The organism is Streptomyces sp. NPDC006235 (assembly GCF_040613735.1).
Lineage (GTDB): Bacteria > Actinomycetota > Actinomycetes > Streptomycetales > Streptomycetaceae > Streptomyces.
Genome location: NZ_JBEXSR010000048.1, coordinates 1 through 57,671 on the forward strand (window position 1 = coordinate 1; position 57,671 = coordinate 57,671).

Here is a 57,671-nt window from a genome sequence, read left to right on the forward strand (position 1 = left end):
GGCGGTGGTGGCTTCGGCGGCGGTGCGCCGTCGGGCGCCGGCCGGCTCGGTGCCGGCCAGTCTCCGCGGGCCGCGCTGCCCGGGCGGGACGCGGACGGTGGCCGTCCGGGCGGCGGGCGCGGACCTCAGGGTGCCGACAAGGCCCCGTCGCTGTTCGAGCAGAGTGGTCCCCCCGCGCCGCCGCAGGGCCGTCCGGCTCCCGCCGGTGCCGGGTACGGGCAGGCGCCCGGTGCTCCGCAGGGTCTGCAGGCCGCGGGGACGAACGGACCGCAGGACCAGGGTCAGGGCCGGGGCCGGCATCGCCCGGGCAACTCCGACCAGGGCCAGGGCCGTCGGCCGCAGCTGCCGCCGCGCGGCGGTCCGCGGGCCGAGCTGCCCGGCAGCGGTGACGCGCAGCGCGTGCCGAGCTGGAGCGACGAGAACGCCCAGCCGCCGGTGCCGCGTGCCTCCCTGGACACCCCGCGCGGGCACGAGGAGCCGGACGTCTCCCGGACCTCTCAGATGCCGCGGATCGACGACCAGCAGGGCCCGGGCTCGACCGCGGAGATCCCCGCCGTCCCGCGCGACGACGACCGGCAGGGCCCCGGCTCTTCGGCCGACTTCGGCACGCGCGGCCCGCAGCACGCGGACCGGTTCGGCCTGCCCGCTGCGGACGACTCGCAGGGTTCGGGCCAGTTCGTCCGCCCGGACGTCTTCGGCGCCCCGGGCGGCCGCCGCGATCCGTCGTCCACGCCGGGCCAGTACCCGGCTCCGCAGTCCTACGACAACGGCTCGACCGGCCAGTACCCCGCGCCCCGCCAGGACAACGGCTCCACGGGCCAGTACCCGGCTCCCCAGTCCTACGACAACGGCTCGACCGGCCAGTACCCCGCGCCCCGCCAGGACAACGGCTCCACGGGCCAGTACCCCGCACCGCGCCAGGACAGCGGCTCCGGCCGGCCCAGCCTCCCCGGTCCGGCCACCCCGGCCGACCCGGCGGGCACGGGCCAGTTCGAGCGGTCGCAGGTCAACGGCGCCCGGGGCCCGGCCGACTTCGGCGCCCCGCGCCCGCCCGCCCCGCAGGCACGGCCCGCGCGGCAGGAGCCCGAGGCCCTGCCGCCGGCGACCGGTCCGGGCGACGGCCGTACGCCGCTGTACGACACGCTCGAGACCAACTGGTTCCACGGCCAGCAGGAGCAGCAGCCGTCGCAGAGCAATGGCTCGGCGCCGGCCCCGCAGCAGCCGGAGGGATCCGGCGGTCCGCAGCGGTCCGCCCCCGCCGGCTGGCGCAGCTCGCCGAACGACGACCTCGTCCGCCAGGCCGAGCGCGTCCGCCAGCCCGCCGCCGGCGGTGTCACCACCTCCGGCCTGCCGCGCCGGGTGCCCCGGGCGAACCTCGTTCCGGGCACGGCTCAGCAGCAGCCCCAGCAGAGCGGTCCGCAGATCTCGCGTGCCCCCGATGACGTACGCGGTCGGCTGACCAATCTCCGCCGCGGTATTGCACAGGGTCGTCAGGCCGGGTCCACCCAGACCGGCAGCTTCCCTCGGCCCTCTCACCAGCAGGAGCGTTAGTTGAGTCCGATGAGCCAGGCGGCACAGAATCTCAACTGGTTGATCACCAACTTCGTGGACAACACCCCAGGGGTGTCCCACACCGTCGTCGTGTCCGCCGACGGACTCCTCCTGGCGATGTCGGAGGGCTTCCCGCGCGACCGCGCGGACCAGCTCGCGGCCGTCGCCTCCGGTCTGACGTCCCTGACGGCAGGCGCCTCCCGGATCTTCGAGGGGGGCGACGTCGCGCAGACGGTCGTGGAGATGGAGCGGGGATTCGTCTTCCTCATGTCCGTCTCGGACGGTTCGTCGCTCGCCGTCCTCGCTCACCCCGAATGCGACATCGGCCTCGTCGGCTACGAGATGGCGCTCCTGGTCGACCGCGCGGGCGCGGTCCTCACCCCCGACCTGCGAGCTGAGCTCCAAGGCAGTCTGCTCCATTGATCGGCCCCGGCACCACCCGTCTCACCACATCACCGTCCGGCCGCCACAGACCCCACACAGGCCCCGTCAGACGGCTCGACTGACCGACTTGCTGTCCCGCCCGGAGGACCCATGACCCCGCCCCCCGCCTCTCATGATCCGTACGCGGAGCCGTACGAGGACGAGGGCGACCAGCCGCTGGTCCGGCCGTACGCCATGACCGGTGGCCGGACCCGGCCGCGTTATCAGCTGGCCATCGAGGCACTGATCAGCACGACCGCCGATCCCGCGGCGCTCATGGGGCTGCTCCCGGAGCACCAGCGCATCTGCCACCTGTGCCGTGAGGTGAAGTCGGTCGCCGAGGTCTCGGCGCTGCTCAACATGCCGCTCGGGGTGGCCCGGATCCTGGTCGCGGACCTGGCGGAGGCCGGTCTCGTCGCGATCCACCAGCCGGGCGGCGACGATGCCACCGGCGCACCGGACGTGACACTGCTCGAAAGGGTGCTCAGTGGACTTCGCAAGCTCTGACGCGGGTCGTTCCACCACCTCCGCGAAGATCGTGGTGGCGGGCGGCTTCGGCGTGGGCAAGACCACGTTCGTCGGCGCCGTCTCGGAGATCAACCCGCTGCGCACCGAGGCCGTGATGACCTCCGCCAGCGCGGGCATCGACGACCTCACCCACACCGGGGACAAGACGACCACGACGGTCGCCATGGACTTCGGCCGTATCACCCTGGACCAGGACCTGATCCTGTACCTCTTCGGTACGCCGGGCCAGGACCGCTTCTGGTTCATGTGGGACGACCTGGTGCGCGGCGCCATCGGCGCCGTCGTGCTGGTGGACACCCGCCGTCTCGCCGACTGCTTCCCCGCGGTCGACTACTTCGAGAACAGCGGCCTGCCCTTCGTCATCGCCCTCAACGGCTTCGACGGCCAGCAGCCCTACACCCCCGATGAAGTGCGGGAAGCCCTCCAGATCGGTCCCGACACCCCGATCATCACGACGGACGCCCGCCACCGGGCGGACGCGAAGAGCGCGCTGATCACGCTGGTCGAGCACGCCCTGATGGCACGGCTGAGGTAGCACCCAATTCAGAAGCGCCATACGGCAGTTGTCGTAGATGTACCGGAGCCGACTGTGTCCTTTGACACGGTCGGCCAAGGTGTTCATAACGTTTCGGCAGAGGAATCAGGTGGTACGGCCACGCGTCGCGCACATCCGGTCTCGCTGCGCGCACAATCGCCCCGCCTTTTGGCGGGGCTCGCTCTTTATGACCGTTTTATCTGGGGCTTACATCCCTCGGAATCCCCACCTCTGACTGTTTGGAAGAGCGCAGGTCGTCGTGCTGGAATGCCTGAACTGCCCAATAGTCAATGACGTACACGTGAGTCGATGGCGTCACCGGGCTCTGAGAAACTGCGGCACAACGTTGGTGCCGACCGCCGAGAGGTTGTTGGTCGAGTGAGGCGAAGCAAGAACAGTCCCGAGCCGTCGGCCCGGGGCAACTTCACCCCGCCGCCGCGCACAGCGGCGCCCGCCCCCGTGCCCGGTTCGGAGCCATCGGCCGCGCCCGCCCGGAGCGGCGGCCGTCTCTCCCCGCGCAACTGGCGCGTGGCGACCAGGCTCAACGCGATCCTGCTCATACCCGTGCTGGTCGGCCTCGTCATGGGCGGCGTCCAGGTCAAGAGCTCGATCGACACCTGGCAGGAGGCCGAGGACGCGGAGAACACCGCGCGTCTGGTGCGGGCCTCCCTGCTGTACGCCAACGCCCTCTACAACGAGCGCGACACCTCCGCGGCGCCCCTGCTGAAGGGCAGCGCCCAGAACTCCCAGGACAAGGCGACCGTCACCCAGGTCCGCAAGAACACCGACGAGGCGGCCGACGCCTTCGACGCCGCGGCCCAGAACATGCCGGCCAAGCCCGGCCTGGAGCGCCGTCTGGACCTGTTCCGCAAGGTCGAGCCCAAGCTGCAGACGCTCCGCCAGGTCGCGTACACCTCCAAGCTCAAGGGCGTACAGACCGAAGAGGGCTACGTCGAGATCGCCCACCCGCTGACGGAGTTCGCCAACGAGCTGGGTCTCGGCACCGGCAACATCACCAGCTACGGCCGGACCGTCTACGCCATCGAGCTCACCAAGGCGGCGCTGTCGCTCCAGCGCTCCATCGGCATGCACATCCTGACCAAGCCGGGCCCGGACGAGGGCAACCTCGCCAGCCAGCGCATCGCCCTGTCCTCGTACGCCTACCTCGAGCGCATCGCCGTGCAGGAGTACATCGGCGGCGGTACCGAGCAGGACGCGGCCAAGCTCAAGGCGGCCGAGGCGAAGATCAGGGCCGACGGCGCCGCGATGGCCCGGGAGGCCAAGGCCAAGAACCCGGACTACGTCGCCCCGCCGTCCAAGCCGGAGACGATGGTCTCGGCCGTCGCGACGCTCCAGACCACGGATCCGAGCGCCCGCGCCGCGCTCGCCGAGCAGGGCGTCACCGCCGAGAACTGGTGGGCGGTCACCACGCTCAAGTTCAACGCCTACGAGAAGATCGAGACGGACCTGGCCGACAAGGCCGTGAGCGAAGCGTCCGACATCGCCGACGACGCCCAGCGCGACGCCTACATCACCGGTGCCGCCGTCGTGGTCGCCCTGCTGCTGGCTTTCATCCTGGCCGGTGCGGTGGCCCGCCAGATGAGCCGCTCGATGCGCCAGCTGCGCAACGCCGCCTTCGGCATCGCCGAGCAGCGCCTGCCGATGCTGGTCGACCAGCTCTCGCGCACCGACCCCGGCCGGGTCGACACCCGAGTCCAGGCCATCCCGATCACCACCACGGACGAGATCGGCGAGGTCGCCCGCGCCTTCGACCAGGTCCACCGCGAGGCCGTCCGGCTCGCCGCCGAGCAGGCCCTGCTGCGGGGCAACATCAACGCGATCTTCACCAACCTGTCGCGCCGCAACCAGTCCCTGATCGAGGGCCAGCTGACCCTGATCACCGACCTGGAGAACAACGAGGCCGACCCTGACCAGCTGGAGAACCTCTTCCGCCTGGACCACCTCGCGACCCGTATGCGCCGCAACGGCGAGAACCTCCTGGTCCTCGCCGGCGAGGAGCCCGGCCGCCGCTGGGACCAGCCGGTGCCGCTGGTCGACGTGCTGCGCGCCGCCTCCTCCGAAGTGGAGCAGTACGAGCGCATCGAGCTGTCCGGCGTCCCGGAGGCCGAGATCCACGGCCGCGCCGTGACCGACCTCGTGCACCTGCTCGCCGAGCTGCTGGAGAACGCGACGACGTTCTCCTCCCCGCAGACCAAGGTCCGCGTCACCGCGACCCGTCTGCCCGACGGCCGTGTGATGATCGAGATCCACGACAAGGGCATCGGCCTGACCGCCGAGGACTTCGCGGACATCAACCACAAGCTGGCCAACCCGCCGACCGTGGACGCCGCGATCTCGCAGCGCATGGGCCTGTTCGTGGTCGGCCGGCTGTCCGACCGGCACGGAATCCGCGTCCAGCTGCGCCCCTCGGGCGAGCAGGCCGGCACCACCTCGCTGGTCATGCTGCCCGACGCGATCACCCACGGTGGTGGCGGCGAGCAGCACGTGGACCGCGACGAGTTCACCGTCTCGCAGATCATCCCGGAGCAGAACTTCGGCGGCGAGAACTTCAACCAGCAGCCCATGCGCACGGCGGCGGAGCTCGGCTTCGACGACAGCCGGTACGCCGACGTCCCCGACGACATACGCGAGCTGGACCCCGTCGGCCGTTCCCTGATGCGCGAGGAGCGCCGGGCGGCCCTGGAGGCCCAGAACCACCAGCAGCCCGCTCTGGAGCAGGGCGAGACTCCCGGATACCCCGAGGAGTTCAACGGACAGCAGGGCTACGACTCCGGCCAGGCCTACGACACGGGCCAGACCGGCTACCCGGAGCAGCAGCCGTCCTCGTACGACCGTCAGGCGCCGTACGAGGACCAGCAGGCGTCGTACGAGCAGCAGCGGCAGACGGCCTACGAGGAGCCGCAGCGGGGCGCGTACGACGAGCAGTACTACGCGCCGAACGCCGGTCTGCCGCAGAACGACACCTTCTCGCCGAACGGCGGCTACCCGGACCCCTCCTCCTATGCGGAGCCGGCCCAGGAGGAGCCTCCGGCACAGGGTGCGGGTGCGCCCGGCAGCTTCGCCGCCTTCGAGCAGCGACGCCACCAGGACGACTGGCCCCAGCAGGACGGTTACCAGAACGGCTACCCGAGCCAGTACCCTTCTCAGGCCCAGGAAACGGAATCTGCGCAGGCCGCTGACGCGAGTGAGCAGGACCGCGTAGGCTTCGACCGTCCGGGACAGGCCCAAGCCGCCGCACCCTCGCTGACCGACGCCGGGCTTCCCCGCCGTGGGGCCGCCGCGAGCGGTGCGAACGGCACGGGCGGCGCCCGGCACGCGAGCCAGGAGCCTCCGGCCTCCACCCCGGAGAGCAACGGCGACCGCGACTGGCGCTCGGCGAACGACGAGCGGTGGCAGCAGGCCTCGCAGCTCCGGAAGCCCAAGGCGGGTGGGGTCACCTCCTCCGGCCTGCCGAGGCGGGTGCCCAAGGCCAACCTCATCGAAGGTTCCGCCGAGAGCACTCCCCAGGGAGGCCCACAGGTCTCCCGCGCCCCGGAGGACGTCCGGGGCAGGCTGAGCAACCTGCGCCGCGGCGTACAGCGTGGTCGCAGCGCAGGCAGTGAAACGAACGGCCAGGGCTTCGGTCCTGACAGCACCTACAACCAGGAGCGTTAGTGTGAGCCCGATGAGCCAGGCGGCACAGAACCTGAACTGGTTGATCACCAACTTCGTGGACAACACCCCGGGGGTGTCCCACACGGTGGTGGTCTCCGCCGACGGACTCCTTCTGGCGATGTCCGAAGGCTTCCCCCGCGACCGCGCCGACCAGCTCGCGGCCGTCGCCTCCGGTCTGACGTCTCTGACGGCAGGCGCCTCCCGGATCTTCGAGGGTGGAAGCGTCAATCAGACGGTTGTGGAGATGGAGCGGGGATTCCTGTTCATCATGTCCATCTCCGACGGCTCGTCGCTCGCGGTTCTCGCACATCCGGAGGCGGACATCGGCCTCATCGGATACGAGATGGCGCTGCTCGTCGACCGAGCCGGTACGGTCCTGACACCGGACCTTCGCGCGGAGCTCCAGGGGAGCCTGCTCAACTAACAAACGGACGGTGCGTTTTGGCGTCCCGGGGCCGTAAGGTTTCGGGACGCGGCTCCACAGCGATGGGTGCCCGGCACAGTCGGAGGAGGAGAAAGTGGCAACACCCCCAGGCGGTTCGTCTTCGGGCAACTGGTCGTACGGCCCTGCCCAGGGCCAGGGCGACGGTGGACAGAACCCGAACCGTTACAACTTCCCCTCCGCACCGAGCCACCGGCAGCCGTACGCGCCACAGGGCCCCGGCCCGTCGCCGTACGACCAGCCGCCGGCCCCGCGCATCCAGCCCGTGCAGCCGCAGCGCCGCACCCCAGAGCCGGCGCCCGGTGGGGCGTCGAACAACCACAACCCGTTGGTGCGTCCGTACGCCATGACCGGTGGCCGGACCCGCCCGCGTTACCAGCTCGCCATCGAGGCGCTGGTGCACACCACCGCGCAGCCGCACCAGATGCAGGGCCAGTTGCCCGAGCATCAGCGGATCTGCAACCTCTGCCGGGAAATCAAGTCGGTCGCCGAGATCTCGGCGCTCCTCACGATCCCTCTCGGCGTGGCCAGGATCCTCGTCGCCGACTTGGCGGAGGCGGGACTGGTCGCCATCCATCAGCCCGGCGGCGACGAGAACGCCGGCGGCCAGCCAGACGTGACACTGCTCGAAAGGGTGCTCAGTGGACTTCGCAAGCTCTAGCGGCGGTCCTTCCCGCTCCACCACCTCGGCGAAGATCGTGGTGGCGGGTGGCTTCGGCGTGGGCAAGACCACGTTCGTCGGGGCCGTCTCGGAGATCAACCCGCTGCGTACCGAGGCCGTCATGACGTCAGCTTCGGCCGGCATCGACGACCTCACCCACACCGGGGACAAGACGACCACGACGGTCGCCATGGACTTCGGCCGTATCACCCTGGACCAGGACCTGATCCTGTACCTCTTCGGTACGCCGGGCCAGGACCGCTTCTGGTTCATGTGGGACGACCTGGTGCGCGGCGCCATCGGCGCGATCGTGCTGGTGGACACCCGCCGTCTCGCCGACTGCTTCCCCGCGGTCGACTACTTCGAGAACAGCGGCCTGCCCTTCGTCATCGCCCTCAACGGCTTCGACGGCCAGCAGCCCTACACCCCCGACGAAGTGCGGGAAGCCCTCCAGATCGGTCCCGACACCCCGATCATCACGACGGACGCCCGCCACCGGGCGGACGCGAAGAGCGCGCTGATCACGCTGGTCGAGCACGCCCTGATGGCACGGCTGAGGTAGTTCTCTTGCTGTGGGACAGCCCCTGGCGGCCTCTGGGCTGCCGGGGGCTGTCGTATGCCGGGTGCGGCTCACTGTGTGGCTTGTCGCGCCCCCGCGGCGGAGCCGCAGATCGATACAGCCCCGCGCACCCAAAAAAGAAGGCCCCTCCATGAGGGGCCTTCTTTCTGCTTCTAGGGGTCAGCGCCAGCTGTGCGGGGCGCGGAAGCCCGGCTCGCGTTCCAGGCGGCGCCAGCCCGCCTTCACGCGGCCGCGGTGCGTCGGGGTCGGGTCCGTGGGGCGGGCGGCGGCGCGGGCCAGGAGGATCGCCGTGATGGCGGCGACCTCCTCGGGCTCGGCGTGGCCCTTCTCGACGCGGATGTCAGGGATGTCCATGGGTCTCAGTCTCCAGGAGAGAGATGTCCGCGAGGTTACTGCGGAGGGTTGCCGTGCTTGCGGGAGGGCAGGTCGGCGTGCTTGGTCTGGAGCATCGCGAGGGACTTGATCAGTACCTCGCGGGTTTCCGCGGGGTCGATGACGTCGTCGACCAGGCCGCGCTCCGCCGCGTAGTAGGGGTGCATCAGCTCGGACTTGTACTCCTTGACCATGCGGGCCCGCATGGCCTCGGGGTCCTCGGCGTCGGCGATCTGACGGCGGAAGATGACGTTGGCCGCACCCTCCGCGCCCATGACGGCGATCTCGTTGGTCGGCCAGGCGTAGGTCAGGTCCGCACCGATGGACTGGCTGTCCATGACGATGTACGCACCTCCGTAGGCCTTGCGCAGGATCAGCGAGATCCTCGGCACGGTCGCGTTGCAGTACGCGTAGAGGAGCTTCGCGCCGTGGCGGATGATGCCACCGTGCTCCTGGTCGACGCCCGGGAGGAAGCCGGGGACGTCCAGAAGAGTGACGATCGGGATGTTGAAGGCATCGCACATCTGGACGAAGCGGGCCGCCTTCTCGGAGGCCTCGATGTCCAGGACACCGGCGAGCACCTGCGGCTGGTTGGCGATGATGCCGACGACCTGGCCGTCCATCCGGCCCAGCGCGCAGATGATGTTGCGGGCCCAGCGCTCGTGGACCTCCAGGTAGTCGCCGTCGTCGACGATCTCCTCGATGACCTTGGTCATGTCGTACGGCCGGTTGCCGTCCGCCGGGACCAGGTCGAGCAGGACGTCCGAGCGGCGGTCGACCGGGTCGGAGGCCTCCGCGCGGGGCGGGTTCTCGCGGTTGTTCTGCGGCAGGAGGGTGAGGAGGTAGCGGACCTCGGCGATGCAGGTCTCTTCGTCGTCGTAGGCGAAGTGGCAGACGCCGGAGGTCTCGGCGTGCACGTCCGCGCCGCCCAGGCCGTTCTGCGTGATCTCCTCGCCGGTGACCGCCTTGACGACGTCGGGACCGGTGATGAACATCTGCGAGGTGTCGCGCACCATGAACACGAAGTCCGTCAGGGCCGGGCTGTAGGCGGCGCCGCCCGCGCACGGGCCGAGCATCACCGAGATCTGCGGGATGACCCCGCTCGCCTTGGTGTTGCGCTGGAAGATGCCGCCGTAGCCGGCGAGCGCCGAGACGCCCTCCTGGATGCGGGCGCCCGCGCCGTCGTTCAGGGAGACCAGGGGCGCACCGGCCGCGATGGCCATGTCCATGATCTTGTGGATCTTCGTGGCGTGGGCCTCGCCCAGCGCGCCGCCGAAGATGCGGAAGTCGTGGGCGTAGACGAAGACCGTCCGGCCCTCCACCGTGCCCCAGCCGGTGATCACACCGTCGGTGTACGGCTTCTTGGCCTCCAGGCCGAAGCCCGTGGCCCGGTGCCGGCGCAGTTGCTCGACCTCGCGGAAGGAATCGGGGTCGAGGAGGAGCTCGATGCGCTCCCGCGCGGTCAGCTTGCCCTTGGCGTGCTGCGCTTCGGTCGCCTTCTCGCTCGGTCCGGCCACCGCCTGCGCACGGATCTCGTGCAGTTCGGCCACGCGTCCGCGCGCGTCGGTCGGCTCACCCGGCGCCTCATCCAAAACGGTCATGTAGCGACCTTACGAAGCCAACCAAGGATTGCGGGCCGTCGACTCCTCACAGTCTCCGGCGTGTTTTCCTGGTACCCCTGAACAGAACCACGGCGGGGTGCAGCCCTTCTGACTGCTCAGGGGGCGTGTCGCTTGTACAGGTCCGACAAAGCCGTCAGCCGAGAGTCACCTCACAGACATGGGTGGCGCATGCAGTCCCGGGGGTGACGCGCACGCGCAGCCGGCGGCCTGTGGAGAGTACTTCGACCGTCTCGTCCGCGTGGGTGACCCGGCGGACCGGGCGGTTCCAGGTGATCTCCAGCGGTTCGCCCGTGCGGGGCGGTTCGCTCAGGCAGAGGGTGGCGGCGCGGCCCCGGCGGACGGTCAGCACGCTCGCGCCGGCGGAGGCGGTGAGCGGGCCCGCCGTGCCGGCCTGCCAGAAGTTCGCGGCCGTGAGGCCGAGGGAGGGCACGCTCACCGCCTGGCGGCCGGCGTCGTTGGCGAGGACCGACATCCAGTGGCGGTCGGCGGCGCGGCGCGCGACCGCGCGGCGGGACGCCCCGGGCATGAGCACGTAGGCGTACGTGGCGTCCTGCGGGTCGATGCCGTGGTCGAGCCAGAGGGTCTGCCAGCGGCGGGTGCGCCGCTCCGGCGTGCCGCCGGTGTTGATGTCGGACCAGGCGCCGGTGCGGTCCTCGCGCAGCGCCTTGGGCTCCCGGCCGAGCAGTACCCAGCCGCCGTGGCCCTCCAGGTGGGCCCAGTGCGGGCCCTTGACGAAGCGTTGGGTGCCGGATGCGCCGAGGTTGCGGTTGTCGACGATCGTTTCCACCGGGACGCCGTCGGAGCAGTTGATCCCGGCGCCCAGGCAGATCACCGCGTCCGCGACGCAGAACCAGGACTTGCGGGCCTGGAGGGTGGAGCCGAGGCCCTTGAGGTGCTGGCCGAGCGCGGCGTACTCACCGTCGGTGGTGCCGCCGACCCAGTGCACGTCGGGGCGGGCCGTGCCCCACTCGCCGCCTTCCCGGTCGGCCAGGCGCTTGGTGGAGACGGTGGTGCCGGGCAGGCGGTACCAGTCCACGGTGGGCCAGAACCAGTCCGTGTACTGGTCGCTCGCACCGGCCCACCAGGAGACCATCCCCGCCCCGGTGTGCCAGCCGCGCGGGTTCTCGCCGTTGCCGCACTCGTAGTGGGCGATGCGGTCGCTGGCCATCGCGATGTTCACGGTGAAGCCGGGGCGGCGGTGGACGGCGCGGTCCATGGCGGCGAAGAGGCGGTGGCCGATGGGTTCGGGTGCGGCCGGGAGGGGCGAGGCGGCGATCGCGTGCAGCCGGGCCAGGTCGGCGACGCCGTACTGACGTGCCGTCAGGATCGGGGACACCGTGTCCCGTTCGATCCAGCCCTTGATCCTGGCGTGCCAGCGGTCGCGTTCCGCCGGGCTCGCGCCGGCCGCGAGGAGGGCGATGGCGGCGATGAGCTGCTGGCCGTGGAAGTGGTCGCTGCGCATGACCTGGCGGTCGTCGGCGGTGAGGAGACCGCGGCTGATGGCCCGGCCGTTGACGCTGTCCATGACGAGTCCGTCGTGGATGAGCGGTGCGTAGGCGTGCTCGACGCTGTCGAGGACGATCTGCCGGTTCGGGTCGGTGACCTCCCAGTCGGATCCGGCGAGCAGGGAGAAGAGGCGGCCGAGGCCGTCGAGCATGACCTGCCCGTACGTGCCGGAGTAGGCGACCCAGGTGTGCTGGACGAAGGAGCCGTCGGCGTAGAGGCCGTCGCCCCGGGTCACGTACGGGAAGACCGGGGAGAGCGCGTCGCGGGCCAGGGCGATCTTGTCCGGGTCGCGGCCGAGGATGCCGCGCAGGGCGACGGAGCGGCACAGGTCGACCCGGTTGGCGCCGGTGGACGTGCCCGAGTAGTCGCCGAGGGCCGAGTCGGGCACGAAGTGGTCGACGGCGGCGCAGGCGGCCCGGATCCGGGCGTCGCCGAGCCGGTCGTACAGGGCGGCCGTGATGTCCATGAGCAGGTGCGGGCTGCCGATCTGCCATTCCCACCAGTTGCCGTAGCGGGTGGTGGCGGGGTTGTAGACGGTGGCGGAGAGGTGGTCGAGTCCGCGCAGGATGCCGGCGAGGAGGTCCGGGTCGGCGGTCGAGCCGGTGCCCTGCTGGACGTGGGCCCGGGTCATGGTCCACAGGCGGCCGTAGCTCATGGTGATGCCGGCCGGTGGGTCGAAGGGGTGGCCGGGCCAGAGGGAGTCCGCCGCCGGGGCCATGGCCGCGTGCAGGGCGCGGGCGAGTTCGCCGGTCTCGGCGAGGCGGGAGGCGTACGGCTGCGCGGCCGGGTCGTACCCGGTGCCGAGGGCGATGCCGAGCCAGCGCCGGCGGAGGGTGTCGTACGGGTCGGCCCCGGGGCCCTGAACCTCGGCGTCCTGGGCCTCGGCATCCGGTGCGCCGGTGCCGCGGGGCGTGGACCTCGCGGCACCGGTCGCCGCCAGGGCCGCGGCCGCGAGCAGCAGGGCGCGGCGGCCGGGGCGGGACGGGGCGGCGGCCTCGGCCGTACGGCGGGAGAAGACGCGACGCTGGGGAGCCATGCCCCTGCCCTACCACGGGGAGACGGTCACCTGAACGGAGGATCCGGCCGAGTGACCGGAACGGCGGAACGACACCCCGGATGCGGGGTGGGTCAGCCGAAGCGGTTCAGCAGGCGTCTGGACATCCCGGGGGCCAGGGCGCGCAGGCGGTCCGGGAGGGCCAGCCAGGCGGGGACGTAGACCTGGTCCCGGCCGTCGCGTACGGCCTCCCAGAGGGCGCCGGCGACGCGGCCGGGCGGGATCCGCCGGGGGTGGGAGCGGTCGTGGGGCCTGCCGCGGCGGGCGTGGAAGGGCGTGTCGACGGGGCCTGCCACCACGAGGGTCACGCCCACGCCCGTGCCGCGCAGTTCCCGGCGCAGCGCTTCGGAGAAGGCGGCCAGCGCGGCCTTGGCGGCGGAGTACACCGCTTCCTCCCGTACGCCCACGCAGCCCGCGATGGAGCCGAGCAGCACCACCCGGCCCTGCCCGGCCGCGATCATGACGGGCAGCACCTCGCGCACGAGGTGGAGTGTGGCGTTGAGGTCCAGGGCCAGCACGCGGTCGATGTCGGTGTGCGGCATGCCGGCGAACGGGCCCGCCCAGCCGATGCCCGCCCCGGCGACGAGGACGTCGACCCGGCCGGTCGTGTGCAGCGCGGACCGGGCCAGCAGGCGCGGGCCGTCCGGGGCGGCGAGGTCGGCGGGCAGTACGACGGCCGTGGTGCCGGAGGCCGCCTGCTCCAGGCGGCGCCGGTCGCGGCCGCTGAGGAGCAGGTGCCAGCCGTCCATGGCGAAGCGCCGTGCCGTGGCCGCCCCGATGCCCGAGGAGGCCCCGGTGACCAGGGCCACGCGGCGGTCCAGGCGCCGTGCCGGGCCGTGTTCGCCCGCCGGAGAGGGGGCGGCGGGACGGCGTGGGGCGGGGCCCGCCGGTGGGTCGTAGGCCGAGCCGGATCCGGTGAGTGTCATCGGTCGGTCTCCCTGCGCTGTCCGTCCGCCGTGGTCTCGGCTGTCTCCTGCCGGTCCCGTGAAGTGGAACCTCGCCTTCCAGGCCCTCCGCACAGGATGCGGCAGGACCACCCCTGCGTGCCGCCCGGTGCCGCCATGCGGCGGTATCGGCGCCCCATCGCGACACGCCCGCCAATAAGGTTGAACGTTGAACCGGAATAGGTCTACGGTGGGTCGCGTTAGGTAGTACAACGTTCAACATTCCAGGCAGAACGCAGGAGGCGTACCCCATGAGCATCTTCAGCCGCAAGGACACCGAGACCGCCACGACCGACGCCGTGCGCCCGGAGCTGGCCGCCCTGACCGGCGACTACACGATCGACCCCGCGCACTCGACGATCGGCTTCGTCGCCCGGCACGCCATGGTCACCAACGTCAAGGGCAGCTTCCAGGACTTCACGGGCACGCTCCACCTCGACGGCACCGACCCCTCGCGGTCCACGGCCTCCCTGGACGTCGTGATGGACAGCATCGAGACGGGCAACGCCGACCGCGACGGCCACCTCAAGAGCTCGGACTTCTTCAAGGCGGACGAGTTCCCGGCCATGACGTTCCGCTCCACAGGGGCGGAAGCCCTCGGCGGCGACGACTACCGCATCACCGGCGACCTGACGATCCTCGGTACGACCCGCCCCCTCACCATCGACCTCGAGTTCAACGGCGCGGCGAAGGACCCCTTCGGCAACGAGCGCGTCGGCTTCGAGGGCAAGGCGGAGATCCTGCGCTCCGAGTGGGGCCTGACCTGGAACGCAGCGCTGGAGACCGGCGGTGTTCTGGTCTCCGACAAGATCAAGCTCAACTTCGACATCTCGGCGATCAGGAACGCGTGAGCCCGGCGCGGCCGGCCCGGTGACATACCGCCGGGCCGGTTCTGGCCGGTTCCCGCCTTCCGCTTTTGTCATGCGCTCGTCAATCTGATGCTTCCGGTTGCACCTCCCCAGGCAACCCCCCACGGAAGGCATCACGTTGAAGAGACTCCTCACGGCCCTCAAGAGATGCGCGGTCCTCGGGGCCGCCGCCCTCGCGATCGCCAGCCTTCAGCCCGTCACCGCCGCGCAGGCCGCCCCGTCGCCCGTCGTCGGCGGGACGCGGGCCGCGCAGGGCGAGTTCCCGTTCATGGTCCGGCTCTCCATGGGCTGCGGCGGCGCGCTGTACACCCAGCAGATCGTGCTCACGGCCGCGCACTGCGTGGGAGCGTCCGGCAACAACACGGGCATCACCGCCACCGCGGGGGTCGTCGACCTCCAGTCCACCAGCGGCCGGGTCCAGGTCCGCTCGACCAAGGTGCTGCGCGCCCCCGGCTACAACGGCACCGGCAAGGACTGGGCGCTGATCAAGCTCGCCCAGCCCATCAACCTGCCGACCCTGAAGATCGCCACCAGCGCGCAGTACAACACCGGTGACTTCACCGTCGCCGGCTGGGGCGCGAACCGGGAGGGCGGCTCCCAGCAGCGCTACCTGCTGAAGGCGACCGTGCCGTTCGTCGGCGACGCCGCCTGCAAGGCCTACGGCGGCCTCTACAGCGGCCTCGTCGCGAGCGAGGAGATCTGCGCCGGCTTCGACGCGGGTGGGGTCGACACCTGCCAGGGCGACTCCGGCGGCCCCATGTTCCGCAAGGACAACGCCGGCGCCTGGATCCAGGTCGGCATCGTCAGCTGGGGTGAGGGCTGCGCCCGGCCCGAGGCCCCCGGCGTCTACACGGAGGTCTCGACGTTCGCCTCCGCCATCGCCTCGGCGGCGTCGACGCTCTGACCCCGCCGCACACGGCTTGCGGGCCCGGCGCCGTACGGTGCCGGGCCCTGCCCGTGTCTCACCGGGACTTCCGGCCGGCCTCCAGCTTCGCGACGGCCGCCGCCACCTGCGCCGCCCGGCTCCGCGGAGTCCGGGCGCGGAGCACGCCGAGCATCGCCAGGTACCGGTCCGTCCGGCCCAGCGCCTCGAAGGCGGCCGCGGCCCGCGGGCTCGCCTCCAGTGCCGCCGCGAGGTCCTCCGGGACCTCGGCCTCCTGCTGAGAGGCGTACGCCGCCTCCCACCGTCCGTCCGCCCGCGCGGCCGCCACCTCCGCGAGACCGCCGGGCCGCATCCGCCCGGCGGCGGTCAGCTCCTCGACCCGGCGGACGTTGACCATGGACCAGAGGCTGCCGGGGCGCCGCGGGGTGATCCGCTGGAGGTAGTAGGACTCATCGAGGCCCTTGCGCTGCCCGGTGATCCAGCCGTGGCACAGTGCCACGTCGTTGACGTCGGCGGCGCTGACGGAGGGGATGCCCGAGCCCTTCTTGGCGACCTTGACCCAGAGGCCCGGATGCGGGGCGGGGTGTGCCGCCAGCCAGGAGTCCAGGTCGGCGGCGGTTGCGAAGGCGAGGGCGTCTCCGGAGGCGGTCATGTCACCACCGTAGAGACGCAGTAGGACAGATCCTGTCCGTTACGCCAGCAGCTCGCGGGCCTGTTCACGGGCGTGGGGGATGGCGTCCGGGAAGATGCCGAGGCCGTGCGCGACGAGCGCGCCCTCGTGCAGCAGCATCAGCGCCCGGGCCAGGGCGTCGGCCCTCCCCGGATCGATGTCCGAGGCCAGGCGGGTGAAGAGGGCGAGCATCCACTGCTTCTGCCCGGTGATGACCGGGTGGGCCGGGTGGGCGGGGTCGCTGATCTCCGCGTGCGCGTTGACCATGCTGCACCCCTTGGGGCTGTGCTCCGCCGCCCACGCGCGCGAGGCGTCGAAGACCGCCAGGACCTGCTCCCCGGGCTCGGGCGGGGCCGCGTCGAGGTGTCCGGCGAGGAAGGCCCGCCAGCGCTCGTCGCGGTCCGCGAGGTACTCCACGACGATCTGCTCCTTGGAGCCGAACCGGTCGTAGAGGGTCTTCTTCGTCACCCCGGCCTCGGCGGCGATGAGGTCGACGCCGACGGCGTGGATGCCGCGCTCGTAGAACAGTCGGGCGGCCGCCGCAAGGACCCGGCGGGCGGCGGGCGTCATCGTGATCCGGCGCGGATTCCCGGCAGTGGCGGCGGTGGTACTCATGGCACCCGAGTATACCGATCTGTATAGTTGGCGGGGAACGGGTATACCGATCTGTCTACTGGTTGTGATGTCGGTGAACGTCCTTCTCTCCGTAGCCTTCGTCCTCTGCTGGAGCTCCGGGTTCATCGGGGCCAAGCTCGGAGCGGGCAACGCGTCCGCGATCACGGTCCTGATGTGGCGGTTCCTGCCGCTGGCCGTCGTCCTCGTCCTGGTCGCCGCGCTCACGCGCACGGCCTGGCGGGGGCTCACCGCCCGGGACGTGACCCGGCAGGCCGTCATCGGCGTGCTGTCGCAGAGCGGCTATCTGCTCAGCGTCTACTACGCCATCCAGCTCGGCGTCTCCAGCGGCACGACGGCACTGATCGACGGTGTCCAGCCGCTCGTCGCCGGGGCGCTCGCTGGGCCGCTGCTGGGGCAGTACGTCTCGGGCCGGCAGTGGATCGGCCTGGGGCTGGGGCTGGGAGGCGTCGCAGTGGTCACCCTGGCGGACGCCGCGGCCGGGACCGGCGTGCCCTGGTGGGCGTACGCCGTCCCACTGCTCGGCATGCTGTCGTTGGTCGCGGCCACGTTCCTGGAGAGCCGGTCCCGCTCGCGGGTCGCTCCCTCGGTGTCGCTGACCGTCCACTGCGCCACCAGTGCCGTTCTCTTCTCCGTGCTGGCGCTGGCCACGGGGTCCGCCGTGCCACCCTCCGCGGGCGGGTTCTGGGTGGCCGTCGCCTGGCTCGTGGTGCTGTCCACGTTCGGCGGGTACGGGCTGTACTGGCTCATCCTGAAGCGCTCCGGGGTGACGAAGGTGAACACGCTGATGTTCCTCATGGCCCCGGTCACGGCCGTCTGGGGCGCGTTCGTGTTCGGTGAGCCGTTCGGCGTGCAGACCGCGCTCGGCCTGGCCGTCTGCCTCGCGGCCGTGGTCGTCGTCCACCGCGGTGGCGGCCGGCGGGACACGGCCGTGACCGCGGCCCGGGGAGAGCAGGAGGAAAACCGGTGGACCCGGGCGCCCGGCTCCGCCTAACGTCTGCGCCATGTCCAGCCCCGAGGCGTCCAGAGTGCGGCCACCGGCTCTCCGGTGGCTGTTCGTGATGCCGGGCCGCTGAGCCCGCTCGCTCCGCTGCCGGAAGCCGTCCGACCTGTCGTGTCCGACGTCGACTTCGGGTTGCGGAGTTTCTTCATGCCGTTCGCTCTTGTCTTGCTGGGCCTTGCCGTGTTCGCGCAAGGAACGTCCGAGTTCATGCTGTCCGGTCTCGTGCCGGACATCGCGCGGGATCTGGGGGTGTCCGTTCCCGCGGCGGGGGCGCTGACCTCCGCCTTCGCGGTGGGGATGGTCGTGGGGGCGCCGCTGGTGGCGGGCCTCGCGCGGCGCTGGCCGCGGCGGGGTGCGCTGCTGGCGTTCCTCGTGGTGTTCCTCGCCGTCCATGTCGCCGGGGCTCTCACCGGCAGTTTCGAGGTGCTGCTCGCCACGCGGGTCGTGGGGGCGCTCGCCAACGCCGGGTTCCTCGCCGTCGCCCTGGTGGCCGCCGTGGACATGGTCCCGGCGGACGCGAAGGGACGGGCCACGTCCATGCTGCTGGGCGGGGTGACGCTGGCGTGCGTGGCCGGGGTGCCCGCCGGGGCCGTGCTGGGCGGACTGTGGGGCTGGCGTGCGGCGTTCTGGGCCGTGGCGCTGGTGTCGCTGCCGGCGCTGGTGGCGGTGGCGAGGTCGGTGCCGGGCGGTTCGGCGGGGGGTGCGCCGCCCGCGCTGGGCGGTGAACTGCGGTCGCTGCGCAGCCCCCGGCTGGTCGTCACGCTGGCGCTGGGCGCCCTCGTCAACGGTGCGACGTTCTGCACCTTCACCTATCTCGCGCCGCTGGTCACCGAGGTGACGGGGCTGGGCAGGGCCTGGATTCCCGGTGTGCTCGCGCTGTTCGGGGCCGGGTCGTTCGCCGGAGTGACCGCCGCAGGGCGCTTCGCCGACCGGCAGCCCGTACCGGTCCTGGCCGGTGGGGCCGTCGCGGCGTGCCTGGGCTGGTGCCTCCTGGCGCTCGGAGCCGGACACCCAGCTCTGGCCCTCGGGCTCGTCTTCGCCCAGGGGGCACTGTCCTTCGGCGTCGGCTCCACACTGATCGCCCAGGTGCTCTACGCGGCACCGGACGCGCCCACCCTGGCCGGCGGTTTCGCCACGGCGGCGTTCAACGTGGGCGCGGCACTGGGCCCTTGGGCCGGCGGCCTGGCGATCGGCGCGGGGTTCGGGTACCGCTCGCCGGTGTGGGTCAGCGCGGCCCTGGTCGCGCTGGCGGGCGTGGTGGCCGGGGTCGCTTGGGGCCAGCGGGAGCGGATGCTGGGGCGGGAAGGGGTGGGGCGCTGAACTCCGGCTCGGGTGCTGGTGCTCGGCGCTGGTGGCTGTGCCCACCCGTCCGCCCCAGCGGAACGACTGCCCACAGCCGGGCAGGGCCGTGGGCTGAGCGCGGAGACAGGGCCGGGCCAGGCGACAGAGGTGGCAGGGCCTGGGCCGGGAAACGGACGGCCACTGATCCCGGGCTGGGCCGCCAGGGCCCTGAGCCGGGAAACGGACGGCCACTGATCCCGGGCTGGGCCGCCAGGGCCCTGGGCCGGGAAGCGGCCAGGCGCTGACGTCCGGCTCGGGTCAGAAGCCGCCCCCGAAGTCCCCTCCCCCACCGAAGTCGCCGCCGCCGAAGCCTCCGTCGCCGAAGCCGCCACCGAAGTCGCCGCTGTCGAAGTCCGCGCCGGAGACGTCGCCGCCCTCGTAGCCGCCGAAGTCGCCGTATCCGGAGCCGTAGTCGGCCCCGTAGGCGGGAGCGGCCATCATGCTGCCGAGCATGGTGCCGACGAGGAGGCCGGGCAGGAGGCCGCCGCCGAAGTAGCCGCCGGCCCAGGGGCCGTACGCGGGGCCGGCCTCCCAATAGGGGCGGCGGCCTAGTTCGGTGTCGACCTCGCGGATCACCGGGTCCCGGCCCTCGGCGAGCCGGGTCCGGTCGGCCGCGCAGACGGGGACGTCGCGGGTGGCGCCGCCCGGGGGTGTCCAGCTGGCGTCGGCGACCGAGGGGCCGTGGCGGGGGTCGAAGAAGCAGGGCGGGCGGCGCTCCGGCAGCGGGGCGCCCTCGCGGCGGGCCGCGAGTCGCGTCAGGGCGAACCGGCCGTCCTCCACGGCCTGGGTGACGGCCCGCACGTGCTCCGGTTTCGTCGCGGCGGCCATCAGGGACTTCGCCTGCTCGTAGGCGTCCAGGGCGTGCTCGTAGTCGGCGCGCATCGCGTCGTCGGCGGCGGGTTCGCCGGGGTGGAAGTCGAGGCGGTCGAGTTCCTCGCCGAAGGCGGTGATGTCCTCGTCGACCACCACGCGCAGCTTCTCCAGCGCGGCCCGCTGCTCCTCCTCGTGGCGGCGGCGGTTGCGGCGGACCAGCGCGTAGGCGCCCGCGCCACCGGCCGCGATCAGCGCGCCGACCGTGACCAGACCGCCGACCGGCACGTCGGTGCCCGAGCCGTCGCTCCAGCTGCTGGGCGCCGAGCCGCGCACGTTGCGCAGGGCGTCGTCGACGAAGTCGTTCAGCTGGGCCTTGGTGTCGCCCGCGCCCCGTACGGCCGTGACCAGGTTGGACACCGCCTGGCTGCTCATCACCGCGCTGTCCGCACGGGCGTCGAACTCGTCGCCGAGACGGATGCCGTACAGGCCGGTGACGCCGGTCTCGGTGCGGAGGTTGCGGAAGAGGTCCTGGGTGGGGACATCGGCCGGGAGGACCGCCACGAAGACGGGCTTGTCCGCGTCCTTGATCTTGTCGGCGAGCGCCTCGGCGTCCGACGCGGCGAGCTGGCCACGGGCGGCCGGATCTACGTAGACCGGGTTCTCGCGGAGTTCCGCGGCGACCTTCGAGAGGTCGGTGGCCGCCTGCGCACCGGGCGCACCGGCCATCAGCGCCGCCAGCACGGCGACGACCGGCACGATCAGCAGACGTACGAGGGTACGCACCGTTGCGGCCTTCATATGTTCGAAGCTACCCGAATCGGCACAGAATCGACACAGGCGGATGGAACGGATCGGCTGAGGCGACGGCGCGGAAGGCGCCGTCGCCACCCGTCCCCCAGGGGGCCGCTTACTCGGCCGGGCTCACTCCCGCCCGCAGCAGCCCGTACGTGTACGCGTCCTCCAGGGCCTGCCAGCTCGCGGCGATGACGTTGTCGGCCACGCCCACCGTCGCCCACTCGCCCGTGCCGTCGGACGTGGAGATCAGCACGCGGGTCGTCGAGTTGGTGCCGTGCTTGCCCTCCAGGATGCGGACCTTGTAGTCCACCAGTTCCAGCTTGGCGAGCTGCGGGTAGATCTTCTCCAGGCCCACGCGCAGAGCCCGGTCCAGCGCGTTGACCGGGCCGTTGCCCTCGGCCGTGGCGACGATGCGCTCGCCCTTGGACCACAGCTTGACCGTGGCCTCGTTGGCGTGGGAGCCGTCGGGCCGGTCCTCGACGATGGCACGCCAGGACTCGACCTCGAAGTAGCGCAGCGGCTTGCCCTGGACCTCGGTGCGCAGGAGGATCTCGAAGCTCGCGTCGGCCGCCTCGTACGTGTAGCCCCTGAGTTCGCGTTCCTTCACGCGCTCGACGACCCGGCCGACCAGCTCTCGGTCGTCGCCGAGGTCGATGCCGAGTTCCTTGCCCTTGAGCTCGATGGAGGCCCGGCCGGCCATGTCGGAGACCAGCATCCGCATGGTGTTGCCGACCTGCTCGGGGTCGATGTGCTGGTACAGGTCCGGGTCGACCTTGATGGCCGAGGCGTGCAGGCCGGCCTTGTGCGCGAAGGCCGAGAGGCCGACGTAGGGCTGGTGCGTGGAGGGCGTGAGGTTGACGACCTCGGCGATCGCGTGCGAGATGCGCGTCATCTCGCGCAGCCGGCCCTCGGGCAGGACCTGCTTGCCGTACTTCAGCTCCAGGGCCGCCACGACCGGGAAGAGGTTGGCGTTGCCGACGCGTTCGCCGTAGCCGTTGGCCGTGCACTGGACGTGCGTCGCGCCCGCGTCGACGGCGGCCAGCGTGTTCGCCACCGCGCAGCCCGTGTCGTCCTGGGCGTGGATGCCGAGCCGGGCGCCGGTGTCGGCCAGGACGGTGCCGACGACCGCCTGGATCTGCGCCGGGAGCATGCCGCCGTTGGTGTCGCACAGGACCACCACGTCCGCACCGGCCTCCGAGGCGGTACGGACGACCGACTTCGCGTACTCGGGGTTCGCGCGGTAGCCGTCGAAGAAGTGCTCGCAGTCGACGAAGACCCGGCGGCCCTGCTCCTTCAGGAACGACACGGTGTCGCGCACCATCTCCAGGTTCTCGTCCAGGGTGGTGCGCAGGGCGAGCTCGACGTGCCGGTCGTGGGACTTGGCGACCAGCGTGATCACCTCGGCGCCCGATTCCAGCAGCGCCTTGACCTGCGGGTCCTCAGCCGCCTTCGCTCCCGCGCGGCGGGTCGCCCCGAACGCGACCAGCTGCGCGTGCCGGAAGTCGATCTCCTGCCGGGCGCGGGCGAAGAACTCGGTGTCCCGGGGATTGGCGCCCGGCCAGCCGCCCTCGATGAAGCCGACGCCGAAGTCGTCCAGGTGCCGCGCGATGGCCAGCTTGTCGGCGACGGTGAGGTTGATGCCCTCCCGCTGGGCGCCGTCGCGCAGGGTGGTGTCGAAGACGTGGAAGGAATCGTCGAGCTCGCTGGGTGCGGTCATGGTGTCAAGGCTCCTGAGGATGGGATCTCGGTCATACCGGAATGACCGGCTCCACCGCCCTCACATACTCCCTCGCGCTCTCGCCTCCGGCTGCGGGTGGGCCAGAAATGCGAAAAACCTCTCGCGGGTGCGAGAGGTCTGCGCGCGGGTCGAGGACGACGGTGTCCGCCCGTACCTGGTCGTACGTGGCGGTCACTGCGGACCGGCGCGCCTGCTGCCAATAATCATGGCGAACGAGAGCACGGGGGCAGTCTGGCACAACCCCCGTGCCCGGCTCATGGTTGTCTCAGGATGCGGTCGGTCACTTCAGGTGACGGACGTAGGCGTGCGAGGTGTCGTACGTGTCACCCGGGACGAGGTCGGGTGAGGTGCTGCTGAAGGCGACCGTGCGGCCGTGCCGGTCGACGACCGGGGCGGACACGCTCTGGTCGTTCGGCCCTCGGCGTCCGGGCTGGCGAGGACCGTGCGCCCGGTGCGCAGGTCGCGCACGTACGCGCGAGTGGTGTGGCTGGTGTCGCCCGGGTCGGCCGAGACGAAGGCCAGATACCGGTTGTCGGCGCTGAGCTGCGGATACGCGGTGAACGCGGTCGGGTCGGCGGCGTCGATCCGGCGCAGCCCGCCCGTGTTCAGGTCACGGACGAAGACGTTGTGGCCCTGGTTGGTCTCACCTGAGGTCAGCTGCGAGTCGAGGGAGTTGAAGACCGCGTACCGGCCGTCGGCGCTGATCCGCGGGGACTCGGTCTGCCTGTCGGACTGCACACCGTCCGGCGCCCGGTCGGCGTGGAACAGCTCGCCGCTCGGCACGTCACGGACGCAGGCGTCGCTCCAGTCGCCCGGGGCCGGGTGCGGGACGAAGAACTGGTAGGCGACGCGCTTGCCGTCGGCGCTGAGGGAGGGGCGGGTGGCGGCGGTCTTGCGGTCGCCGGCGGCGGGCACCTGGCTGACGCGGACGGCCTCGCCGCTGGTGCGGTCGACCCGGTAGACGCGTCCCCAGCGGTCCTCGCCCTCCCCTGGTGCGGACTGCCGGGCGATGAAGGCGACGTAGCGGCCGTCGGCGCTGAGGGCGGGCTGCCGGCCGGAGTCGTAGCCCGACCCTGTCCTCGATGCGCTGGAGTGCGCCGGTCTTCAGGTCCTTGACCCAGATGTGGCTGCGGCCGTCGCCGGTGCCGGTGGCGCCGAACGCCAGGTAGCGGCCGTTGCCGCTGAGGGCGACGTCGTCGACGGGGCCGATGTCCGCCGCGGTGCTGGCCAGCCGGGTCGTGCCGGTCCTCAGGTCGCGCACGAAGGCGTCGGCGGCGCCGTCGGTGTCACCGGTGACGAGGCGGGCACCGCGCCGGCTGGAACCTCTCCGCGACCGTGTCCTGGGCGGCCGGCGCGCTGGTCGGCGTCCTTGCGGTGTCCCTGCCGTCGTACGAGGGCCCGCTGCTGGCACTGACCGGCGGGGTGGACTGCAGCTTCCTGCTGTCGGGAACTGGTGGGCGGGGTGGCGTATGCGCTGTCGGCCCCGGGGTCCGTGGAAACGGGACCCGGGGCGATGAGGCGACCAGCGCTTCCAGTCCGACCGCTTCGGGTGGCGGTTGGGCATAGGCCGGGAGTCCGGGCGGAGCCCCCGGGTGGGCAGCGGGCTCAGCCCAGCTGGTGCATCCAGCCGTGCTTGTCCTCCGCCGTACCCCGCTGGATGTCGAGCAGCGCCTGGCGGAGCCGGAGCGTGACCTCGCCCGGCTCTCCCCCGCTCTGCTTCCACTCGGCCCCGGCCCGCTTCACCGTCCCGACCGGCGTGATCACCGCGGCCGTACCGCAGGCGAACACCTCCGTGAGCGACCCGTTCTCCGAGTCCCGCTGCCACTGGTCGACCGAGACCCGGCCCTCCTCGGCCTCGTACCCGAGGTCACGGGCGACGGCGAGCAGGGAGTCCCGGGTGACGCCCTCCAGGATGGAGCCCGTGAGGGACGGCGTGACGATCTTGTCGCCGTACACGAAGTACAGGTTCATGCCGCCGAGCTCCTCGACCCACTTGTGCTCGACCGCGTCGAGGTAGCAGACCTGGTCACAGCCCTTGGTCGCGGCCTCCGCCTGCGCGAGCAGGGACGCCGCGTAGTTGCCGCCGGTCTTGGCGTCGCCCATGCCTCCGGGCACAGCGCGGACGCGGTCCTCGGAGACCCAGATGGACACCGGCTTGACGCCGCCCGGGAAGTACGCGCCGGCCGGGGAGGCGATGACCAGGAACAGGTACTCGTTGGCCGGCTTCACGCCCAGCCCGACCTCGGTCGCGATCATGAACGGACGCAGGTAGAGGGACTCCTCACCACCGTGCGCCGGCACCCACGCCTTGTCCTGCTTCACCAGCGCGTCGCACGCCTCGATGAACGTCTCGACCGGCAGCTCGGGCATCGCCAGCCGGCGCGCGGAGCTCTGGAAGCGCTCGGCGTTCTTCTCCGGCCGGAACGTGGCGACCGAGCCGTCGGGGCGGCGGTAGGCCTTCAGCCCCTCGAAGATCTCCTGCGCGTAGTGCAGGACCGTGGTGGCGGGGTCGAGGGAGATCGGCGCGTACGGCACGAGCTGGCCGTCGTGCCAGCCGCGGCCCTCCGTCCACTTGATCGTCACCATGTGGTCGGTGAAGTGGCGGCCGAACCCGGGGTTGGCCAGGATCGCCTCCCGTTCTGCGGCGGAGAGCGGGTTGGCGGACGGCTTGAGCTCGATCGTGGGCGTCGTCATGGGTTGAAGTCCTTCACCGGTTGTAGTGACGGGCCGCGCTCGGTACAGCTCTGATGGTGACCAGTGCTAGGACGTCCGAGCATTCCCTCGTTCCGCGGCCTCGCGTTCGATTATCGCCCGGGGGCGACGGAGGACGGAACGGGGTGAATGCGGCCCGGTGGTCGATGGTGGCACCCGGCGGGAACATGCGGAAGCCGCCGGGTGCGGATGCGACCCGGCGGCTTGGGTTAAGCAGCGGCGGGTCAGCCGGCTACTCGTACGGCGAGCGCGTCGCCGATCTCCGAGGTGGAGCGGGCGGGCTTGCCGGTGCGCTCCGACAGGTCGGCGGAGACCGCCTCGTCGATCCGGGCGGCCTCGGCCTCGTAGCCGAGGTGGCGCAGGAGCAGGGCGACGGACAGCACGGTGGCGGTCGGGTCGGCCTTGCCCTGGCCGGCGATGTCCGGGGCCGAGCCGTGCACGGGCTCGAACATCGAGGGGAACTCTCCGGACGGGTTGATGTTGCCGGAGGCCGCCACGCCGATGCCGCCGGAGACGGCAGCGGCGAGGTCGGTGATGATGTCGCCGAAGAGGTTGTCGGTGACGATCACGTCGAAGCGCTCGGGCTGGGTGACCAGGTAGATCGTGGCCGCGTCGACGTGCATGTACTCGGTGGTGACCTCGGGGAACTCCTCGGCCACCTTGTTGAAGATGTTGGTCCACAGGTGACCCGCGAAGGTCAGCACGTTGTTCTTGTGGATCAGCGCCAGCTTCTTGCGCGGGCGGGCCTGGGCACGCGCGAAGGCGTCGCGGACCACGCGCTCGACACCGAAGGCCGTGTTCACGGACACCTCGGTGGCGACCTCGTGCTCGGTGCCCTTGCGGATCGTGCCGCCGTTGCCGGTGTACGGGCCCTCGGTGCCCTCGCGGACCACGACGAAGTCGATCTGCGGCTCGCCGGCCAGCGGGGTGGCGACACCCGGCAGCAGCTTCGACGGGCGCAGGTTGACGTGGTGGTCGAAGGCGAAGCGGAGCTTCAGCAGGAAGCCGCGCTCCAGCACGCCGGACGGCACGCTCGGGTCGCCGATCGCGCCGAGCAGGATGGCGTCGTGCTTCTTCAGGGCGTCGAGGTCGGCGTCGGTGAGGGTCTCACCGGTGGCGTGGTAACGCTTGGCGCCGAAGTCGTAGTCCTTCGTCTCCAGCTTCACATCCTGCGGAAGGACGGCGGAGAGGACCTTCAGGCCTTCGGCCACGACTTCCTGGCCGATGCCGTCACCGGGAATCACTGCGAGATTGATGCTGCGAGACATGCGGGCACCCTACTCCTCGTCCCATGTGATGACACGGGGTGTCCGTGATGCGGACAGCGCGGGGCGGGCGACACGGCACCCGCACGGCGGAGCGCACTCGGCCGACGGCTTCCGTTCACCCGTATGTGAGGCGGATGTTGGCGTTCGCTGGGAAATTGACCCGCCATGGAGATCCCCCACTTCGGCATCCCGCCCGAACTCGCCCGCCGAATGAGCATGGCGGAACAGCACGAGTACCTGCGCACGCGGCTGTCGCGGCGCCGCACGCTGGTGACGGCGGGCGCGGTCGCGGGCGGCCTGCTGACCGGCTGTTCCGGCTCCGGGCCGGCGGGCGGTACGGCGACCCGGAGCCCGTCGCCGAGCACGTCGAAGGCGCCCGGCTCCCACATCACACCCTTCGGCCGCCACCTCGCCTTCGGCGCCGACCCGAAGACGCAGATGCGGATCTCCTGGCAGGTGCCGCTGGCGGTGCGGGGGCCGTACGTCCGCGTGGGCCTGCGCCCCGACGACCTCGGCCGCAAGATCGAGGCGGAGCTGCGTGACCTGCACACCCCGGAGCTGAAGGGCGTACGGCCGGCGGTCGAGCAGTACTACCTGCACGCGGCCCTGGACGGTCTGCGCCCGGACACGACGTACTACTACGGCGTCGGCCACGAGGGCTTCGACCCGGCGTCCCCGCGGCACCGGCCGACCATCACCTCGTTCCGCACGGCACCCGCGAAGCCGCCCGAGCGGTTCGTGTTCACCGCGTTCGGCGACCAGGGCGTCGGCGAGGAGGCGGCCCTCAACGACCGTCTGCTGCTGCGCCGGAGCCCGGCGTTCCATCTCCACGCCGGCGACATCTGCTACGCCGACCCGACCGGCAAGGGCAAGGAGTCGGACGTCTTCGACGCGAGCCAGTGGGACCGGTTCCTGAAGCAGACCGAGCCGGTGGCCAGGTCGGTGCCGTGGATGGTGACGACCGGCAACCACGACATGGAGGCCTGGTACTCGCCGGACGGCTACGGCGGCCAACTCGCCCGCTTCTCCCTGCCGGACAGCGGCTTCGACGCGCGCACGGCGCCGGGGGTGTACGCCTTCACGTACGGCAACGTCGGCGTGGTCGCGCTGGACGCGAACGACGTGTCGTACGAGATCCCGGCCAACTTGGGCTACACGGAGGGGCGGCAGACGAAGTGGCTGGACAGCAAGCTCGGCGAGTTGAGGTCCTCGAAGGATGTGGACTTCATCGTCGTCTTCTTCCACCACTGCGCGTACTCGACGTCCACGCACGCCTCCGACGGCGGAGTGCGCGCCGAGTGGCTGCCGTTGTTCGCCGAGCACCAGGTGGACCTGGTGATCAACGGGCACAACCACGTCTACGAGCGGACCGACGCCGTGAAGAACGGCGAGGTGGGCAGGCCGGTGCCGGTCGGCGGGACGACGGATCCCAGGCGGGACGGGATCGTGTACGTCACCGCGGGCGGCGGCGGCAAGGAGCTGTACGGCTTCCCGGACGGCGTGAAGGAGAGCTACGAAGGGAACACCGCCGACCACGAGCCGGTCGGCACGTTCCGGTGGACGAAGTCCCGGGACACCAAGGCGGAGTCGGTGCAGTGGTCGCGGGTGCGCTACCGCGGGTTCTCGTTCCTCTCGGTGGAGGCCGTGAGCGGCGCCGCGACGACGCTGAAGGTGTCGGCGCTGGCGTCGAGCGGTGAGCGGATCGACCATTTCGAGGTGCGGCGCGGGGCGTGAGGCCCCGCACCGCGCCTCGTCGGGCGGCTCCCGGTCCTTGTGCGGCTCAGTGGCCGGTGGATCCGCCGTTGTCCCTGCGGTCGAGGGCGCGCTGGAGCGCTGCGGCGGCGTTCTTGCGGTCGGACTCGCTCGTACGGGAAACGTGACGGACTCGGCGGCGGACGGTCGTCTCGGCCATGGGAAATCGACTCCTTCGACAGCACGGAGTGCAAAGGGAGGGTTACGAGACGCCGGATGGGGCGGGGAGCGGTGCCGCAGGGGTTGCCTGCACGGGGCCCGGCTCACGACCGCCATTCGCTTGGTCGAGCGAGACGTTCGGCTCCTACAAAACTAAGGGAGTCCGGAGCGTCTGTCTCCACAATTACTCGGACTTCCTACTATCTGAGACAGTGGACCCGGTCACACCGTGCTGACCTGCGGTGATCTCTAGAGCACATCTCCGTCGCGCCAGTCGAAGAGCAGCTCGTGCGCGGGGTCGAGCGGGCCGACGAGGGCGGGACGGACGTAGGTGCTGTCCTCTTCCTCCGGCAGGCGGACGACGCCGTGCAGCGGGCTGAGGGCGTGCACCTGGCCACGCCACAGCCGCCAGCCGCGCGAGGTGTAGAGCCGGGCGCCGTCGTCGCCGGCGGAGAGGGCGCCGAAGTCGTAGGCACGGTCGACGATGCGTTCCAGCTCCGCCATGACCTGCCCGCCGAGTCCGGTGCGGCGGGCGTCGGCGCGTACGGCGACGTTCTCGACGTACCCGGCGCGCAGCCACCGGCCGCGGTGCCGCACCCGGCGCATCACGACCGCCCCGTGCGCGGCGAGCCCGGAGCCGTCGTGCACGAGCGCGTGCATGCCTCCGAGGCCGTGGTCCCAGTCCTCGTCGCCGAAGTCGCCGTCGAAGGCGGCGTCCAGCAGGGCCCGTACGGCGCCGAGTTCGGCGGGGGTGAGGTCGGCGGTGTGGGCCGTGCGCGCGCGGGGGGTCATCGTCCCAGTCTTCCGCGCGGACATGCCGACGGGCCAGGTCATTTCGTGACCCGGCCCGTCGGTGCCGCGGGACTCAGCCCATGTGCGGGTAGGTGTAGTCGGTCGGCGGGACCAGCGTCTCCTTGATGGCGCGGGTCAGGGTCCAGCGCATCAGGTTCTGCGGGGCGCCGGCCTTGTCGTTGGTGCCGGAGGCACGGCCGCCGCCGAAGGGCTGCTGGCCGACCACGGCGCCGGTCGACTTGTCGTTGATGTAGAAGTTGCCGGCCGCGTAGCGGAGCTTGTCCGCCGTGTAGGCCGCCGCCGCGCGGTCGTTGGCGATCACCGAGCCGGTCAGGGCGTAGTCGGAGACGGACTCCATCTGCGTCAGCATCTCGTCGTACTTGTCGTCCTCGTAGACGTGCACGGCGATGACCGGGCCGAAGTACTCGGTGCGGAAGACCTCGTTCTCCGGGTCGCTGCACTCGATGACCGTCGGGCGGACGAAGTACCCCTCGGAGTCGTCGTAGGTGCCGCCCGCGACGATCGTGCAGGAGGGGTCCTCCTCGGCGCGGTCGATGGCGGCCTTGTTCTTGGCGAAGGCACGCTCGTCGATGACGGCGCCGATGAAGTTCGACAGGTCGGTGACGTCACCCATCTTGATGCCGTCGACCTCGGCGGCCCACTCCTCCTTGAAGCCGGAGTTCCAGATCGAGGCGGGGATGTACGCCCGGGAGGTGGCGCTGCACTTCTGGCCCTGGTACTCGAAGGCACCGCGGGTGAGCGCCGTCTTCAGGATGGCCGGGTCGGCGGACGGGTGGGCGACGAGGAAGTCCTTGCCGCCGGTCTCGCCGACCAGACGCGGGTAGGTGCGGTACTTCTCGATGTTGTTGCCTACCGTCTTCCACAGGTACTGGAAGGTCTTGGTCGAGCCGGTGAAGTGGATGCCGGCGAGGTCGCGGTGCTCCAAGGCGACCTTGGAGACCTCGATGCCGTCACCGGTGACGAGGTTGATGACGCCCTTGGGCAGGCCGGCCTCCTCCAGCAGCTGCATGAGCAGCACGGCGGCGTGGGTCTGCGTCGGGGACGGCTTCCAGACGACGACGTTGCCCATCAGGGCCGGGGCCGTCGGCAGGTTGCCCGCGATCGCCGTGAAGTTGAAGGGCGTGATCGCGTAGACGAAGCCTTCCAGCGGGCGGTGGTCCAGACGGTTCCACACGCCCGGGGAGTTGGCCGGCGGCTGCTCGGCCAGGAGCTTGCGGGCGTAGGAGACGTTGAACCGCCAGAAGTCGATCAGCTCGCAAGGCGTGTCGATCTCGGCCTGCTGGGCGGTCTTGGACTGGCCGAGCATGGTGGAGGCGGCGAGCGTCTCGCGCCAGGGGCCGGACAGCAGCTCGGCGGCGCGCAGGATGATCGCCGCACGGTCGTCGAAGGACATCGCGCGCCAGGCGGGGGCGGCGGCCAGGGCCGCGTCGATGGCGTCCTGGGCGTCCGCTTGCGTGGCGTTGCGGTACGTGCCGAGCACGGCCCGGTGGTTGTGCGGCTGGACGACCTCGAAGGCCTCGCCGCCGCCCATCCGCTTCTCACCGCCGATGGTGCAGGGCAGGTCGACGGGGTTGTCGGCCAGCTCCTTGAGCCTGGCCTCCAGCCGGGCACGCTCGGGCGAGCCGGGGGCATAGCCGTGCACCGGCTCGTTGACGGGGGTGGGGACCTGGGTCACAGCGTCCATGTTTTCCGTAACTCCTTTGTGAGCGGTGATGCGGTCTCAGCCCTTGGTGATCATGCTGCGTGCGAAGAAGCGCAGGTTGGCCGGCTTCTCCGCGAGTCGGCGCATGAAGTAGCCGTACCAGTCGGTGCCGTATGCGGTGTACACGCGCATCCGGTGGCCCTCGGCGGCCAGCCGCAGGTGCTCCTCGGTGCGGATGCCGTAGAGCATCTGGAACTCGTACTCGTCGATCTTTCGCCCGGCGCGGTGGGCGAGCTCCTGGCCGATGGCGATCAGGCGCGGGTCGTGGGACCCGATCATCGGGTACCCCTCCCCTTCCATCAACGTCCGGAGGATCCGAACGTATGCCCGGTCGATCTCGTGTTTGTCCAGATACGCGACCGAGCCCGGCTCCTTGTACGCGCCCTTCACCAGGCGCACCCGGCTGCCGTTCGCGGCGAGGCGGCGGGCGTCGGCCTCGGTGCGGAACAGGTACGCCTGGATGACGCAGCCGGTCTGCGGGAAGTCCTTCCGCAGCTCCTCGTGGATGGCGAACATCGAGTCGAGGGTGGTGTGGTCCTCGGCGTCCAGGGTGACCGTGGTGCCGATCTCGGCGGCGGCCTCGACGACCGGGCGGACGTTGGCGAGGGCCAGGTCGTGGCCGCCGTCCAGGGCCTGCCCGAACATCGACAGCTTCACGGACATCTCGGCGCGGGTGCCGAGCTCCAGCGGCTTCAGGCGGTCGATCAGTTCCAGGTAGGCGTCCCGCGCGGCGGCGGCCTGGGTGGGGTTGGTGATGTCCTCGCCGACGACGTCCATCGTCAGCTCCAGGCCCTGCCCGGTGAGCTCCCGGATGACCGGCACGACGTCGTCGACGCGCTCGCCCGCGATGAACCGGTCGACGACCTGTTTGGTCATGGGGGCCGCCGAAACCAGGCGTCGCATCCGGTCGCTGCGCGACGCGGCGAGAATCACGGGACCCAGCACGGGGCACCTCCAGAGCACAACCAGCGGATGGCCGGACGCCGGGCGGATGACGCTTCGGGTACGGCACGGAGAACCACCGTGAAACCTAAGGATCCCTCCGACTGTCGGCCATCGACAGCTGTCACGCATCCGTGCCGCAGATCTCAGACAGATGTATGAAGGGTCCCCTGGAGTGCGGGACAATGACCGGATGACGTCGGAACACAGGGGTGACTACGAGGAGCTGGTCGACGAGATCTCGGAGCTGCTCGGGGCGCCCGCGACGCTGGAGAACCGGGACTTCGAGCTGATCGCCTTCGGCGCGTACGACAGTGAGGGCGACCTCGATCCGTCGGCCCTGGACCCGGTGCGCACCCGCTCGATCCTCACCCGCCGCTCGACGGCGGCCGTCCGGGCGTGGTTCGAGGGCTTCGGCATCACCCGTGCGACCGGCCCGGTCCGTATCCCGCCGACGCCGGAGGCCGGGGTGTACCGGGGCCGGATCTGCCTGCCCGTCCGGCACCGGGGCGTGGTCCACGGCTACGTCTGGCTGCTGGACGACGATCCCGGCCCGAGCGAAGCCCAGCTGTCCGCCGCCATGCAGGTCACGACCCGGATCGGGGCGCTGCTCGCGGACGAGGCCCAGCACGGTGCCGACCTGAGCCGCGAGCTGCGGGCCGTCCTCACGGCCGACCGCGACTGGCAGCGCGACATGGCGATCGCGGAACTCCGCACCGCCCTCGGCCCGCGCGCCGACGGTCTCCACACGGTGCTCTGCGTCGCCCCCTGGCCCACGGCCGACCCCGACGACGCCCCGTCGGTCCGCACGATGCCGGGCGCGACCGCCCTGTGCACCCTGCCGTGGGGGGCCTCGTCCCAGTGCGTGGCCGCCCTGGTCCGCCTCCGCTCGCCGGACGTACTGACCCCGGCGACGACAGCGGCGGCCCGCCTGCTGGAGCGGGCGGGCGGGGGAAGCGGTCCGGCCGGCGGCACCGGGCGGGCGCCGACCGGCCCGGGCTCGCACGGAGCGGCCACCTCACGCGGACCGACCGGCACCTCGGGCAGACCGACGGACCCCGCCTCTCCCGGTCCCACCGACACCACCCCTCGCGGAGCGACCGGTGGCGCCTCGCGCGGGCCGGGCGCCGGGGCCGGGTCCGCCGCCGCGGGTCTCTCGACGCCCCGCTCCGGTCTCGCCGAGCTGGGCAGCGCCTGGTGGGAGGCCTCGGCGGCGGCGCGGGCCGCGTTGGCCGAACCCCGGCTCGGGCCCGTCGCCGAGTGGGCGTCCATCGGGCCGTTCCGGCTGCTCACCGCGCTGCCGCCGGAGGTTGCCCGCGACCCCGCGGTGCACGCCCTGCTCTTCCCCGTCCACCGGGAGCTGGCCCGTACCGCCGAGGTCTACCTCGACTGCGCGGGCCAGGCCGCCCGGGCCGCCGCCGAGCTCGGTATCCACCGCCAGACCCTGTACTACCGCCTGTCCCGGATCGAGAAGCTCACCGGCCTGGACCTGGACGACGGCGAGGACCGCCTGCTCCTGCACATGGCGTTGAAGGGCGCCCGGCTCGCACAGAGTCTCGGCATCGGGCCGTCCGGGTGAGTCCGTCGCCCGAGCGGGCGGTTTGATGACGGACCCGCGCGCCGTCGGACGCCTCGCCCGGTCACGGTTCTCCTGGTGTGCCATCGGCTGGGAGGAGTTCTCGTGCGGAACCGACGCGCCTGGTCAGCGAAGCGAACGGTGGTGGCGGGACTGGCCTGCGGGGTGCTCGCGCTCGCGCTGCCGGGCGCCCACGCGAGTGCAGGGGCCGGCCGTCCCGCGGGGCGGTGGCCGGGACCGGGCTGGGAGACCGGGACGTGTCGGCCGTGACCGAGTGGATGCGCACGGCGGGTGCCACCATCAAGGCCGAGACCCACGCGCTCCCGCCCGAATGGTTCATCTGGGAGGCGTACGTCTCCACCCGCCGTCTACAACGCCGTCGTCGGCATCGAGGGCCGCTCTCTCTCCCCCCCCCGTACAAGTGGGACGGCCGGGCACCCCGTACGGCCTCGTCCGCGGCGGCTGCCGCCTCGGCCGCGCACCAGGTGCTGCGCCATCACTTCCCCAGAGCCGCGCCCCGGCTGGACGCCGCCCTGGCCGATACCCTCGCGAAGATCCCCGACGGCGAGGCCGAGGACGAGGGCGTCGCGTTCGGGAGGCTCGCCGCCGAGCACATCGTCGCGCTCCGCCGCGACGACGGCCGCGGCGCGTCCGTACCGTTTCCCGTCCGCCCGCGCCCCGGCGTCTGGCGTCCCACCCCGCCCGGCCACGAGTCCTTCGCCAGCGCCTGGGTCGGCCGGGTCCGGCCGCTGCTGCTGGACTCCCCGCACCAGTTCCGCCCCGGCCCGCCGCCCCCGTAGGCCGACGCCGTCATCACCGCCTGGACGCCAAGATCCACTACGGCACCTGGCGGCCCGTCACCGCCATCCGGGAGGCGGACAGCGACGGCAACCCGGCGACCCAGCCGGACCGGCACTGGGAGCCGCTGCTGACCACCCCGTCCCATCCCGACTACCTCAGCGGCCACGCCACCATGGGCAGTGCGCTGATGCGCATGCTGACCGGGATCCTCGGCACCTCCCGCGTCGACCTGCACATCCGGTCGACCACCACCGGCGCGTCCCGCCACTACCGCTACGCCCACGAGTACGAGCGGGACGTCTGCGACGCCCGGGTCTGGGGCGGGATCCACACCCGGACGGCCGACGAGGTGGGCGCCGCCACCGGTCGCCGGCTCGCCGCCTGGGCGCTGGGGAAGTACTTCCGCCCCGTCCCCTGACGGCCGGGCGATCCAAACCACTTCTGAAAATGATTGTCATCATGCTACGGTCATGGCGCTTCCCGTCTTTTACCAGGCCTTGACCGAGGTGTCCCGTGCGCGTCCCCGCCCGTCTCGTCCCCCTCGCTGCCCTCAGCGCGGTTTCCGCCCTGCTCACCGGCTGCTTCTCCGGTGGGCAGCCGGCCACCGACGACTCCGGTGCGGGGGGCAAGCGCATACGCGTCGCGATGATGCTGCCCCCGCGCTCGGCGCTGTCCCCCCTGTCGGACGACGCCTTCAAGCTGTCGCGCTGGTCCACGGCGGAGACCCTGGTGAAACTGGACGCGGACGGTGACGCCGAGCCGGCACTGGCCACCGAGTGGACCCAGTCCGGCCGGACCTGGACCTTCACCCTGCGCGACGGCGTCACCTTCCACGACGGGACGAAGCTCACCGCCGAAGCCGTCGTCAACTCCCTCACCAAGGCCGCCGCCGCCTCCCCCAAGCCCCGCATCCTCGACGGCGTGGACCTGACCGCGAAGGCCGACGGCGACAAGGTCACCGTCACCACCGCCACCGAGGACCCCCTGGTCCCGCAGCGGCTCAGCTCCCCGCAGCTGTCGATCCTCGCCGCCAAGGCCTACCGGGGGAAGACGGTCAGCCCCGTCGGCGCGGGCACCGGCCCCTTCGAGCTGACGAAGGTCAACGGCACCTCCTCCGCCGCCCTCGACCGCTACGACGGCTACTGGGGGAAGAAGGCCGAGGCCCCCGGCATCGATGTCCGGTTCGTCCCCGACGGCACCGCCCGCGCCGCCGCCCTGCGCACCGGCGAGGCCGACGTCGTCGAGGCGGTGCCGGTCTCGCAGGCGGCGGTGCTGGACCAGGACCTGATCACCGAGGTGCCCATGCCGCGCACCAACACCCTGTACCTCAACACCGAGAAAGGCGTCTTCAAGGACGCCGCGCTGCGGGCCGCGGCCCGTGAGGCGATCGACGCCGAGTCGATCGTGAAGGGCGTGTACGAGGGGCGCGCCGATGTCGCCGAGGGGCTGCTCGGCCCCGCCCTGCCCTGGGCGGCCGAGCTGCGGGCGCCGGTGAAGCGGGCCGAGGCCGCCGCCCCGGCCGGCAAGACGATCACCATCGGCACCTTCACCGACCGCGCCGAGCTGCCCGAGGTCGCCGCCGCGCTGCAACAGCAGCTGCAGAAGGCCGGGTTCAAGGTGAAGCTCGACGTCCGCGAGTACGCCAACATCGAGTCCGACGCGCTGGCGGGCCGCTTCGACGCGTTCATCCTCTCCCGCGCCACCGTCCTGGACTCCGGCGACCCGGCCGCCTACCTCTACAGCGACTTCGCCTCCGACGGCTCCTTCAACATCTCCCAGCTCGCGGACCCGGCCGTGGACAAGGCCCTGAAGAAGGCCGGCGAGACGCCGACCGGCGACGCCCGGCGCAAGGCGGTCATCGCCGCCGAGGCCGCCGTACTCGGCACGGACGCGGCCGTGCCCATGCTGCACGAGCGCGTGATCCAGGGCGACGCCGCCGGCGTGACCGGTGTCGCCCACGACCCGCGCGAGCGGGAACTGATCACGGCGGACACCCACGTCAAGTGAAGGCCCGCATACGGCGGTTGGCGGACGCCGCCACCCTGACCCGCCTGCTCTGCCTGATCGCCGTCCTGGCCGCCGTCGGCCTGCTGCCCTGGCTCTCCGGCCGGGACCCTGCCCTCGCCGTGCTGCGGGCCCGCTCCGCCGAGCAGGACCCGACGAAGGAGGCCCTGGACTCCGTACGCCGGGACCTCGGTCTGGACGCCGGGCCCCTGTCCCTGCTCGGCCACTGGGCCTCGGACCTGCTGCACGGCGACCTCGGCACCTCCTGGGTGTCGGGCACCGAGGTCCTGCCCTCGGTCGTCTCCGGACTCCAGGTGTCACTGGCGCTGATGGGCGCCTCGCTCGGCCTGGCACTGCTGCTCGCGTGCACCCTCGTCGCGCCGGTGCTGGTGCGGGGCCGGTCCTCGACCGGGGCGTGGGCCGCGATGCTGGTCGCCATACCCGAGTTCCTGCTGGCCACGGTCGTGCTGCTGGTGTTCGGGGTGTGGCTGGGGTGGCTGCCGACGTCGGGCTGGGCGGGGCCGGAGAACATGGTCCTGCCCGCCGTGGCCCTCGGCGTCCCCGGCGGCGGCCTGCTCGGCCGTCTGGTCGCGGACGCGCTGCCCGCCGTGCTCGACGAGCGGTGGGTGGAGCTGTGGCGGGCCGCCGGGGTGAGCCGGGCGCGGATCGCGGGGGCGGCGCTGCGGCGCGTCCTGCCGCCGCTGGTCCCGCAGTTCGGGATGGTCGCCGTGGGGCTCACCGGGGGCGCGGTCGCCGTGGAGACGGTCTTCGCGGTGCCGGGCATCGGCCGTACCGCGCTCGGCGCGGCCAAGTCACAGGACCTGCCGCTGCTCCAGGGCGCGGTGCTCGCGCTGCTCGCGCTCGGGCTGGTCACGGGCGCGCTGGCGGCGCTCGCCCGGCGGCGGCTGCTGGGCCCGGCCCTGCGGGACGCCTCGCTGGCGCTGCCCCCGGCACGGCCGGTGCGCGCACATCCCGCGATCCCGTTGTCGCTGTTCACCGTCCTCACCGTGACCATCGGCTGGGGCCTGCTGCGCGATCCGTACGCCGTCAACACCACGGCCCGGCTGGCCGCGCCCTCCTGGGCCCATCCGCTCGGCACCGACGGCCTCGGCCGTGACGTGCTCGCGCGCCTCGGCCACGGCGCCGCCTCCACGGTCGGAACGGCCGCGGCCGTCTGCCTGCTGAGCCTGCTGGTCGCGCTCGCCCTGGGCTTCCTGCCCCGGATCGCGGAGGGCGCGGCGGACATCGCCAACGCGCTGCCCCCGGTGATCGTCGGCATCCTGGTCGCGGCGGCCGTCGGCCCGGGCACCGGTGGCGCGGCCCTCGCGGTCGCGCTGATCTCCTGGCCGGCCCTGTCCGCGCACGCGGCGGCGCTGGTGCAGGAGGTGCGCGCCTCGGCCTTCCTGACCGCCCAACGGGCCATCGGGGCGAGCCCGTTGTGGATCCTCACCCGGCACGTCCTGCCGTCGGTGGCCGCCCCGGTCGCCCGCCACGCCCTGCTGCGTCTGCCGGGCATCGCCCTGGCCCTGGCCTCGCTGGGCTTCCTGGGCCTGGGCGCCCAGCCGCCCGCTCCCGAGTGGGGTCTGCTGCTCGACGAGTCCCGCGCCTATGTGGAGCGCGCCCCGTGGGCGGCCCTCGCCCCGGCGGTGGCACTGGCCCTGCTGGCGGGACTCGCGGTGTCGGGCGCGGCACTCACACAGGGCCGGAGGGTACGGCGGGTCACCCCGGCTCCCGTCGACGTGACGAAGGAGATCCCCGTTGAAGTCTGAGCCACTGCTGTCGGTACGCGAGCTGCGGATCGCCTTCGACGGGGTCGAGGCCGTGCGCGGCCTGTCCTTCGACGTCCGGCCCCGCGAAGTGCTGGCCGTCGTCGGCGAGTCCGGAGCGGGCAAGTCCCTCACGGCCCGCGCGCTCCTCGGCATGCTGCCGCGCGGCGCGACGACGAGCGGCACGATCAGCCCCGACCTGTCGGCCCACCGGGGCCGGCGCATCTCCCTCGTCCCGCAGGACGCCCTGTCGGCTCTGTCACCCGTGCACCGGGTGGGCGACCAACTCGCCGCCGCCGTACGGTCGGTGGCCGGTGTCTCCGGCAAGGAGGCCCGGGCCCGGGCGGTCGCTGCCCTGGACCGCGTCGGCATCCCGGACGCGGCCCGCAAGGCGCGGGCGTATCCGCACGAGTACTCCGGCGGGATGCGGCAGCGCGCCGTGATCGCCATGGCCACGATCAACGAACCGGACGTCGTGGTCGCCGACGAACCCACCACCGCCCTCGACGAGGAGCGCCGCGACCAGGTGCTGCGGCTGCTCGCCGAACAGCGGGAGGCGGTCGGCGCCGCGCTCGTCCTGGTCACGCACGACATGGACGCCGTACGCGGGCACGCCGACCGGATGCTGGTGATGTACGCCGGGCGACTCACCGAACTGGGCCCGGCGGACGAGGTGCTGGCCCGCCCCCGCGCCCCCTACACGGCCGGCCTGCTGGCGTCCCTCCCGCAGCACGCGCCCCCGGGCCGCCGTCTCCCGGCCCTGCGCGGCACCCCGCCCGCCCCGGGCACGCTCCCGCCGGGCTGCGCCTTCGCCCCCCGCTGCCCGCTCGCGGCGGGCCCCTGCCACACGGACGAGCCGGAGCCCCGGCAGGTGTCCGGACGCCTGGTCGCCTGCCACCGCTGGGAGGAACTCCCCCACCCGGCCACCGAGTTGTTCCTGAAGGAGGAGCAGCCCGCATGACCGACCCCCTGCTCGACGTCCGCGACCTGGTCGTCCGCTACGGCCAGGTCACCGCCGTGGACGGCGTCTCCTTCGCCCTGGCCGCCGGCGAGACCCTCGCGTTGAACGGCCCGTCCGGCTGCGGCAAGTCCTCCACGGCCCTGGCGGTGCTCCAGCTGCGCCGCCCGGAGAGCGGCGAAGTCCTCTTCGAGGGGAGGGAGTTGACGTCCCTCAACGAACGCGAGCTGCGCCCGCTGCGGCCCCGTATGCAGCCCGTCTTCCAGGACCCGTACGGCTCGCTGAGCCCCCGCCACCGCATCCGCGACGCCATCGCCGAACCGCTGAAGGTCCAGGGCCGCTGGGATCCCGCCGACGGCCCGGCCCGGGTCGCCGAACTCCTCGACCGGGTCGGCCTCGACCCCGCGTACGGCGACCGCCGGCCGCACGAACTCTCCGGCGGCCAGTGCCAGCGCGCCGGCATCGCCCGCGCCCTGGCGTCCGAACCGCGGCTGCTGGTGCTCGACGAGCCGGTGTCGTCCCTCGACCCGTCGGTGCGCGCGGGCGTGCTGAACCTGCTCGCCGACCTCCAGGACGACCTGGGCCTCGGCTACCTGTTCATCTGCCACGACCGGGCGGTCGTACGGCACTTCGCGGACCGGGTCGTCGAGATGCGCGAGGGGCGCGTGAACGTCACTTCGGGGCAGCGGCCTCGATGACCTGACGGAGCCCCTCGGCGAGTTGCCGGGCCTCCGGCGCGCTCTTCGGATCGAAGGTCCACTGCGCCATGAGCCCCATCATCAGGGTCAGATAGAAGTAGCCGAGGGTGTCCACCCGCTCTTCAGGAACGTCCTCCTCCCGCCCACCGTGGAAGAGCGTCACGATGCCGCGCGCACCCTCCCGCTGGGCCCGCGCGAGATGCTCCCGCACCTCCGGCAGCTGGTCGCCCATCGCCACGATCTCCATGCTGAGCCGCCACATCGAACCGGGCTCCCGCATGGTGGAGATGATGTTCGCCCACACCTCGGTGAACCGCTCCAGCGACCCAGGCTCCCCGCGCAGCTCACCGCCTCCCTCGAAGGCGCCGGACATGCCCTCCACCATCTCGACGTACGCCTGCGCCAGCAGCGCGTCCTTCGAGCCGTAGTGGTAGCCGATCGACGCCAGGTTCGTCCCCGACTCCTTGACGATGTCGCGCGCGGTCGTGCGCAGGAAGCCCTTCGCCAGCAGGCAGCGCTGCGCGCCTTCCAGCAGATCCTCACGGTGTCCCATGGCCCGTCACCCTACCCCGGTATCCAGACATCCGTATTAAACAGTCGTACTAGACATGCGTTTAAGACGTCCGTACAGTCCTGCCCCATGACGACGAACCCCACCCCGCCGGCCCGCGCCGGCCGCCGCGAATGGACAGCACTCGGCGTGCTGATGCTGCCGTTGCTGCTGGTCTCGATGGACGTGTCCGTCCTCTACTTCGCGATCCCCGCGATCAGCGCCGACCTGGAGCCGAGCGCCACCCAACAGCTGTGGATCTTCGACATCTACGGCTTCGTCCTGGCCGGCCTGCTGATGACGATGGGCTCGCTCGGCGACCGCATCGGCCGCCGCAGGCTCCTGCTGATCGGCGCCGCCGCCTTCGGCACGGCCTCCCTGGTCGCGGCCTACGCGAACAGCGCCGAGACCCTGATCGCCGCCCGCGCGGTCCTCGGCATCGGCGGCGCGACGCTGATGCCGTCGACGATGGCCCTGGTGCGCACGATGTTCACCGACCCCGCGCAGCGCACCAAGGCGATCGGCGTGTGGTCGGGCGTGATGACGGCCGGCATCGCGCTCGGCTCGGTGCTGAGCGGGGTGCTCGTCGAGCACTTCTGGTGGGGCTCGGTCTTCCTGGTCAACCTGCCCGCCATGGCGCTGCTCCTGATCCTGGGGCCCGTCCTGCTGCCCGAGTCGAAAAGCTCGCACCCGGGCCGCTTCGACTGGCTGAGCGTGCCCCTGTCGATGGCGGCGGTGCTCCCCGTGATCTACGGCCTGAAGGAGCTCGCGTCGGAGGGCTGGAACGTGCGGTACGTGATGTCGGTGACGGTCGGCCTGCTCTTCGCCGCGCTGTTCGTCCACCGCCAGCGCACGGCGGTGTCCCCGATGATCTCGCCGGCCCTGTTCCGCAGCCGAGGCTTCAGCCCGGCCGTCGTCCTCAACCTCGTCGCTGCGTTCGGCATGATGGGCTCGGCCTACTTCACGACCCAGTACATCCAGTCGGTCCTGGACAAGAGCCCTCTCGAGGCGGCGCTGTGGAGCCTGCTGCCGTCGGTGCCCATCGGGCTCGCGGCCCCGGTCAGCGCGCGGCTCGTGCAGCGGGGCGTTCCCCGCGCGTACGTCGTCGGCGGAGGCTTCGCGGTCACCGGGTGCGGCTATGTGCTGCTGGCGCTGACGGGCACGGACTCCTTCTGGCTGCTGCTTGCCGCGTGTGCCGTCCTGGCCTGCGGTGTCGTCGCCGTCATGTCCCAGGTGGCCGACCTGGCCCTGAGCGCCGCCCCGGTGGAGAAGGCGGGCGCGGCCTCGTCGCTGCTGGAGACCGGCACGGAGTTCGGCGGCGCGCTGAGCATGGCGTTCCTCGGCTCCATCGGCACGGCCGTCTACCGCCATGAGATCCCGGCCTCGGCGCCCGCTCCGGCCCGCGAGACGCTGGGCGGCGCCCTGGCGGTCGCCGACCGGCTTCCGGGGCGCGCGGGGGACGCCCTGGCGACGGCGGCACGTGAGGCCTTCACCAGCGGCATGCACGCGGCGGCGGTCACGAGCGCGATGCTGCTGGCCGGGGCGGCGGTGGCGGCGACGGTGACGCTGCGGCGGGCGCCCGCGCACGACAACGCCGGACGAGCTGATCGACTCAGCCCGTCCGGCGTTTGAGGACGAGTCCGTTCAGGACGAACGGGGACCCGGGGGCGGCAGCCCCCGGGACGCATCAGACCAGGTTCACCGAACGAGCCGAGGTCGCACCGATCTCCGCCGCCACTTCGGCCAGCACACCGGAGGTCACCGTGTCGTCCACGGTCAGCACCGCCAGCGCCTCGCCGCCGGCCACGGCCCGCGACACCTGCATACCGGCGATGTTGATGCCCGCCTCACCGAGGATGCGGCCCACCGTGCCGACGACACCCGGCCGGTCCTCGTACTTCAGGACGACCATGTGCTCGGCGAGCGCGAGGTCGACGTCGTACTCGCCGACGGCGACGATCTTCTGGAGGTGCTTGGGGCCGGCGAGCGTGCCGGAGACCGACACCTCCTCGCCGTCGGCCAGGGTGCCGCGCACGGTGACGACGTTGCGGTGCTCGGTCGCCTCCGAGCTGGTGGTCAGCCGCACCTCGACGCCGCGCTCCTGGGCGAACAGCGGGGCGTTGACGTACGACACCGTCTCGTCGACGACGTCCTCGAAGACACCCTTGAGGGCGGACAGCTCCAGCACCTTCACATCGTGCTGGGTGATCTCGCCGTACACCTCGACGTCGAGGCGGACCGCGACCTCGCCGGCGAGCGCGGTGAAGATCCGGCCCAGGCGCTCGGCGAGCGGCAGACCCGGCTTGACATCCTCGGCGATGACGCCGCCCTGGACGTTCACCGCGTCCGGCACGAGCTCACCGGCGAGCGCGAGACGCACGGAGCGGGCGACGGCGATACCGGCCTTCTCCTGCGCCTCGTCGGTGGAGGCACCGAGGTGCGGGGTGGCGACGACCTGGTCGAACTCGAACAGCGGCGAGTCGGTGCACGGCTCCTTGGCGTACACGTCGAGACCGGCACCGGCGACCCGGCCCTCCTTGAGGGCGGAGTACAGCGCCTCCTCGTCGACGATCCCGCCGCGCGCGGCGTTGACGATGCGCACGCTCGGCTTGACCTTGCGCAGCGCCTCGTCGCCGATCAGGCCGAGGGTCTCGGGGGTCTTCGGCAGGTGGACCGTGATGAAGTCGGAGACCTCCAGCAGCTCGTCCAGCGACAGCACCTTGACGCCCATCTGCGCGGCGCGCGCGGGCTGCACGTAGGGGTCGTAGGCGACGACCTTCATGCCGAAGGCGGACATGCGCTGCGCGACGAGCGCGCCGATGCGGCCGAGGCCGACGACGCCGAGGGTCTTCTCGGCCAGCTCCACACCCGTGTACTTGCTGCGCTTCCACTCGCCGTTCTTCAGCGCGGCGTTGGCCTGCGGGATGTTGCGGGCGGTGGCGAGGAGGAGACCGCAGGCGAGCTCGGCGGCGGTCACGATGTTCGAGGTGGGGGCGTTGACGACCATCACGCCGGCCTTGGTGGCGGCGGAGACGTCCACGTTGTCCAGGCCGACGCCGGCTCGCGCGACGACCTTGAGCTTCTTCGCGGCGGCGATCGCCTCGGCGTCGACCTTGGTGGCCGAGCGGATCAGGATCGCGTCCACGTCGGCGATGGCGGGGAGCAGCTCGGCTCGGTCCCCGCCGTTGCAGTGCCGGATCTCGAAGTCCGGGCCCAGGGCGTCGACGGTGGCGGGCGACAGCTCTTCAGCGATGAGTACGACGGGTTTCGAGCTCACGTGAGTCCTCACAAGTCCAGTGCTGCGGACGGCCGTCCCGACGGCCGCAGGCGGTGGAGGGGTGCATGCCGCGTGGAAGACGCACGACGCTGTGGGCCTGACGCGTATATATGCAGCAGTGTAGTGGTGCGACGGTGGGCGTCTCACGCCTGCGCGGAAGGATCACCCGGACGAGAAAGGGCCCGGCCGCGGCGTCGCTGCCGCGGCCGGGCCCGGGGGCTTACGCCTCCTCGTCGACCCAGCTCATGAGCTTGCGCAGCTCCTTGCCGGTGGTCTCCAGCAGGTGCTCGGAGTCCTGCGTCTTGTACTCGTTGTACTTCTTCAGACCGCCGTGGTACTCGTCCATCCAGGTCCGGGCGAAGGTGCCGTCCTGGATCTCGGCGAGGACCTTCTTCATCTCGGCCTTGGTGGCGTCCGTGATGATGCGCGGGCCGGTGACGTAGTCGCCCCACTCGGCGGTCTCGGAGATCGACCAGCGCATCTTCTCCAGGCCGCCCTCGTACATGAGGTCCACGATCAGCTTCAGCTCGTGCAGGCACTCGAAGTACGCGATCTCCGGCTGGTAGCCGGCCTCGGTCAGGGTCTCGAAGCCCGCCTTCACCAGCGCGGCCGTACCACCGCACAGGACGACCTGCTCACCGAACAGGTCGGTCTCGGTCTCCTCGGTGAAGGTCGTCTTGATGACGCCGGCGCGGGTGCCGCCGATGCCCTTGGCGTACGACAGGGCCAGCGCGAAGGCGCCTCCCGTGGCGTCCTGCTCGACGGCGGCGATGCAGGGAACGCCGCGGCCCTCCTCGTACTGGCGGCGCACCAGGTGGCCCGGGCCCTTCGGGGCGACCATGCAGACGTCCACGCCGGCCGGGGGCTTGATGAAGCCGTAGCGGATGTTCAGGCCGTGGCCGAAGAACAGCGCGTCGCCGTCCTTCAGGTTGGGGGCGATGTGCTCCTCGTAGACCTGGGCCTGGATCGGGTCCGGGACGAGGATCATGATGACGTCGGCCTCGGCGGCGGCCTCCGACGGCGTCACCACGCGCAGGCCCTGCTCCTCGGCCTTGGCCTTGGACTTGGAGCCCTCGTGCAGACCGACGCGCACGTCGACACCCGAGTCACGGAGCGACAGCGCGTGGGCGTGGCCCTGGCTGCCGTAACCGATGACCGCGACCTTGCGGCCCTGGATGATGGACAGGTCGGCGTCGGCGTCGTAGAACAGCTCGGCCACTTTGGGTTCTCTCCTCGGGAGTGCAGGTGTTGCGTCCCACCGTATGACGGGGGGCGGAAGGGAAGCTTGAGGGTCTCGGAATACGGGCGGCCCGCGGCGCGCCGACCGCCCGTTTCCCGTCTTACGCCGACCGGTCCAGGGCGCGCAGCGACCGGTCCGTGATGGAACGGGCCCCGCGGCCGATCGCGATCGTGCCCGACTGGACGAGCTCCTTGATGCCGTACGGTTCCAGCATCTTGAGCATCGCGGACAGCTTCTCGCCGGATCCGGTGGCCTCGATGGTCACGGCCTCCGGGGAGACGTCGACGGTCTTGGCGCGGAACAGCTGGACGATCTCGACGATCTGGGAGCGCGTCTCGTTGTCGGCGCGCACCTTCACCAGAACGAGTTCGCGCTGCACCGCCTGCGACGGCTCCAGCTCGACGATCTTGAGCACGTTGACGAGCTTGTTGAGCTGCTTGGTCACCTGCTCCAGCGGCAGGTCCTCCACCCCCACGACGATGGTGATCCGGGAGATGTCGGGGTGCTCGGTGACACCGACGGCGAGCGAGTCGATGTTGAAGCCGCGGCGGGAGAACAGCGCGGCGATCCGGGCGAGGATGCCGGGGGTGTTCTCCACCAGGACGGAGAGCGTGTGCTTGGACATGATCTCTTCGGTCTCTCTCGCTCAGTCGTCTTCGTTGTCGCCGAAGTCGGGGCGGACGTCCCGGGCGGCCATGATCTCGTCGTTGGAGGTGCCGGCGGCGACCATCGGCCAGACCATCGCGTCCTCGTGGACGATGAAGTCGACGACGACCGGGCGGTCGTTGATCGAGTTCGCCTCCTCGATGACCTTGTCGAGGTCGTCCGGGTGCTCGCAGCGGATGGCGTAGCAGCCCATCGCCTCCGACAGCTTCACGAAGTCCGGGACGCGGGTGCCGCGGGCCTGCGGGTTGACGTCGTCCGGGCCGGAGTGCAGCACGGTGTTGGAGTACCGCTGGTTGTAGAAGAGGGTCTGCCACTGGCGGACCATCCCGAGGGCGCCGTTGTTGATGACGGCGACCTTGATCGGGATGTTGTTCAGGGCGCAGGTGGCGAGCTCCTGGTTGGTCATCTGGAAGCAGCCGTCGCCGTCGATCGCCCAGACCGCCCTGTCCGGTGCGCCGGCCTTGGCGCCCATGGCCGCCGGGACGGCGTAGCCCATGGTTCCGGCGCCACCGGAGTTCAGCCAGGTGCCCGGCTTGTCGTACTCGATGTAGTGCGCGGCCCACATCTGGTGCTGGCCGACGCCCGCCGTGAAGATCGTGCCCTCGGGGGCGAGCTGTCCGATGCGCTCGATGACCTGCTGCGGGGAGAGCGAGCCGTCGTCGGGCTGGTCGTAGCCGAGCGGGTAGGTCTCGCGCCAGCGGTTCAGGTCGTTCCACCACAGGCCGTAGTCGCCCCGGTGGCCCTCGCTGTGCTCCTTCTGCACGGCCTGGACCAGGTCGGCGATGACCTCGCGGGCGTCACCGACGATCGGCACGTCGGCGGCGCGGTTCTTGCCGATCTCGGCCGGATCGATGTCGGCGTGGACGATCTTGGCGTGCGGGGCGAAGCTGTCCAGCTTGCCGGTGACGCGGTCGTCGAAGCGGGCGCCGAGGGCGACGATCAGGTCGGCCTTCTGCAGGGCGGTGACCGCGGCCACCGAGCCGTGCATGCCGGGCATGCCCAGGTGCTGCGAGTGGTTGTCGGGGAACGCGCCGAGCGCCATCAGGGTGGTGGTGACGGGCGCGCCGGTCAGCTCGGCGAGGACCTTCAGCTCGGCGGTGGCCTGGGCCTTGAGCACGCCGCCGCCGACGTACAGCACGGGCCGGCGGGCCTGGGTGATCAGCTTGGCGGCCTCGCGGATCTGCTTGGCGTGCGGCTTGGTCACCGGGCGGTAGCCGGGCAGGTCCATGGCGGGCGGCCAGGAGAAGGTCGTCTTCGCCTGGAGGGCGTCCTTGGCGATGTCGACCAGGACCGGGCCGGGGCGGCCGGTGGAGGCGATGTGGAACGCCTGCGCGATCACCCGCGGGATGTCATCGGCCTTGGTGACGAGGAAGTTGTGCTTGGTGATCGGCATGGTGATGCCGACGATGTCCGCCTCCTGGAAGGCGTCCGTGCCGATCGCCTTGGAGGCCACCTGTCCGGTGATCGCGACCATAGGCACCGAGTCCATGTGCGCGTCGGCGATCGGCGTGACGAGGTTGGTCGCGCCGGGGCCCGAGGTCGCCATGCAGACGCCGACCTTGCCGGTGGCCAGCGCGTACCCCTCGGCCGCGTGACCGGCGCCCTGCTCGTGGCGCACCAGGACGTGGCGCACGCGGGTGGAGTCCATCAGCGGGTCGTACGCCGGAAGGATGCAGCCACCGGGAATGCCGAATACCGTGTCGGCGCCGACCTCCTCGAGGGAGCGGATGAGGGACTGCGCGCCCGTCACCTGCTCGGGGGCGGAGTGCTGTCCTCCGGATCGGGGCCGGGGCTGCGGGTGATGGGCCCCGGTGGCCTGCTCGGTCATCGGCATTCTCTTCTCAGATGCTGAGGGTTTTTTGCGAAGTTTGTGCGGTTTTCGAATGCTGCACGGAAGGCGCCCGTGCAACAAAAAACCCCTCGTGCCGTAAGGCAAGCGAGGGGAGCGCGCCGGGTGGGGTCGCTGAGCGGTCGAGGCTCAGCGTCAGCCGACGCGCTGTCCAAGTACGAGAATTCGGGTGCGCATGGCACAGACCCTCCCCCCAGCACGCACTCACTGTCAAGTGGGTGGGACGGGAGTCTCATTATGTGAGCGGAGGGCCGTACCGCCTCCGATGACGGCGGACACACCCGAGCTGTACACCCGCGGGGCACCGCCCGCGAGCGCCGGTTCGGCCGGTCCGTGCGGCACCGGATAGTGGCCGGAAGCGAGCGCCCGGCGCAGCCGGTACTCGTCGAGCGGCCCGGAGAACGCCATGCCCTGCCCGTGCGTACAGCCCATCGCGCGCAGCGCGACGACCTGCTCGGGCAGGTCCACCCCGTCGGCCACGGACTTCAGCCCGAGGTCACCGGCGATGCGCAGCAGCCCACTGGTGATCTTGTGCAGGCGGGCGGACTCGACGACGCCCTCGACCAGACTGCGGTCGAGCTTGAGGATGTCGACGGGCAGCCGCCTGAGGGCCGTGATCGCCCCGTAGCCACTGCCGAACCCGTCGAGCGCGATCCGGACCCCGACGCGCCTGAGGGCACCCAGCCGCCGCTCCAGCTCGTCCAGGCCGGTCCTGGGGTCGGCGTCGGACAGCTCGATGACCAACGCCCCGGACGGCAGCCCGTGCCGCGTGAGCAGCGCCTCGATCGTGCCGAGCGGCATCGACTTGTCCAGCAGCCGGCGGGCGCTCATCCGGACGACGACCGGCGCGGACAGCCCGGTCGCGTACCGCTCGGCGGCCTGCTCGACGGCCTCCTCGATCATCCACCGGCCCAGCTCGGCGGTCTTGTCGCTGTCCTCGGCCACGCGCAGGAACTCCGCCGGTGTGAACAGCACCCCCTGGGAGGAGCGCCAGCGCGCCTGCGCGGACACCGACGCGATCCGGCCGTCCTCCAGGCACACCACCGGCTGGTGCAGCAGGGTGAACTCGCCGTCGTGCAGCGCGGCGCGCAGGCGCGTGGCCAGCTCCGCCTTGCGTACGACGTCCTGCTGCATCTGCGGCTTGTACAGCTCGACGCGGCCCTTGCCGCCGGCCTTGGCGCGGTACATGGCCAGGTCGGCGTTGCGCAGCAGCTCGCCCGCGCCGAGTCCCTGCTCGGCGAAGGCCACGCCGATGGAGGCGTTGACCCGGACATCGTTGCCGTCGATGACGTAGGGCTGGGACAGCGTCGTCCTGAGGCGGTCGGCGAGTTCCAGTATGTGCCGCTGCCGGGCCTCGCGGTCGCGGGTGTTGTCCCCGACGATCAGGGCCGCGAACTCGTCACCGCCCAGCCGGGAGGCGGTGTCGCCCTGCCGGACGGACTCCTGCAGCCGGCGGGCGGCCTGGACGAGCAGTTCGTCCCCGGCCTGGTGCCCGATGGTGTCGTTGACGGCCTTGAAGCCGTCGAGGTCGATGAACAGCACGGCCGTGTTCCGCAGGGCCACGCCCCGGTCGGAGGCCCGGCGGCCCGACAGGGCGTGCTGGACGCGCTTGGTGAACAGCGCGCGGTTGGGCAGGTCCGTGAGGGGGTCGTGCTCGGCGTTGTGCTGCAACTGGGCCTGCAGCCGTACCCGTTCGGTCACGTCCCTGCTGTTGAAGATGAGGCCGCCGTGATGGCGGTTGACGGTCGACTCGACGTTCAGCCAGCCTCCGTCACCCGAGCGGAAACGGCACTCGATGCGCGTAGTGGGTTCCTCGACCGGGTTGGCGGCGAGGAAACGCCGCACCTCGTACACGACGCAGCCCAGGTCCTCCGGGTGGATGAGGTTGGCCAGTTCCGTCCCTACGAGCTCCTCCGCGGGGCGGCCGTAGACACCGGCGGCGGCCGGGGAGACGTACCGGAGGATGCCGCTGGGCGCGGCGATCATGATGACGTCGCTGGAGCCCTGCACCAGGGAGCGGAAGTGGTTCTCCTTCTGCGCCAGTTCCTGGGTGAGGGTGATGTTGTCGAGCAGCATGATGCCCTGCCGCACGACGAGCGCGAGCACCACCGTGCCGCCGGTGATCAGCACCACGCGGTCGACACTGCGGCCGTTGAGGACGTTGTAGAGGATCCCCAGGGTGCACACGGCCGCCGCGAGATACGGCGTGAGGGCGGCGAGGGAACCGGCGATGGGCCGGGCGGCCGGATACCGGCCGAGCTCGCCTCCCGGCAAGGGCGGGTGGTGATGCGGTCCGCTGGGCTGCCCGGGCACGTGCTCGTGGACCACGCGCGTACGCCCCGCCGCGCTCTGCCGGTCCGGGCCGTGCCGGTCGATGTCAGGCGTGCGCGGCGCGGCCCACGGGGCGTACGCCAGGAGCAGCGAGCCGGCGAACCAGCCGGCGTCCAGGAGATGGCCGGAGCGGTAGCTGTCGTGCATCAGAGGCGAGGTGAACAGGGCGTCACACATCAGGGTCAGCGCCAGTCCGCTGATCGCGGTGTTGATCGCTGTGCGGTTCACCGCCGAGCGCCGGAAGTGCAGTGCGAACACCATGCTGATCAGCGCGATGTCGAGCAGCGGATACGCCAGCGACAGCGCGGCATGCGCCACGCCCGGCCCTTCCGTCTTGGCGGTCTGGGCGAGCGCGAGGCTCCACGCAAGGGTGAGCAGCGAGCCTCCGATCAGCCAGGCGTCGAGCGCGAGGCAGACCCAGCCTGCCTTTCTCACGGGCCGCTTGGCGAGGACCAGCAGTCCCACGATGGCGGGTGGTGCGAAGCACAGGAAGAAGAGGTCGGCGTACGAGGGGCTGGGCACGGGCTGTCCGAGGACGACCTCGTACCACCCCCAGACCAGGTTGCCCAGGGCGGCCATCGCCGACGAGAAGCCGAACAGCAGCCAGGCGGGGCGAAAGCAGGTGGAGCGGTTGCGGGCGTAGAGGACGCAGGACACAGCGGCGGCGCCGGCGGCGGCGCTCAGCCCGAAGTCGCCCATGATCAGGGCCATTTCGTCCGAACCCCAGCCGACCGCGGAACCAACGGTGTACGCCGCGCAGACCAGGGCCAGGACGAGTCGGAGGGCCAGGCCCGGCCGAGGGCCGGGGGTTGGCGTGTGGGGCAGCAGCGCCCTGGGGGACGGAGGCTGTGCCCGCAGCGCTCCGTCGAGCGTGGGTGTGGGGGTCGGCGGCGCGCTCACCGGACCCTCCCGGTCCGTGCCGCTCCCGGGTCCCGCGGGCTCCGGTGCGCCGGCTGGGCATGCCTTCTGCGGCTGCCGGGCCTGCGGTGGTGATGGCTGTGGTCGGTGTGGTGGTCGCTGTGGTGGGTGTGCCGCCCGACGTGATCAGCGTGGTGACCGCGTCTGCTCGCGGCCGTCCGCCAGGGTCGCCGCCGGCAGCCCCGCCCCGTCGGATCGCTCGTCCAAAGGCCGTGCATCGCCTGTCGCCCCCCTCACACTCCTGATGTGTCCGTCCCCGGCGCCGAACTGTCCCTGGCGCAGCCCCTGTCGGGACGATACACCAGTCTCGTCACTCAGGGACATAGGTTCTCTACGCTCCGTAACGATCACCAGATATGTGAGTACCCACCGCGCTCGAAGGATTGCGGACAGTACCCGAAGTTCGGATCAGCCGGTTGGTGCACCCGTCGTAAGGATCACGTTGCGCAGCGGCTCCCGGTTCACATAACGGTTCAACTGGTCCGCCAGGAGCCGCTTGGCGCGCGGCAGGAACGCGGAGGTGGGTCCGCCGACATGCGGGCTGATGAGTACCCCCGGCGCACGCCACAGGGGGTGTTCGCGCGGCAGGGGCTCGGGGTCGGTGACGTCGAGGGCGGCGGTGATGCGGCCGGTCTCCAGTTCGGCGAGCAGCGCCTTGGTGTCGACGACGGGGCCGCGGGCGACGTTGACGAGGAGCGCCCCGTCCTTCATCCGGGACAGGAAGTCGGCTCCGGCCAGGCCGCGAGTGGTTTCGGTGAGCGGCGTGGACAGGATGACGACGTCCGCTTCCGGCAGCAGCGCGGGGAGTTCGGTGAGCGGGTGCACCGGCCCGCGCGCCGTGGTGCGCTGGGAGCGCGCGACGCGCGCCACCCGCGCCACCTCGAACGGAACGAGCCGGTCCTCGATGGCCTCGCCGATCGAGCCGTACCCGACGATGAGGACGTTCTTGTCGGCGAGCGCGGGCCGGAACCCGGCGAGCCACTCCCCCCGGTCCTGCGCGCGGACGAAGTCGGGGACACCGCGCAGCGAGGCCAGGATCAGGGCGAGCGTGAGCTCTCCGGTGCTGGCCTCGTGCACCCCGCGCGCATTGCACAGCCGCACGCCCGGCCCCAGGTGCCGCAGCCCCGGCTCCACGTGGTCGATCCCGGCGGAGAGGGTCTGCACGACCTGTACACGGCTCATCTCCGGCATGGGACGCACGCACAGCGGACTGGGCTTCATGTAGGGCACGACGTAGAAGACACAGTCCGCCGGGTCCGCGGGGAAGTCCTCCTCGCCGTTCCAGAAGCGGTAGGCGGGGCCCTGCGGGAGTCCCTCGATCTCGTCCGGCGGGATGGGCAGCCACACGTCAGCAGTCATGCACAGGAGGCTATGTCAGGAGGGTGTGACGGCAGAGGTTAGGTTGGGGTGGCCGGAACAGGGAGGGTCACGACCAGGTGGAGCGCAGGACGATCGGCGCGGCGGCGCTCGCGGTGGGGGCCGTCGGACTCGGGTGCATGCCGATGAGCTGGGCGTACAGCGCGTCGCGGCAGCGCGGCGACGAGTCGCTCAGGGCGGTGCACCGGGCGCTCGACCTGGGGGCGTCCCTGCTGGACACGGCCGACATGTACGGCCCCTTCACCAACGAACTGCTGGTGGGGCGGGCGTTGAAGGAGCGGCGGCCGGACGCGTTCGTGTCGACGAAGGTCGGTCTGCTCGTGGGCGACCAGCACATCGTCGCCAACGGCCGCCCGGGGTATGTGAAGCGGGCCTGTGACGCGTCGCTGCGGCGTCTCCAGACGGACGTCATAGACCTCTACCAGCTGCACCGGGCCGACCCGGAAGTGCCCGTCGAGGAGACGTGGGGCGCGATGGCCGAGCTCGTCCAGGCCGGGAAGGTGCGGGCGTTGGGCCTGTGCGCGGTGGGCGCGCGGGCCGGCCGCCGCTCCGGGGCCCGGCTGCACGACGCGACGATCCGGCAGCTGGAGCGGGTGCAGCAGGTGTTCCCCGTGAGCGCGGTGGAGGCGGAGTTGTCGGTCTGGTCGCCGGAGGCGCTGGAGACGCTGCTGCCGTGGTGCGAGACGCGGGGCATCGGGTTCCTGGCGGCGATGCCGCTCGGCAACGGCTTCCTGACCGGCCGGCTGCGGCCCGGCGCGGGCTTCGAGGCGGACGACCTCCGGGCCCGGCACCCCCGCTTCACGGCCGAGATGATGGCCGCGAACCAGCCGATCGTCGCGGGCCTGCGCCGGGTGGCCCGCCGCCACGGCGAGCACGTCACCCCCGCCCAGGTCGCCCTCGCCTGGGTCCTCGCCCAGGGCCCGCACGTGGTCCCGGTCCCCGGTACGAAGCAGGAGCGCTGGGTCACGGAGAACGCCGCCGCGGCGGCCCTGCGCCTGACGGCGGAGGACCTGCGCGAGGTGGCGGGGCTGCCGCCGGCACAGGGGTCCTGGGACTGAGCCCCGTCCCGCATAGGGGGTGCGTTTCGGGCAAACCCCGTGTTCGCGGTGGCGCGTTCCGTGATCGGGAACTTGTGAGGCGCGGGCGGTGTATGACAGGGAGAGGACCTGCCCCGTCGAAGGGACCATGATCGTGCAACGTCGAGCCGTGCCGACCGTGTTGGCCGCCGCCGCGCTCCTGCTGACGGCCGGCTGTTCGTCCGACGGCGGAGGATCGTCCGGAACGGACGGGAGCGCCTCCCCGAGCCGTAGCGCACCGGGTTCGTCCGCACCGCCGGGACGGTCCGCGCAGGAGGCCCCGCCCGCCAAGGGCTCGGTGAAGGTGGTGCGGACCGTCGCCGAGGGCCTGGACTCCCCCTGGGGCCTCGCCCCGCTCCCGGGCGGCGGCCTGCTCGTCTCCTCCCGCGACGACGGGACGATCGTCCGGGTCGACGAGAAGACGGGCAAGAAGACCGAGCTCGGCGAGGTGCCCGGGGTCTCGGCGGCGGGCGAGGGCGGCTTGCTCGGCATCGCCCTCTCCCCCGATTTCGCCTCGGACCACATGGTCTACGCGTACTTCACCTCGGCCTCCGACAACCGCATCGTCCGCATGCTGTACGACGACAAGAAGCCCTCCGGCGAGCAGCTCGGCGCGCCCGACACGGTCTTCAAGGGCATCCCCAAGGGCTTCGTCCACAACGGTGGCCGGATCGCGTTCGGCCCGGACAAGATGCTGTACGTGGGTACGGGCGAGAGCGGTGACACGGGCCTGTCCCAGGACAAGGACTCCGTGGGCGGCAAGATCCTGCGGCTGACCCCGGAGGGCGAGCCGGCGCCGGGCAACCCGTTCGGGAACTCGCCGGTGTACTCGTACGGCCACCGCAATGTGCAGGGCCTGGCCTGGGACGAGAAGCAGCGTCTGTTCGCCTCGGAGTTCGGCCAGGACACCTGGGACGAGCTCAACGCGATCAAGCCGGGCGACAACTACGGCTGGCCGGAGGCCGAGGGCAGGTCCGACGACTCCGGGTTCCACAACCCGGTCGACCAGTGGACCACGGCCGAGGCCTCGCCCAGCGGCATCGCCTACGCCGAGGGGTCGGTCTGGATGGCGGGCCTGCGCGGCAAGCGGCTGTGGCGCATCCCGCTGAACGGCACCGAGGCCTCGGCCGAACCGCAGGCGTTCCTCGAGGAGGAGTACGGCCGGCTGCGCACGGTGGTCCCGGCGGGTGGCGACCGGCTGTGGCTGGTGACCAGCAACACGGACGGCCGGGGCAGTCCCAAGGACGGGGACGACCGGATCCTGGAACTGCGGGTGACCTAGCCAGGGTCGGGCTTCGGGGTCGGCCTCGGGGTCGGGCCTCGGGCCTCGGGGTCGGGCCTCGCGTCAGTCCTCGGAGACTTCGGAGTTCTCGTCCTCCGGCTCCTGCGGCGGGCGTACGACGACCTTCCCGGACGACAGGTCTATCGGCCCGCGTCCGGGATCGGCGTCCCCGGTGTCCTGCCGGGTCAGCTCCAGGCGGTTCTGTTCGTCTCGGGTGTGTTTGCGACCGGGTGCGAACAGTTCCTCGAACATGTTGAACACGGAGCCTCCCAGGGCCGCGACACCCCCGATGTCCTTTACAGCGTATACCTCAGCCTGCGGCACCGGGCATGACGGATTCGGCCGGGAACAGCCCCAGCCGGTGCGCCACCGCCGCCGCCTCGCCGCGCCCCGAGACGCCGAGCTTCGCCAGGATGTTGGAGACGTGGACGCTCGCGGTCTTCGGGGAGATGAACAGTTCCCCGGCTATCCGGCGGTTGGTGTGACCGGCGGCGACCAGGCGCAGCACGTCCCGTTCCCTGCTGGTCAGGCCGAGGGCCTCGGCGGGGTCCGCGGGAGCGGGGGCCGGTTCCGCGGCGGGCGTCAGCGGCAGCCGGGCGCGCTGGGCGAGCGCGGTCGCGGCGTCGGCGAGCGGCCGGGCCCCGAGGTGGCGGGCGACGGCGTGGGCGAGGCGGAGCAGTTCCGTGGTCCGGTCGCGCTCATCTGCCTCGCCGCCGCCGGTCAGCAGCGACTCGGCCAAGCGGTACCGCACGCGGGCCAGGTCGTAGGGCCGCGCCAGAGGTTCGAAGGCGGTGACCACATCCGACCAGATCTCCGGGGCGCTCCGGCTTCCGGTGCCCTGGAATGCGGCGCGGTGGAGTCCGGCGCGGTGGAGTTCGGCGCGGACCCACTTCTCGTGGGCGAGCCAGACGGGGGCGTTCGTGGTGAGGCGTCTGACGGCCTCGAAGATGCTCTCCAGCGTCTCCTCGCGGTCGTCCCGCGCGGTCTGCAGTGCCCGGGCGTCGGCCTCGGCCGTGGCGGCTTCGAGCAGCAGCGGCCAGGCGTAGCGCTGGGTGCCCGGCGGGAAACCGGACTTCAGGGTGCGGGCCAGTTCGGCGCGGGCGTCGGCCAGGCGGCCCTCGGCCACGGCGACCTGGAGGGTGAGGCAGGCGATCGGGAGGTCGTGCTGCGGCATGGGGTCGTGCGGGCCGTAGGAGGAGCGGCTCTCGGCGAGGTGGCGAGCCGCCTCGGGCACCCGGCCGCGGGCGAGCGCGAGGAACGCCAGGCTGTTGGCGCCCGAGCCGTACGGCGCGGCCGTCTGCCCGCGCCGCTGGGCGTTGACGGCCGCCTCGGCCGCCTCGTCCCAGCGGCCGAGGGAGATGAGCGACTCGGCGAGGTTGCCCCAGACCCAGCCCTCGGCCTCCCGCAGGCCCATCCTGCCGGTGAGGCGCAGGCCCTCGTGCAGGACGTCCACGGACTCCTCGGAGCGCCCGATGCCCTCCAGGGCGGAGGGCAGGTTCACATGGCTGCGGCCCACGACCGCGGCGAGTCCCCGGGCCACGACCTCGTCCCTGACCTCGTACATGTGGGCCAGCCCGGCCTCGATCTGCCCGGCGTCGATCATGAGGCCGCCGAGGGTGAGCCGGGCGTTGGACTCGATGTCGTCGGCGCCGACCATGCGCGCGTACTCCACCGCACGCTCGGCGGCCGTCAGGGCCTGAGGGCCCGGCTGGCGGAGCATCGACCAGTGGGCGACCGTGGCGAGCACCTCGGCGTGCACCTCGGACGGCGGCAGGCCGCGGACCAGATCCTGCGCGGTGGCGATCTCCTTCCAGCCGTCACCGCGGGCGAGCCGCTGGACCAGCCGGGAGCGCTGGATCCAGAACCAGGCGGCGCGCAGGGGGTCGTCCTCCTCGTCCAGCTGGCGCAGCGCGCGCTTGGTGATCTTCAGGGCGCTCTCACGCTCCCCGCAGAGCCGTCCCGCGACGGCCGCCTCGGCCAGCAGGTCGAGGTGGCTCAGCGCGGTGGCCTCCGGACCGCCGCAGGCCGGGTAGACCTCGGCGTAGTCGACGGGGCGCAGGGTCCGGCGTACGGCTTCTGGAGCGGAGTCCCACAGTTCCATCGCCCGTTCCAGCAGCCGCAGTTGCTCGGCGTAGGCATGGCGGTGGCGGGCCTCGACGGCGGCGTCGAGGACGGCGGGCAGGGCCTTGGCCGCGTCGTGGGCGTGGTACCAGTAGCTGGCCAGACGCGTCGCGTGCTGGTCGGCCGGGACGAGGGTCGGGTCGGCCTCCAGGGCTTCGGCGTAGCGGCGGTTGAGGCGGGAGCGCTCGCCGGGGAGCAGGTCGTCGCTGACGGCCTCGCGGACCAGCGAGTGGCGGAAGCGGTAGCCGTCGCCGCCGGGCGCGGGGGTGAGGATGCTGGCGTTCACGGCGGCCCGCAGCGCCTCGATGAGATCGTCCTCGGCGAGCCGGGCGACGGCGGCCAGCAGCCGGTACTCGACGGTGGAGCCGCCCTCGGCGACGATCCGGGCGACCTGCTGGGCGGTCTCGGGCAGCCCTTCCACCCGGACGAGCAGCAGGTCGCGCAGGGAGTCGGTCAGGCCCGTGCGGCAGCCCTCGTGGGCGGAGACGGCGAGTTCCTCGACGAAGAAGGCGTTGCCGTCGGAGCGTTCGAAGATCGCGTCGATCTGGTCCGGGTCGGGTTCCTGGGCGAGGATGCCGGCGACCTGGCGGCACACCTCCTCGCGGTTGAAGCGGGCGAGGTCGATGCGGCGGATGGTGCGGAGGCGGTCGAGTTCGGCGAGCAGGGGCCTGAGCGGGTGGCGGCGGTGGATGTCGTCGGAGCGGTAGGTGGCGAGGACGACGAGGCGGCCGGTGCGCAGCGTGCGGAAGAGGTAGGAGAGCAGGTGCCGGGTGGAGGCGTCGGCCCAGTGCAGGTCCTCCAGGGCGAGGACGACGGTGTGTTCGTCGGTGACGCGTTCCAGCAGGCGTGCGGTGAGTTCGAAGAGGCGGGCCATGCCGTCCTCGTCGTGCCGGGCCGCCTCACGGGCCGCGGCCGTGCCGATCTCGGGGAGCAGCCGGGCCAGCTCCTCCTCCTGCCCGGCGGCCGCGGCGGCGAACGGCCCGGGCAGCTCGCGGCGCAGGGCGCGCAGGGCGGTGGAGAACGGCGCGAACGGCAGCCCGTCGGCGCCGATCTCGACGCAGCCGCCGAGCGCGACGACCGCGCCCCGTCCACGGGCCGCGGCGGCGAACTCCTCGACGAGCCGGGTCTTGCCGACTCCGGCCTCGCCGCCGATGAGCAACGCCTGGGGGTCGCCCGCGACGGCACCGCCGAGCAC

General features: G+C 71.9%; 46 protein-coding genes and 2 pseudogenes (1 of these 48 running past the window's edge). 24 read left to right on the top strand and 24 right to left on the bottom strand.

Annotated features, from left to right (window positions below; all coding sequences use genetic code 11):
• From ABZ192_RS36855 to ABZ192_RS36890, 8 genes and pseudogenes are all read left to right on the top strand, one after another.
• Positions 1-1,551 (top strand): annotated as a pseudogene (locus ABZ192_RS36855) (hypothetical protein); the annotation flags it as partial.
• A 9-nt stretch (positions 1,552-1,560) separates the two neighbouring features.
• On the top strand, positions 1,561-1,974 hold the full coding sequence (locus ABZ192_RS36860) for a roadblock/LC7 domain-containing protein (RefSeq protein WP_020271453.1): 414 nt from the start codon (positions 1,561-1,563) through the stop codon (positions 1,972-1,974).
• 111 nt (positions 1,975-2,085) lie between these two features.
• Positions 2,086-2,481 carry a DUF742 domain-containing protein gene (locus tag ABZ192_RS36865; RefSeq protein WP_053668780.1) on the top strand — a complete coding sequence of 132 codons (396 nt, stop codon included), beginning with the start codon at positions 2,086-2,088 and terminating at the stop codon, positions 2,479-2,481.
• A complete protein-coding gene (locus tag ABZ192_RS36870) occupies positions 2,462-3,037 on the top strand; it encodes an ATP/GTP-binding protein (RefSeq protein WP_020271455.1) in 576 nt (191 codons plus the stop codon). Before ABZ192_RS36865 ends, ABZ192_RS36870 begins: the two co-directional genes overlap by 20 nt.
• A gap of 378 nt (positions 3,038-3,415) precedes the next feature.
• Entirely contained in the window at positions 3,416-6,712 is a 3,297-nt protein-coding gene (locus ABZ192_RS36875) for a nitrate- and nitrite sensing domain-containing protein (RefSeq protein ID WP_356928828.1), read from the top strand.
• A gap of 10 nt (positions 6,713-6,722) precedes the next feature.
• Entirely contained in the window at positions 6,723-7,136 is a 414-nt protein-coding gene (locus ABZ192_RS36880; RefSeq protein WP_004983065.1) for a roadblock/LC7 domain-containing protein, read from the top strand.
• A 94-nt stretch (positions 7,137-7,230) separates the two neighbouring features.
• On the top strand, positions 7,231-7,815 hold the full coding sequence (locus tag ABZ192_RS36885; RefSeq protein WP_045297456.1) for a DUF742 domain-containing protein: 585 nt from the start codon (positions 7,231-7,233) through the stop codon (positions 7,813-7,815).
• Positions 7,796-8,377, top strand: coding sequence for an ATP/GTP-binding protein (locus tag ABZ192_RS36890; RefSeq protein ID WP_014675207.1), 582 nt, complete (start codon positions 7,796-7,798; stop codon positions 8,375-8,377). The genes ABZ192_RS36885 and ABZ192_RS36890 overlap by 20 nt, the downstream gene beginning before the upstream one ends.
• A 177-nt stretch (positions 8,378-8,554) precedes the next feature.
• Here the strand turns inward: ABZ192_RS36890 and ABZ192_RS36895 are convergent, their stop codons facing one another.
• The 4 genes from ABZ192_RS36895 to ABZ192_RS36910 all read right to left on the bottom strand — a co-directional run bounded on the left by ABZ192_RS36895 (position 8,555) and on the right by ABZ192_RS36910 (position 13,875).
• Positions 8,555-8,749, bottom strand: a complete 195-nt coding sequence (locus tag ABZ192_RS36895) for an acyl-CoA carboxylase subunit epsilon (protein WP_086560316.1) — start codon at positions 8,747-8,749, stop codon at positions 8,555-8,557.
• A gap of 35 nt (positions 8,750-8,784) precedes the next feature.
• Complete coding sequence (locus ABZ192_RS36900; protein WP_356928829.1) at positions 8,785-10,368, bottom strand: acyl-CoA carboxylase subunit beta; 1,584 nt, start codon at positions 10,366-10,368, stop codon at positions 8,785-8,787.
• Between the two features lie 154 nt (positions 10,369-10,522).
• Entirely contained in the window at positions 10,523-12,931 is a 2,409-nt protein-coding gene (locus ABZ192_RS36905) for a polysaccharide lyase 8 family protein (RefSeq protein ID WP_356928830.1), read from the bottom strand.
• Between the two features lie 92 nt (positions 12,932-13,023).
• Positions 13,024-13,875, bottom strand: a complete 852-nt coding sequence (locus ABZ192_RS36910; RefSeq protein ID WP_356928831.1) for an SDR family NAD(P)-dependent oxidoreductase — start codon at positions 13,873-13,875, stop codon at positions 13,024-13,026.
• A 269-nt stretch (positions 13,876-14,144) separates the two neighbouring features.
• Here ABZ192_RS36910 and ABZ192_RS36915 point away from each other — a divergent pair, with 269 nt between their 5' ends.
• The gene (locus tag ABZ192_RS36915) at positions 14,145-14,744 is read left to right on the top strand and encodes a YceI family protein (RefSeq protein WP_356928832.1); all 600 of its coding nucleotides are present in this window, start codon (positions 14,145-14,147) and stop codon (positions 14,742-14,744) included.
• Between the two features lie 136 nt (positions 14,745-14,880).
• A complete protein-coding gene (locus ABZ192_RS36920) occupies positions 14,881-15,666 on the top strand; it encodes a serine protease (protein WP_356928833.1) in 786 nt (261 codons plus the stop codon).
• 58 nt (positions 15,667-15,724) lie between these two features.
• Here ABZ192_RS36920 and ABZ192_RS36925 read toward each other — a convergent pair whose 3' ends face one another.
• Together ABZ192_RS36925 and ABZ192_RS36930 are read right to left on the bottom strand one after the other, a co-directional pair.
• The gene (locus tag ABZ192_RS36925) at positions 15,725-16,297 is read right to left on the bottom strand and encodes a YdeI/OmpD-associated family protein (protein WP_356928834.1); all 573 of its coding nucleotides are present in this window, start codon (positions 16,295-16,297) and stop codon (positions 15,725-15,727) included.
• Between the two features lie 39 nt (positions 16,298-16,336).
• Positions 16,337-16,885, bottom strand: a complete 549-nt coding sequence (locus ABZ192_RS36930) for a TetR/AcrR family transcriptional regulator (protein WP_356928868.1) — start codon at positions 16,883-16,885, stop codon at positions 16,337-16,339.
• Positions 16,886-17,003: 118 nt separating this feature from the next.
• Here ABZ192_RS36930 and ABZ192_RS36935 point away from each other — a divergent pair, with 118 nt between their 5' ends.
• Together ABZ192_RS36935 and ABZ192_RS36940 are read left to right on the top strand one after the other, a co-directional pair.
• A complete protein-coding gene (locus ABZ192_RS36935; protein WP_356928869.1) occupies positions 17,004-17,942 on the top strand; it encodes a DMT family transporter in 939 nt (312 codons plus the stop codon).
• A gap of 156 nt (positions 17,943-18,098) precedes the next feature.
• Positions 18,099-19,271: a Cmx/CmrA family chloramphenicol efflux MFS transporter gene (locus tag ABZ192_RS36940; RefSeq protein ID WP_356928835.1), complete on the top strand. Its 1,173-nt coding sequence runs from the start codon at positions 18,099-18,101 to the stop codon at positions 19,269-19,271.
• A gap of 279 nt (positions 19,272-19,550) precedes the next feature.
• Here ABZ192_RS36940 and ABZ192_RS36945 read toward each other — a convergent pair whose 3' ends face one another.
• The 3 genes from ABZ192_RS36945 to ABZ192_RS36955 all read right to left on the bottom strand — a co-directional run bounded on the left by ABZ192_RS36945 (position 19,551) and on the right by ABZ192_RS36955 (position 23,553).
• Positions 19,551-20,903 carry a hypothetical protein gene (locus ABZ192_RS36945; protein WP_356928836.1) on the bottom strand — a complete coding sequence of 451 codons (1,353 nt, stop codon included), beginning with the start codon at positions 20,901-20,903 and terminating at the stop codon, positions 19,551-19,553.
• Positions 20,904-21,012: 109 nt separating this feature from the next.
• Positions 21,013-22,617: a citramalate synthase gene (gene cimA, locus ABZ192_RS36950; protein WP_356928837.1), complete on the bottom strand. Its 1,605-nt coding sequence runs from the start codon at positions 22,615-22,617 to the stop codon at positions 21,013-21,015.
• 306 nt (positions 22,618-22,923) lie between these two features.
• Positions 22,924-23,553: a hypothetical protein gene (locus ABZ192_RS36955; RefSeq protein ID WP_356928838.1), complete on the bottom strand. Its 630-nt coding sequence runs from the start codon at positions 23,551-23,553 to the stop codon at positions 22,924-22,926.
• Between the two features lie 375 nt (positions 23,554-23,928).
• Here ABZ192_RS36955 and ABZ192_RS36960 point away from each other — a divergent pair.
• Positions 23,929-24,087, top strand: a pseudogene (locus tag ABZ192_RS36960) (cytosine permease); the annotation flags it as partial.
• Between the two features lie 156 nt (positions 24,088-24,243).
• Here the strand turns inward: ABZ192_RS36960 and ABZ192_RS36965 are convergent.
• Positions 24,244-25,332 carry a branched-chain amino acid aminotransferase gene (locus ABZ192_RS36965; protein WP_356928839.1) on the bottom strand — a complete coding sequence of 363 codons (1,089 nt, stop codon included), beginning with the start codon at positions 25,330-25,332 and terminating at the stop codon, positions 24,244-24,246.
• A gap of 242 nt (positions 25,333-25,574) precedes the next feature.
• The gene (locus ABZ192_RS36970) at positions 25,575-26,618 is read right to left on the bottom strand and encodes a 3-isopropylmalate dehydrogenase (protein WP_037668111.1); all 1,044 of its coding nucleotides are present in this window, start codon (positions 26,616-26,618) and stop codon (positions 25,575-25,577) included.
• 165 nt (positions 26,619-26,783) lie between these two features.
• Here ABZ192_RS36970 and ABZ192_RS36975 point away from each other — a divergent pair, with 165 nt between their 5' ends.
• Positions 26,784-28,352, top strand: a complete 1,569-nt coding sequence (locus tag ABZ192_RS36975) for a metallophosphoesterase family protein (RefSeq protein WP_356928840.1) — start codon at positions 26,784-26,786, stop codon at positions 28,350-28,352.
• A 46-nt stretch (positions 28,353-28,398) separates the two neighbouring features.
• On the opposite strand, the gene ABZ192_RS36980 is transcribed toward ABZ192_RS36975, so the two are convergent.
• From ABZ192_RS36980 to ABZ192_RS36995, 4 genes are all read right to left on the bottom strand, one after another.
• Positions 28,399-28,530, bottom strand: coding sequence for a hypothetical protein (locus ABZ192_RS36980; RefSeq protein ID WP_010048656.1), 132 nt, complete (start codon positions 28,528-28,530; stop codon positions 28,399-28,401).
• Positions 28,531-28,778: 248 nt separating this feature from the next.
• Positions 28,779-29,321 (bottom strand): GNAT family N-acetyltransferase, encoded by a 543-nt coding sequence (locus ABZ192_RS36985; RefSeq protein ID WP_356928841.1) that lies wholly within the window; start codon positions 29,319-29,321, stop codon positions 28,779-28,781.
• A 73-nt stretch (positions 29,322-29,394) separates the two neighbouring features.
• Positions 29,395-31,026: an L-glutamate gamma-semialdehyde dehydrogenase gene (gene pruA, locus ABZ192_RS36990; RefSeq protein ID WP_356928842.1), complete on the bottom strand. Its 1,632-nt coding sequence runs from the start codon at positions 31,024-31,026 to the stop codon at positions 29,395-29,397.
• 36 nt (positions 31,027-31,062) lie between these two features.
• Positions 31,063-31,989, bottom strand: a complete 927-nt coding sequence (locus tag ABZ192_RS36995) for a proline dehydrogenase family protein (protein ID WP_356928843.1) — start codon at positions 31,987-31,989, stop codon at positions 31,063-31,065.
• A 190-nt stretch (positions 31,990-32,179) separates the two neighbouring features.
• On the opposite strand from ABZ192_RS36995, the gene ABZ192_RS37000 reads away from it, so the two are divergent.
• The 7 genes from ABZ192_RS37000 to ABZ192_RS37030 all read left to right on the top strand — a co-directional run bounded on the left by ABZ192_RS37000 (position 32,180) and on the right by ABZ192_RS37030 (position 39,789).
• Positions 32,180-33,565: a helix-turn-helix domain-containing protein gene (locus tag ABZ192_RS37000; RefSeq protein ID WP_356928844.1), complete on the top strand. Its 1,386-nt coding sequence runs from the start codon at positions 32,180-32,182 to the stop codon at positions 33,563-33,565.
• 254 nt (positions 33,566-33,819) lie between these two features.
• Complete coding sequence (locus tag ABZ192_RS37005; RefSeq protein WP_356928845.1) at positions 33,820-34,362, top strand: hypothetical protein; 543 nt, start codon at positions 33,820-33,822, stop codon at positions 34,360-34,362.
• Positions 34,363-34,550: 188 nt separating this feature from the next.
• A complete protein-coding gene (locus ABZ192_RS37010) occupies positions 34,551-34,781 on the top strand; it encodes a hypothetical protein (RefSeq protein WP_356928846.1) in 231 nt (76 codons plus the stop codon).
• Between the two features lie 95 nt (positions 34,782-34,876).
• The gene (locus ABZ192_RS37015) at positions 34,877-36,370 is read left to right on the top strand and encodes an ABC transporter substrate-binding protein (protein ID WP_356928847.1); all 1,494 of its coding nucleotides are present in this window, start codon (positions 34,877-34,879) and stop codon (positions 36,368-36,370) included.
• Positions 36,367-38,136 carry an ABC transporter permease subunit gene (locus ABZ192_RS37020; protein WP_356928848.1) on the top strand — a complete coding sequence of 590 codons (1,770 nt, stop codon included), beginning with the start codon at positions 36,367-36,369 and terminating at the stop codon, positions 38,134-38,136. The genes ABZ192_RS37015 and ABZ192_RS37020 overlap by 4 nt, the downstream gene beginning before the upstream one ends.
• Positions 38,126-39,094: an ABC transporter ATP-binding protein gene (locus tag ABZ192_RS37025; RefSeq protein WP_356928849.1), complete on the top strand. Its 969-nt coding sequence runs from the start codon at positions 38,126-38,128 to the stop codon at positions 39,092-39,094. The genes ABZ192_RS37020 and ABZ192_RS37025 overlap by 11 nt, the downstream gene beginning before the upstream one ends.
• Positions 39,091-39,789, top strand: a complete 699-nt coding sequence (locus ABZ192_RS37030; RefSeq protein WP_356928850.1) for a dipeptide/oligopeptide/nickel ABC transporter ATP-binding protein — start codon at positions 39,091-39,093, stop codon at positions 39,787-39,789. The genes ABZ192_RS37025 and ABZ192_RS37030 overlap by 4 nt, the downstream gene beginning before the upstream one ends.
• Here ABZ192_RS37030 and ABZ192_RS37035 read toward each other — a convergent pair.
• Positions 39,764-40,342 (bottom strand): TetR/AcrR family transcriptional regulator, encoded by a 579-nt coding sequence (locus ABZ192_RS37035; protein ID WP_356928851.1) that lies wholly within the window; start codon positions 40,340-40,342, stop codon positions 39,764-39,766. The genes ABZ192_RS37030 and ABZ192_RS37035 overlap by 26 nt on opposite strands.
• 87 nt (positions 40,343-40,429) lie before the next feature.
• Here ABZ192_RS37035 and ABZ192_RS37040 point away from each other — a divergent pair, with 87 nt between their 5' ends.
• Complete coding sequence (locus tag ABZ192_RS37040; RefSeq protein WP_356928852.1) at positions 40,430-41,971, top strand: MFS transporter; 1,542 nt, start codon at positions 40,430-40,432, stop codon at positions 41,969-41,971.
• Positions 41,972-42,026: 55 nt separating this feature from the next.
• Here the strand turns inward: ABZ192_RS37040 and serA are convergent, their stop codons facing one another.
• From serA to ABZ192_RS37070, 6 genes are all read right to left on the bottom strand, one after another.
• A complete protein-coding gene (gene serA / locus ABZ192_RS37045) occupies positions 42,027-43,616 on the bottom strand; it encodes a phosphoglycerate dehydrogenase (protein WP_086565230.1) in 1,590 nt (529 codons plus the stop codon).
• Between the two features lie 220 nt (positions 43,617-43,836).
• Positions 43,837-44,835, bottom strand: a complete 999-nt coding sequence (gene ilvC / locus ABZ192_RS37050) for a ketol-acid reductoisomerase (protein WP_356928853.1) — start codon at positions 44,833-44,835, stop codon at positions 43,837-43,839.
• Between the two features lie 121 nt (positions 44,836-44,956).
• Entirely contained in the window at positions 44,957-45,481 is a 525-nt protein-coding gene (gene ilvN / locus ABZ192_RS37055; RefSeq protein ID WP_010048631.1) for an acetolactate synthase small subunit, read from the bottom strand.
• A gap of 21 nt (positions 45,482-45,502) precedes the next feature.
• A complete protein-coding gene (locus ABZ192_RS37060) occupies positions 45,503-47,350 on the bottom strand; it encodes an acetolactate synthase large subunit (RefSeq protein ID WP_356928854.1) in 1,848 nt (615 codons plus the stop codon).
• A 231-nt stretch (positions 47,351-47,581) separates the two neighbouring features.
• Entirely contained in the window at positions 47,582-50,602 is a 3,021-nt protein-coding gene (locus ABZ192_RS37065) for an EAL domain-containing protein (protein WP_356928855.1), read from the bottom strand.
• A 426-nt stretch (positions 50,603-51,028) separates the two neighbouring features.
• On the bottom strand, positions 51,029-51,979 hold the full coding sequence (locus ABZ192_RS37070) for a 2-hydroxyacid dehydrogenase (protein ID WP_356928856.1): 951 nt from the start codon (positions 51,977-51,979) through the stop codon (positions 51,029-51,031).
• Between the two features lie 77 nt (positions 51,980-52,056).
• Here ABZ192_RS37070 and ABZ192_RS37075 point away from each other — a divergent pair, with 77 nt between their 5' ends.
• The gene (locus ABZ192_RS37075) at positions 52,057-53,055 is read left to right on the top strand and encodes an aldo/keto reductase (protein WP_356928857.1); all 999 of its coding nucleotides are present in this window, start codon (positions 52,057-52,059) and stop codon (positions 53,053-53,055) included.
• 127 nt (positions 53,056-53,182) lie between these two features.
• A complete protein-coding gene (locus tag ABZ192_RS37080) occupies positions 53,183-54,355 on the top strand; it encodes a PQQ-dependent sugar dehydrogenase (RefSeq protein WP_356928858.1) in 1,173 nt (390 codons plus the stop codon).
• A gap of 63 nt (positions 54,356-54,418) precedes the next feature.
• Here ABZ192_RS37080 and ABZ192_RS37085 read toward each other — a convergent pair whose 3' ends face one another.
• Both ABZ192_RS37085 and ABZ192_RS37090 read right to left on the bottom strand, forming a co-directional pair.
• Positions 54,419-54,616, bottom strand: a complete 198-nt coding sequence (locus ABZ192_RS37085) for a DUF6191 domain-containing protein (RefSeq protein ID WP_356928859.1) — start codon at positions 54,614-54,616, stop codon at positions 54,419-54,421.
• 49 nt (positions 54,617-54,665) lie between these two features.
• On the bottom strand, positions 54,666-57,671 hold the 3' portion of the coding sequence (locus tag ABZ192_RS37090) for an AAA family ATPase (RefSeq protein WP_356928870.1). The gene runs 78 nt beyond the window's last position; 3,006 of the gene's 3,084 nt are visible here — the last part of the coding sequence; the start codon falls outside the window, past its right edge — the gene reads right to left on this strand; its stop codon occupies positions 54,666-54,668.

Coding starts and splice junctions, on each gene's coding strand:
- ABZ192_RS36930 (WP_356928868.1), bottom strand. CDS start 16,885: ATGACGCCCGCCGCCCGCCGGGTCCTTGCGGCGGCCGCCCGACTGTTC.
- cimA (WP_356928837.1), bottom strand. CDS start 22,617: ATGACCGCACCCAGCGAGCTCGACGATTCCTTCCACGTCTTCGACACC.
- ABZ192_RS37060 (WP_356928854.1), bottom strand. CDS start 47,350: ATGACCGAGCAGGCCACCGGGGCCCATCACCCGCAGCCCCGGCCCCGA.
- ABZ192_RS36965 (WP_356928839.1), bottom strand. CDS start 25,332: ATGACGACGCCCACGATCGAGCTCAAGCCGTCCGCCAACCCGCTCTCC.
- ABZ192_RS36910 (WP_356928831.1), bottom strand. CDS start 13,875: ATGACACTCACCGGATCCGGCTCGGCCTACGACCCACCGGCGGGCCCC.
- ABZ192_RS36970 (WP_037668111.1), bottom strand. CDS start 26,618: ATGTCTCGCAGCATCAATCTCGCAGTGATTCCCGGTGACGGCATCGGC.
- ABZ192_RS36975 (WP_356928840.1), top strand. CDS start 26,784: ATGGAGATCCCCCACTTCGGCATCCCGCCCGAACTCGCCCGCCGAATG.
- ABZ192_RS37030 (WP_356928850.1), top strand. CDS start 39,091: ATGACCGACCCCCTGCTCGACGTCCGCGACCTGGTCGTCCGCTACGGC.
- ilvN (WP_010048631.1), bottom strand. CDS start 45,481: ATGTCCAAGCACACGCTCTCCGTCCTGGTGGAGAACACCCCCGGCATC.
- ABZ192_RS36905 (WP_356928830.1), bottom strand. CDS start 12,931: ATGGCTCCCCAGCGTCGCGTCTTCTCCCGCCGTACGGCCGAGGCCGCC.
- ABZ192_RS37010 (WP_356928846.1), top strand. CDS start 34,551: ATGCGCATGCTGACCGGGATCCTCGGCACCTCCCGCGTCGACCTGCAC.
- ABZ192_RS36895 (WP_086560316.1), bottom strand. CDS start 8,749: ATGGACATCCCTGACATCCGCGTCGAGAAGGGCCACGCCGAGCCCGAG.
- ABZ192_RS37000 (WP_356928844.1), top strand. CDS start 32,180: ATGACGTCGGAACACAGGGGTGACTACGAGGAGCTGGTCGACGAGATC.
- ABZ192_RS36985 (WP_356928841.1), bottom strand. CDS start 29,321: ATGACCCCCCGCGCGCGCACGGCCCACACCGCCGACCTCACCCCCGCC.
- ABZ192_RS37070 (WP_356928856.1), bottom strand. CDS start 51,979: ATGACTGCTGACGTGTGGCTGCCCATCCCGCCGGACGAGATCGAGGGA.
- ABZ192_RS36925 (WP_356928834.1), bottom strand. CDS start 16,297: ATGACCGCCTCCGGAGACGCCCTCGCCTTCGCAACCGCCGCCGACCTG.
- ABZ192_RS36980 (WP_010048656.1), bottom strand. CDS start 28,530: ATGGCCGAGACGACCGTCCGCCGCCGAGTCCGTCACGTTTCCCGTACG.
- ABZ192_RS37040 (WP_356928852.1), top strand. CDS start 40,430: ATGACGACGAACCCCACCCCGCCGGCCCGCGCCGGCCGCCGCGAATGG.
- pruA (WP_356928842.1), bottom strand. CDS start 31,026: ATGGACGCTGTGACCCAGGTCCCCACCCCCGTCAACGAGCCGGTGCAC.
- ABZ192_RS36865 (WP_053668780.1), top strand. CDS start 2,086: ATGACCCCGCCCCCCGCCTCTCATGATCCGTACGCGGAGCCGTACGAG.
- ABZ192_RS36915 (WP_356928832.1), top strand. CDS start 14,145: ATGAGCATCTTCAGCCGCAAGGACACCGAGACCGCCACGACCGACGCC.
- ABZ192_RS36940 (WP_356928835.1), top strand. CDS start 18,099: ATGCCGTTCGCTCTTGTCTTGCTGGGCCTTGCCGTGTTCGCGCAAGGA.
- ABZ192_RS36900 (WP_356928829.1), bottom strand. CDS start 10,368: ATGACCGTTTTGGATGAGGCGCCGGGTGAGCCGACCGACGCGCGCGGA.
- ABZ192_RS37035 (WP_356928851.1), bottom strand. CDS start 40,342: ATGGGACACCGTGAGGATCTGCTGGAAGGCGCGCAGCGCTGCCTGCTG.
- ABZ192_RS36880 (WP_004983065.1), top strand. CDS start 6,723: ATGAGCCAGGCGGCACAGAACCTGAACTGGTTGATCACCAACTTCGTG.
- ABZ192_RS37080 (WP_356928858.1), top strand. CDS start 53,183: ATGATCGTGCAACGTCGAGCCGTGCCGACCGTGTTGGCCGCCGCCGCG.
- ABZ192_RS36860 (WP_020271453.1), top strand. CDS start 1,561: ATGAGCCAGGCGGCACAGAATCTCAACTGGTTGATCACCAACTTCGTG.
- ABZ192_RS36945 (WP_356928836.1), bottom strand. CDS start 20,903: ATGAAGGCCGCAACGGTGCGTACCCTCGTACGTCTGCTGATCGTGCCG.